The following is a 54,457-nucleotide window of genomic DNA, read 5'->3' as shown; positions in this document are numbered from 1 at the left end:
AGATGGTGCGCGCGCCTTCGCAACGACAGTCCTCAAGGACGTGCGAACGACGATCCGCAAATACGCCAGGCCGGATGAACGCTTCTATTCCATCCGGCCGTTCCACAAGCAGGGCGTCGACGCCGGCTTCGTCAAGGGACTGTTTCCTAAGGAGTTTGGCGGCACAGACGTCTCGACGCTCGATTTTGCCCTTGCGGCGGAAGAATTGTGTGTCGTCGACGTCAATGTTCCCAGCGCCATGCTCGGGACCGGCCTTTGCGTCAAGCCGGTCGTCATGTTCGGCACCGACGAGCAGAAGCGGCGCTTCCTGCCCGATTTCATCAGGGACGGATCGCTGCTTGGCGCGTTGGCCTTCACCGAGGTGACCGGCGGCGCTAATTTCGACGCGCCCGATCCGCGTTTTGGCGTGAAGACCTTCGCCATCCGCGAAGGCGATGAATGGGTCATCAATGGTGAGAAGCACTACACCACGAACGGCACCGGCTGGGACGGCAAGAATTGCCATCTCTACGCCGTGGTCTGCCGGACCGATCCGACGAAGGGCGCTCAGGAATCGCTCGCGGTCATCATGGTTCCGGGCAATGCGCCGGGCGTGCAGGTGACCGGGCTTCTCGACACGTCCGGCCACCGCGCCTCGATCTCGCCGCGCATGAAGTTCGAGAATGTCCGCGTTCCCGCCGGTAATATCATCGGCAAACCGGGGGACGGGATCGAGATCGTTTCGACCAACTTCGCCTGGACGGCCGCGCTGATCGGTGCGGCCTGCGTCGGGGTCATGCGGGCCGCCTTCGACCACACCGTCGAATTTGCGAGAAAGGACGCCCGTTCCGGGCCGCATCCGATCATCGAATATTCGACGGTCGGATACATGCTCGCCGACATGAAGATGAAGATCGAGGCCTGTCGCTACCTGACCTGGAAGGCGTGCCAGCAGTACGATTTGTCCAAGGGCAAGGAACACGAACTTGCCGTGATGACGAAAGTATTCTGTTCGGAAACCTGCGTCGACGTCGTCTATGACGCCATGCGCGTGGTCGGGGTCGACAGCTACACCGACATGCACCCGCTGGCGGAGCTGATGAACGACGCCATGTGCTTCCCGCTCTATGATGGCGGGAACATGGGTGCCCGCCGCAGGAATCTACACAGCATCATCAAGAGCCCATCTTACAGTTCTCTAACGGCGCCCTATGGCTTGTTTTGAGCCCAGATCAAAGCATCGTGGCTGGTCCGCTTACTGGCGGCATGAGGGGGCTGTTGTTCGGGAAGCGGCGGCGCAACGGCCATGGTGGCTGCACTAGCGAAAAGTCCAGCTTCGACACCGCACGCCGGATACTGGCCGTCAACGGCATCCGGATCTCGATTTACTTCGCACTATGCCTGCGGACCGAGGCCGGCTGATGATCCCTTACGCGCGTTTTCTCATCCGCACAACGTTTCCATCACTTCGCGGCACTAGGGACACGACTGCCGTCCTTGCGAGGTCTTCCAGGGCGGTCGCAATGTATTTCGCGTAGTGCCGCTCGATCATTTTGACTGAGGTGTTGTGCAGTTTGGCGACCTGTTGGATAGGCAAGCCCTTTCGTAGACCGCGCACGATGCTCGAGTGCCGCAACGCATAGGGAATCACCTTTGGCATATCGGCGCGCCCGCGAATGGCCTTCCAGGGACGCGCAAGTTCGGCTCTTTTCCACGGACCGCGTTCAGACTTTTCTGATCTTCGCGCCATTCCTGTTCTGCCCGGCGTGGGAATCAACTTCTCGCGGCCACGCCGGTCATGACGGAAGTCGCGTCGAGAAGGCGGGCTTCGGTCACGTCGGGCCTGGCCTACGATTCGGACAATAGGGAGAGATCACTAAGGGCCTTCGCATCCTCTTCCGAGAGCGTCTCGGGTGGAAATCGCTGCTCGAATTCTTGGAAGCTGCGGACGCATCGACGGATCGCTGCCCCGAGCGGATATCGTTTCAGCATCTTCCACTCTGAGGACAGGAGTGATCGCAAAGCCTCCATCCGGGCTTCCGTGGTCGCGTAAGAATCGGTCTTGGGCAAGGCAGCCTCGGCGATGCTTTGTTCGAATGCCGCACCGAAAGTCCGGTCTGCGGGCGTTTTCAATCCACGGCGAAGGGTCGGAGAAATCACGCGTCTCACCTCTCGAAACAACGCATCGACCTGAACATCCCGAGCGAGCGTCTCTGGGATCAGCTTGGGAATGCAGGTTTCGATGAGAGCAAATGTTCGCTGCGACTTTGTTAGGTGCACATTCATTTTACCCTCTTCGCCTGGAGTCCAGAACCGTCCCTCGTAAAGGGCCGTTTGGCTCTCCTCCCAGTCGAAGTAGGCTGGTGCCGAGTACATATCGCTCCGTCCAACAACACGGCGATCGCAGCCGCTGCTGGTGACTACAATTGAGCGGCGATTGCCTTCTTTCCATTGGACATAAATTGGAACGCCACCCCGAATGTAGACGACGTCGCCGCAGATGAGATAGTTCGAGTCGAGCGCGGATCGCACCCGGAAGAGAACTTCATCGCGGTTGCAAGAAACAACTCGCCTCGATTCCGATTCTCTCTCGACGGTTTCCAAGCCCCAAGGAAACATCTTAAGCAGGTCGCGAGATCTTTCGATTGACTTCAACCACTCGTCGACCCGGACGACTGATGAATCCCGGGGTATCCGATAAGAGTTGGCGCTCAGCTCATCGAGGCTCCCCACCATTGGCCACCAGATCGTGTTGCGATAGTGAAGCAGCTCGACAGTCGCCGCTTCGCCACCACTGGCTTTTCGCCCTGCAACGACTGGCAAATCGTGGGTCGACCCCGAATAGCGAACCCGGAATGCAATTTCAGCCTCGTCGCGACTAATGCTGGTTACGGCCGCGTGTTCCTTCAGCAGGGGGTGCTCGACGTGGGCTCGACGGGCTCCTTTAGGAATGAAAATCCGACGATAGGCCGTTTCAAAGGAAATAATTGTGAGGTCCATATCTGCACCTTCCGTAATGCGGCATTCGGTATCTGCTCTCGCCTTGTTACCCAACTCTGTCGGGATACTTAGGCTGCGCGAATACCAAACGCCCATTCGATCGTGGTCGCCGCAAGGATGGCGCTTTGCGCAGCAACGATCAAATGTGCCTCGCCCTGCGCCGACCGAAGAATCCCGGTTCTATCGGGGTTGGGTCTGTCCTCGTTAAGAAATTGTCCCCGTAATTATCGTTCTGCCGGCTCTAGTGCCGGTCCTTTCGAGGCCGATACCTCCTGTTCAGGACGATTGGGGTGGAGCGCGACGGAGCAGGTGGAACGCCGGCTCCTCATACCAGAGGCTTGCCCGCGAGCGTTGGAGCGTGTGTCGCTCTGATAGAATTCTCAATCGGCATGCAGCTCGCCTCCGCCGATCTGCGTGTTGGCGAGGCAGCGGGAACATTTGCGCGAGGCCGGCTGGCTCTGCAGCGCCGGACTGGCGACTATGTCGTCATCGATGTCAGCGTACGGCGGGGGTGGCTCAGCCTGCGAGCGGTGAAACGTGAGATTGGGTTAATGGGGCAGTTCTGCCCTGGTACGTTAAGACAATACAGGTCGGACCTTAGCTGATGGAATTCAAGGTAGGTCCAGCGCTCCGACTCCAGCTCGTTCAGCTCGGGAGGGAGATCCGACAACGTGCTATCGCTTTCTATTCCCGCGAGAAACCGGATGATGGTCTTGGTCAGTTCATTGCTGAATCGGCTCAAGGCGTACTTTGCGTTTGCAGCCTGGTCAGGGTTGTGGGGCCCTACGAATTCGTAGAGCAACTTATAGGCGTTCCTTGCAGCCCAATCGTTCGATAGCAGCCGGCGCACATCTTCCGTAGCATGCGACGGCCACGGCGGCTTGATTTCGACAGGTGTGGTGTCAGGTAAGGTTTCGAGCTGAGTCGTGATCTGCAACACGATCCTGCTGAGGCCGGCATCAGGGTCTTCGCATTCGGATCGTTGTTGCGGGAGTGCACCAGGCAAAGATCGTCGGGCCACGTCAATCAAGCCGGCCTTGTTCTGTGCGACCCTTGGATCGAGGTGCAATCGCGCGTGCGATCCTCGGGTCGCGACAAATAGAAGGGCACTCCATAGGCGTCGCGGATCGGTTGCCTCGACGACCACTTTTGCTTCGGCGGGCAGGCCGCGAGCCTCTCTGATGGAGAGCACAGCAGCCGGGCGAACGCCGAGTACGCACTTCAAATCAATCTGCTTGCGCTCGCTAGATCGAATAACATCGACGAGCCCGTTGAGTGGATCGATTGCGAGGATCTGTGCAAATTCGGTCTTCTCCGCCAGCGGAGACGTATTCGCGAGTGTAGTCGTGAGGATCCATTCGCGCACCGAGAGTTCCAGTCCTTTCCGTACGCCCGGAAGAGGCACCGGCTTGCCGATAGAACCCGAGCGGATCCGCTCCTGTCGAATGGTTTGGCAGAGACCGTCAACTCGGCGAGGATCGTCGCAGACAATGAAGGATAATATATCGTTAGTATGATGGCTCTGTATCCCGAATTCCAACAGGTCTCCATTCTCCATTTCGTCGATGGCATGCCGTACCAGCCCGGCCCGCAGCAACCGCTCAACTCTCGTCGAACCGTGATCTTCGCCGTTGGGTGAGTACTCTCTCGCAGCGCAATCGGCCGCGTGCGCGGCAAGATGTCGGCAAACCACGCCGGTCTTGCTGCTTTGATCGTGACCAAGAACGAGACCAGAGCCGACCTGGCTCGTCGCCAGGATCAGACGCGCCAGGCGCTGGTCGTCAATCATTTCCGAATGTGGAACGATGACGATCCGCCCACGGCGAAGGCGTACGTCGCGCTTGCGCCCAACAAGGCGGAGCTTCCGGGGTCCTGCAATCGCCATATCTATTGTGCCCACGATCGGGGCGTGAGGCGCCAGCTGCGCCTTTGCTGCGTCGCAATGGGAAAGCTTGGCCCCTAAGATTAGGGGGCGATCGCGCATTCCGGACGTCGCGCATATTGCAGATATCTGAGGGAGTACACACGCCTCGTTTGCTCCGGTGAAGACTTTGATGTCGTTCTGCGCGGGGTGCTCGATGAGGCGGCTTGCGCGCGCTAGGAGCGATTTTATGTGGCGGGTCGTCGCGTAAGTGGGCTTCGATGCACCGGGTGGATCGGCAAGAGTGATGACGTTCTGATCCAGTAAGATGCGTTCAACGTTTGCAGTTTGATCGACGTCGATGTCGTAGAATTTTGCACAGAGGCGTTCAAGCTCTGCGATCCGCAGGGTGGAACGTCCCCGCAAGAGCGTCTCGACCAAGTGGGTCGGGCTACCCTCGATCATGCTGACATTATCTGCGTACGCCTCTTGACGGCTGGACGCGATCTGCTCCCCAGTCTTGCGGCTATCAATCTTGCCGCTGCGAAAGACAACCGGCGAGAAATGCGTTCCGGGTTTGGGCGCTATTGGATCCACTACGAGATCAATTGCGAGTTCGTGAAAATACGCCTGGTGGATCTCCCAGCTTAAATTCGGCCAATGAATACCCTCGACAACGTCTGCGTCTTCAAACTTAGTATGGCGGTGTCGTACGACAAAGTCGCGAACTCTTTGCCCAAGAACGCCGTCGCGATCAGCTGGGCGAAGCGCGAACAAAGCATGCGCGTGGCGGTTAATTCCTGCGTCGTGGATCGCTGTGTGGATCGGGATCGTCACCGATCCACGAGCAGCGAGAACGATCCTCCGCATTATCTCGGCGGCTTCATCCACCGAAACCTCATTGGAGGGGGGAAGGGCTAAAACGAGCGCTAGACCGACCTGCGGTGGCCGCTTTCGCTCAGGAAGCGGGGTGCGGACCTTGCGTAGCTCGGCATTGTCGAGAGCAATCGCGAGCGCGCTGCGATCGAGGAATATAGATGAGCAATTCTCCGGAAGGATGATCTCCTCGTGGGCGAGATCGCCGCGAAGATGCGTGTAGTCGAAGGCCTGTTCGAAGCGAGGGTCATGCACGATAGCGCGTGCCACATAGGCGACAGTGCTAGCCGCGCCACCGTGCTCAGACAAGTGGACAGGAGCCAGATACGCGAACGAAATTGCCATCTAAAATGCCCGAACGATCATTTTGTATATTGAGCTCGGACATCGCGGAAAGCCGCAAGTCACCCGTCCGGAGTTTCCCCGAAAACTTTTCCTTTTGCGCTTGCCGAGGCGTGTGATGGCCTACCTTCATCAATGAAGGAGGTCCCATGAACCGTCGTAACCACATCAAAGCACTCGAAGCTTCCGAAGCCACGCTCGCGCGCCTGATCGCAGACCGCGCCCGGATTGACCTACAGATCGCGGCGATCCAGCAGCGCCGTGAGGCCGATGTCCTGCAGTTCGTGTTGGACACCGCCAAGCGTCTCAATCTGACACAGCTGCCGGCTACGAGCCTTCTGAAAGCTCTGGAGGAGGTCGCGCAGAGTGCTCGTATGGATCGGCCGGTGTTCGATCCGGGTGGCACCGGCGCCGACGCGTCCGACGATCCTCACCGAGAGCTCACAGCGGTCTTCGTGCGGCTGACGCGCAACGCATCGCTCGAAAATCGTGAGATCCTTGGGCGCCATGGCTTGCGCTGGAACGGGCGCGCTGCTGGATGGAGCGGTCGCGTCACCGCGGACGCCTTGCGGCACCTGCGCGAGATCTTCCCCGGTCGCGTCGAGGGACCCGATCTGGAACGCTCCGACGCCCATCCGGAGGATGAAGCCGGTCCGACGGTCGAAGCCGATCGGCCGCCGGCCACGTCGCCGGATGTCCAGCCGGCCATCATGGAGGCCGGCATCATCGAGCCGGCCGAGGACCGCCCCGTGGACACGAAGGTTGTGGAGACGGGGGGCCCGGCCATGCAGCCGGTTGTCCCCGCGGTAACGAGGCTGCCGGCGTCGCCGTACCGCTTGCCGTTGTCGCGCCCCCGGCCGCCGACCTAGCCTGGCCGTGGCGCCGCCTAAGGAGCGCCATCTGCCCCCCTGCTCATGCTTGCGAGGTGCCGCACAGAGCTGCTACACACCCCACGTGTCGCTCGGATTTCTAGAGTGATTTCAGGCGTCTGAGGCTGTCGACGATCTGGCTGAGTACCCTCCCGCCCCAGCCAGCGCTCAAGCTGCTGTCTTGCGCAAGGCGGACGTTCAGCTTCGATCATATGGCAGCGAAGAGCCGAAAACTGCCTCAATAAGCGCTTCACTGCGACCGCATTTTGCGTGGCCCTCGTTTCTTTGGCCGACTGGAAGGATGCAGACCCCGCACCTCCTGTTGTTGAAAAAGTTCCGCGCAGATGCCACGCAGCCATTGGCTTGCCGGGTCGTGGTGGAAGCGGGCGTGCCAATATTGCTTCACAGTAAAGCCGGCGATCACAAGCGGGCAGTCGAGCACGCGCAGTCCGTAGTAGTGAGCCAGCGTTTCGCCAATGTGCCTTGGCAGGGTGGCGATCAGGTCGGTCGTCCCCACGATTGCGGGCAGTCCCAAAAAGCCGGGCAGCTCAAGCGCCACGTCAAGGACTATCCGCTGCTCCTGTAGCGCGGTCGCGATCAACTGATGTCCAGTGCCGGAGCGAATGAGGACGTGGGCCTCGCGCCTGAAATCTTTTGCGGTGATGCGGTCGCGGATCCGGGCATGTTCGGCGTTCGCCAAGCAGACCCAATCCTGCGGAAAAAGTGCCTGTTGGAAATGTCCGGCGTCGAGACCCGAGATGTAGCCGAGGGCCAGATCGGCTTCACCGGATTGCAGCATCCGTGGGGTGTCCGCGCCGATCTGTGTCGCCTCGATACGAACGCCCGGGGCGATGCGGCGGATGTGAGCGAGGATGGACGGAAGCAGCGTGACGTGGCTTCCATCCGTCATGCAGATCGCAAAGCGGCGCTTTGCGGTTGTGGGATCGAAGTCGGTGCGCAGCTCAGCCAGACGACGCAGCGTTTCCAGCGCCTGCCTCGCCGTGCCGATGAGAGCCTCGGCGCGCGGCGTTGGCAGCATTCCCTCCGCCGACCGGATGAAGAGCGGATCGTCCAGTTCCTTACGCAGTCGCGCCAGCCAGATCGAGATGGTCGGCTGACTTTGACCGAGCTTTTCTGCGGCCTTGGTGACGCTGCCTGTGGCGAATAACGCGTCGAAGAGCCTCAGCAGGCGCGGGTCCAGCAGGTTGGTCTCGACATTATCCGGCTGCTTCATTGCGATTCACAATAATTGATATAAGGATCATAGCATATCTTAATATGGATCGGCCTGCTACCACGCTTCCAGCGCCAGGAAAGGCGCGCGGGGAAGCGTTGGATGAGGATCTGCTTTATTGGAGCGGGAGCCTTGGGCTCGACCATCGGCGGCACGCTGGCGCGCGGCGGTGCCGAGGTGTGGTTGATCGATCCGTTCCAGGCTCATGTCGACGCCATCAATGCCACGGGCCTTCGGATGCTCGAAGGCGACGCCGAAACCATCGTGAAGGTCGCCGCTTGCACCTCCGCGGCCCAAGTCGGCGTAGAGGCCGACCTCGTCATCGTCCTTGTCAAATCCTACTACACGCGGGATGCGATCCGCGCTGCAGCGCCGATCATCGGGCCGCAGACGGTTGTGATGTCACTTCAGAACGGCCTTGGTCACGAAGACATCCTTTCGGAGGAAGTTGGTCGTGACCGGGTCATGGCGGGCAAGACCTACGTTGGTGGCGTGCTGCTTGGCCCCGGTCATGTTCGCTCCGGGGTCATCGGCAAGGAAACCATCGTCGGTGAACTTGACGGACGCTTGACGGAACGCGCGCAGCGAATCTCCGAGGCTTTCAATCGTGCCGGCATTCTCACGCTGCTCAGCGACAACATCCTGGGCACGATGTGGGACAAGCTTTTTATCAACGTCGCCGGCGGCGGCGTTACGGCCATTACCGGCCTGACCTATGGCGGCCTCTATTCGCTCCCCATCCTGAAGGATTGTGCGCTGGCAGCGATTTCAGAGGGCATCGCGGTCGCGCAGGCGGCCGGCGTGAAGATCTCGATTACCGACCCGCTCCGCGCCTGGACAATGGCATCCGCCGGTCTGCCGCCCGAGTTCAAGACGTCGATGTTGCAGAGCTTGCAGTCCGGCAATCCGACCGAGGTTGACTACATTCACGGCTCCGTCGTGCGTTGGGGCGCCAAGCTCAACGTGCCGACCCCGGTCAATTCTACCCTCGCCGCGTTGGTCAAAGGGCTCGAATACGCCCGCAGCGACTATCCTGGAAAGAGCTGAGACGATGTCGCTGCCTCGCGCTTATATCGAGCACGTCGCGATCCGTGTGCCGGACATTGATCGTCACGTTGACTTCTTTCGCGAGGTGCTTGGTCTCGCCATTCGCGACGAGCAACCCGCCGATGGTGCGCGCCCGCGCCAGGTGTGGGTGCTCGGAAGCGTGCAACTCATCGAGGATCCGAATTTTGTCGGACCGGAGGGGCGTCTCGCCCATCTCGGCATCATGGTCGACGACTACGAAGGCGTGCTCGCCCGTGCCGCCGCCTGGGGCGTCAGGGCGTTGCCCGCGGGGCCGAACTGGCTCGAATTGCCGGGCGGGCTCAACGTCGAAATCTTGCAAGCCAGCGCAGGCGCTGTGGAAGCCGCCCTGGCGATCAATCCACGGGCCTGAGGAAAACGCGACATGATCGATGAGCGCTACTGGGACGATGCCAAGGTCGGTGACGAATGCGTCACCTCCTCAGTGACGGTCACCGAGGCGATGGTGAATGCCTATGCCGAGTTGACGGGCGACTTTACCCCGGTCCACGTCGACGAGGAATACGCCAAGACCACACCATTCGGCACGCGCGTCGCGCACGGGCTGTTTGGTCTGTCGCTGGCCGACGGTTTGAAGACCCGTGCCGACTACCGCTTCCTTCCAGGAATGTCGCTGGGCTGGACGTGGGATTTCAAGCTGCCGATCAAGCTCGGCGACACCGTACACGTGAAGTTCCGTGTCGGCTCGATGCGCGCCACGAAGCGTGATGGGTGGGGCATCGTGGTGCTGCCCTCGGAGCTGATCAATCAGCGCGGCGAAGTGGTGCAGCTAGGCGAGCATCGGTTGATGATTCCGATGCGCCCGAAGAACAACGCCGCAGGAGAGCAGGCATGACCGCGCAAGATCTGCCGCTCCAAGATCTGCCGCTCAAAGGCATTCGCGTCATCGACTACAGCCATTTCCTGGCAGGCCCGTTCATGGGCCGTTGCCTCGCCGCGATGGGCGCGGAAGTCATCAAGGTGGAGCGTCCGAAGCACGGCGATGCGGGACGCGCCCACGGATATTTCAAGGACGGGCAATCCGGCTACTTCCTGCAGCAGAACATGGGAAAGCAGGGGCTCTGCATCGACCTGCGCGACAAGCGTGGTCTCGACATGATGATGAAGCTCGTCGACACGGCCGATGTCTTCATCGAGAACTACCGCCCCGGCGCACTCGAGCGCCTCGGGCTCGGTTACAAGGCGCTGTCGGCACGGAATCCTAGACTTATCTACTGCTCGGTCTCAGCCTATGGCCACACCGGTCCCTATGCCGACCGTCCGGGCTTCGGCCTGATCGCAGAGGCGATGTCGGGCGCCCTGGCGCAACTGGGCACTCCCGGTGAAGCTCCGCCGTTGCTGCGGATGCCGCTGGCAGACATGTATACCGGCATCCACGGCGTAGCAGCCATCAACGGGGCGCTGGTCGGTCGCGTATCGTCCGGCCGTGGCCAACACATCGATCTGGCGCTGTACGACTGCATGGTCTCGATGCACGACTATGCGGTTCAGCGTTACTTCCTCTCCAACGGCGCCGACATGCCGAAGCAGACCGGGAGCGGACAACCGGACTCGACCGTCTACGGCGTCTTCCCTGCCAAGGACGGTAATCTCGTCATCGCCGCGCAAGTCGATGATGCGTGGCGGCGATTGGCGACGCTGATCGGAGGGAACGCGTTGGCATCCGACCAGCGCTTCGCCCAACCTGCCGCACGCAACGCCCATTATGCCGAAGCCATGGAGATTGTGCGTAACTGGACGCTGTCGCAGCCGTCTCGGGATGCGTGTCTGGCAGCACTCGAGCAAGCAGGTGTGCCGTCCGCTCCCGTGCAGACCATCGGAGAAGTCGTGAAAGACCCGCAGATCCACGCGCGCGGAATGCTGGTCGAGCAGGAGCATCCCGTGCTCGGCAAGGTGACACTGCCTAACCTGCCTTTCCGCTTCTCCGACTGCGACACCTCGATACGCATGCCGGCGCCACTACTCGGTCAGGACAATCGGCGCATTGCCGCGTCACTGGGATTGTCGGCCGAAGCCGTCGACGCGATGGTGCGCGACGGCGTGCTGTACAACGAAGTCGCAGTGCAGGAGTGAGCGATGAGCGATCGTTATGCGGTGATTGGCAATCCGATCGGCTTCAGCAAGTCACCCCTTATCCATGGCACTTTCGCCAGAATGACGGGACAGGACCTTATCTATGAGGCAATCGAGGGACCCCTCGATGGTTTCAACGAGCGGGTTGATCAATTCCGGACCGAGGGCGCCAAGGGGCTGAACATCACCGCCCCGTTCAAGCTCGATGCCTTCGAGTACGCAAGCGAGCTTTCGGAGAGCGCCGAGCGAGCTGGCGCCGCAAACTGCCTGAAGTTCGTCGGCGATCGGATCATTGCCGAGAATTTCGACGGGTCGGCCTCGTCCGTGACATCACCGTCAATCTCGGCGTCAAAATGGCCGGCCGCCGCGTCCTGATGCTCGGCGCTGGAGGAGCGGCGCGCGGCGCGATGCTGCCGTTCCTGCGCCAGGAGCCCTCGGAGCTGGTTCTCGTCAACCGAACGCTGTCGAAAGCCGTGGCTTTGGCCGACGAGTTTGCCGGCTGTGGTCCCCTGATCGTCAGCGGCTACGCCGAGCTGGCCGATCTCGCGGAGGGCTACGACGTCGTCGTCAACGCGACGTCTGCCAGTCTGCGCGGTGAAATGCCGCCGCTTCCAGGCAATGTCTTCCGGGGGGCGGAGCTGGCCTACGAACTCGCCTACGGCAAGGGGCTCACGCCCTTTCTGCACACGGCCCGCGCCGAAGGCGTCGCCAAGCTCGCCGACGGCGTCGGCATGCTGGTGGAGCAGGCGGCCGAAGCTTTTGCCTGGTGGCGCGGCGTTCGACCGAGCACGGCTCAGGTCATCGCCGAGCTGACCGTCCCATTGCGCTGACCGGCGGTGCCGAGCATGCAACCCAAACCCAGCTTCCTCGTCGGCCTGATCGGCAGCGGCATTGCTGCGTCCCGCACCCCGCCCATGCACGAAGCGGCCGCTGACGCTGCGGGCATCCGCTATCTCTACAAGAAGATCGACCTGTCCGACTTGAAGCTCGGCGTGGAGGCATTGCCGGAATTGCTCATTGCCGCGAGGCGGATGGGCTTTGACGGGCTGAATGTGACCCATCCCTGCAAGCAGGCGATTATTCCACTCCTGGACGAGCTCTCGCCCGACGCGGAGGCGCTTGGCGCCGTGAACACCGTGGTGGTCAGGAATGGCCGGATGACCGGCCACAACACCGACTGGTTCGGCTTCGCCGAGAACTTTCGCCGCAACATGCAAGGCGCATCACTCGGTCGGGTCGTCCAGTTCGGCGCGGGCGGCGCAGGCGCGGCAGTTGCTTTCGCGCTCATGAAGCTCGGCGTGCAGGAACTGACGATCATAGATCTCGATTTGGCCAAGGCACAGGGTGTGGTCGACGCGTTGTCCCCTCGGTTTGCAAAAGCGCACTTCAGGGTCGGCCGGGATGTCGCAGCGGCCGTGGCTGCCGCGGACGGCATCGTCAACGCAACGCCGATCGGCATGGAGAAGTATCCGGGCACGCCGCTGCCGACGACCTTGCTGCGTCCCGATCTATGGGTCGCCGAGATCGTCTATTTCCCGCTGGAAACCGCACTGCTGCGCGAGGCCCGCGCGCTCGGCTGCCGCACCGTCGACGGTGGCGGCATGGCGATCTTCCAGGGCACCGAAGCTTTCCGCCTGTTCACGGGCATCTCACCTGATCCGGACGTCTTCTTCGCGACTTTTGCATCCCTGGGAGGGTGACACCCGGCCGATGGGCGAGCGGCACGCACAACGCCCGAGAGGAAACGCAAGATGGGCTATACGCTCGATTTCTCGGTGGTCTGGCAGGCGCTCCCAGCCTTGTTGTGGGGGTGCCTGGGGACGCTGGGGCTGGCGCTTGCCGGCATGACACTGGCGATGATCATCGGCGTCGCCGGCGTCGCGGCACGCGATTCGAAGGCGGCCTGGTTACGTGCCATCGTGATCGGCTTCGTCGAGATCGTGCGCAATACGCCTTTCCTGGTGCAGATCTTCTTTCTGTTCTTTGCACTGCCGCTCATCGGATTGAAGCTCAATCCGACCGCCACCGCCATTATCGCACTCGGCGTGAATGGAGGCGCCTACGCCATCGAGATCATCCGTGGCGGCGTGCAGTCCATTCACCAAGGACAGGTTGAGGCCGGCTACGCGCTCGGTTTGCACAAAGGACAGGTGTTCCGCTTCATTGTACTCAAGCCCGCGCTTCGCGCGATCTACCCGTCGCTCACGGGGCAGTTCATCATGCTGACGCTGACCTCGTCGATCTGTTCAGCCGTCTCCGCCTATGAACTGACATCGGTTGCGCAGCGCATCGAAAGCGACACATTCCGCAGCTTCGAAGTCTATTTCTCCGTCACCTTCCTCTATCTCGCGATCTCCTGGCTGCTGATGCTGGGCTTTGCAGTCATCTCCCGCCGTTTCTTCTCTTATCCGACACGCTGAGGAGAGTTCATGACACCGCATTTTGGCCTTCCGGAGTTCGGCTTCCTGCTACGTGGTCTGCAATGGACCGTGCTGCTGACGCTGGTCGCATTCGCAGGCGGCTGCACGGCGGGGCTTGCCGTCGCATTGATGCGGACCTGTGGTCACAAGGGCGTGGAATGGATCACCAGCGTCTACATCGGGATATTCCAGGGCACTCCGCTGCTGCTGCAGCTTTTCGTCGTGTATTACGGATTGGCGCTAACCGGGCTGAAGCTCGATGCCTTCGTCGCGGTAGCGATTGGTTTCACCGTCAACGCTTCCGCCTTCCTCGGCGAGATCTGGCGCGGCGCAATCCAGGCCGTTCCGCGCGGCCAGTCCGAGGCGGCAATGGCGCTCGGCCTGCATTATTCCTCCCGCATGCGCGACATCGTGCTGCCGCAGGCGATCCGCATCTCGCTGCCGGCGACCATCGGCTATCTCGTGCAACTCATCAAGGGCACCTCGCTCGCCGCCATTGTCGGATTCATCGAACTCGCCCGCGCCGGCCAAATCGTATCGAACCAGACCTACCAGCCGTTGCTGGTCTTCGGCGTGGTTGGCGCGATGTATTTCATCCTCTGCTGGCCACTCTCATGGTGGGGCAGCCGGATGGAGGCCAGGCTCGCCCTGGCCAATCAAAGGTAGGAACGGCGCACCTACCCAATCAAATACAGCCATCACCAGGAGGAGAACACTAAATGCTATTTTCGATCACTCGCCGCCAGCTCGGCATCGCGGTACTCGCACTGGCGGCTGTCGCCACGGCGGGCAAATTGCAGGCCGCTACGTTGGAAGACGTGAAGAAGAAGGGCGTCGTCGTCATCGGCATTCAGGGCGATAATGCGCCTTGGGGCTTTGTCGACAGCTCGGGAAAGCAGGAAGGCATCGATGCCGACATGGGGCGTGCCTTCGCTGAATTCCTCGGCGTGAAGGCCGAGTTCTCTCCTCTGGCCGTGGCCAATCGTATCCCGGCATTGACCACGGGCCGTGTGGACATCCTGTTCGCGACCATGGCTATGCTGCCGGAGCGTGCGAAGGCGGTGCAGTATTCCAAGCCGTACGTCGCCAATGAGATCACGCTCGTCGCGGCCCAGGCAACGCCGATCAGCAGCAATGCCGATATGGGCAAATATGTCATCGGTGTCCCGCGCTCCTCGACGCAAGATACGCAGGTCACCAACAACGCCCCGTCCGGGACCGAGATCCGCAGATTCGACGATGACGCGGCCACGATACAGGCACTGCTCTCTGGCCAGGTCCAGGCCGTGGGTGCGAACTTGTTTTACCCGCAGCGTCTGAACGCCGCGAAACCGGAGCTCGGGTTCGAACCGAAGCTTCATTTCTCCGCTCTGTACAACGGCGCATGTACGCGCCTGGGAGACAAGGAGTGGAACGAGACGGTCAACAAGTTCATCGACCAGATCAAGTCGAACGGCAAGCTGGCCGCCTTCTACGCCAAATGGATGAAGGTGCCGGTCCCGGTTTTCCCCGACTCGGTTCCCGGCGTCCCTTTCACCGTTCAGTAGTCCCTGCGAGCGGCCGACGCGCGATCCGCGTTGGCCGCCGCCGACAGCGGAGGCCAGCATGCAGGAGCAGATCCTGATCGAAATGAAGCGTGTGCAGAAGTGGTACGGCGGGTACCAAGCTCTCCGCGATGTCGATCTCACCGTGCGCAAGGGCGAGAAGATCGTGCTCTGCGGTCCGTCCGGTTCGGGCAAGTCGACGCTGATCCGCTGTATCAACCGCCTGGAGGCGATCCAGCAGGGCAGTATCGTGGTGAACGGTCATCGGCTGGACGACAGCATCAAGGCGATCGATGTCGTACGTCAGGACGTCGGCATGGTTTTTCAGAGCTTCAACCTTTTTCCGCATATGACGGTGTTGCAGAACTGCATGCTCGCCCCCATTCGCGCGCGCCGCATCGGCAAGGCCGAGGCAGAGGCGACCGCGCGAAAATACCTGGAGCGGGTACGCATCGGTGACCAGGCCGAGAAGTATCCGGCTCAGCTTTCGGGCGGCCAGCAGCAACGTGTCGCGATCGCGCGTGCGCTCTGTATGCAGCCCAAGGTGATGCTGTTTGACGAGCCGACCTCGGCTCTCGATCCTGAAATGGTCAAGGAGGTGCTCGATACGATGATTGGCCTCGCCAACGACGGTATGACCATGATTTGCGTCACCCACGAGATGGGCTTTGCCCGCCAGGTTGCCGATCGTGTCATCTTCATGGCCAAAGGGCACATCATCGAGGAAGGCGCGCCCGACGCCTTCTTCCGCAATCCACAGCACGCCCGCACCAGGCAGTTCCTCGGCGAGATCCTTGCCCATCACTGAACGGAGTTCTTCCATGAGTCGTCTTGTCTACGTCCTCAACGGGCCAAATCTCAATTTGCTTGGCAAGCGCCAGCCTCACATCTACGGTCACGAGACGCTTGCGGACGTGGAGCGGGATTGCCGGGCGCTGGCCGCGGAGCTCGGCCTGGAGATGCGCTTTTACCAATCGAACAGGGAATACGAGCTGATCGACTGGATCCACGAGGCGCGCGAGACGGCTGCCGGTATCGTGATGAATCCCGCGGCCTTCACCCATACCTCGGTCGCCATCCTGGATGCCTTGAACACGTTCGAGGGCACAGTGATCGAGGTGCATATTTCCAACGTGCATAAGCGCGAGGAATTCCGCCACCACTCGTTTGTGTCCAAACGAGCTGATGGGGTCATTGCAGGCTTCGGCACTCAGGGCTATCTGCTCGGCTTGCGTCGCGTGGCCAAGCTGCTCGATGAGAAGAAGGGCTAGTATCGCATGAGTGCACCCGTCCGCCTGTCAGTGATGGGAGCGGGTCTCATCGGCGAGCGACACATCGAACACATTCTCGCGCGGCCGGAGGCGGTGCTGTCGTCGATCGTCGATTCGATGCCGGCGGCGAGTTGGCGGTGTCGCTGAAGGTGGACTGGCTTCCATCCTTTCAGGACATGCTCTTCAAGAACCGCCAGAAGGAGTGGTTGTCGACACCCCCAATCAGTTCAGATCCTTTGGCTGGTCCTCGATTACGGCGTTGCGGCGGCCCAGGGCCGCCGCAGCCGCATCGGGACGCCGCCGCCGGGCGGCGGGTCGTCGTCATCATCATCGAGCTTGCGCAGCGCGGTGAGGATGTCCGCGAGCCGGATCGGCCGATCCATGCCGGGAATCTCGCGCAGCGCCGGATGGGATTCGACGGCGTACATGTCCGAGGCCCACGACGACAATATGATCCGCTTCTCCGCTGTCGAGAGCTTGCGGTCGTCGAGGACGGAGCTTGGCGATGCATAATGCGCAGCGGGATGGAACAGCGCGCCGAGACCGCCGGTGGTCGCATTGGCATTGGTCATCACTCGTCTCCCTCTACACTCCTTTCGAAGGGATGGTCCGATCGGCGGATGGCGATCCGGTCGCCATCCGCCAGGGTGGTCGCTGTCGAACGCGTTCGACCGGCCTAAGCCGCTTTCTTCTGCTCGATCTGCGGTGACGCAGCACCCGCGATCTGGATCCGGCGCGGCTTCATGGCTTCCGGAATCTCGCGCAGCAGATCGATGACCAGGAGACCGTCCTGGAAAGCGGCCTGCTTGACCTGGACGTAGTCGGCGAGATTGAACACGCGGCGGAACGGACGCGCGGCGATACCCTGATAGAGATATTCGCGCGTGGCGCTGTCCGGCTTCCGGCCCTCGATGGTGAGCGCGTTCTGTTCGGCGGTCACGCTGATGTCGTTGACGCCAAAGCCCGCCACGGCCAGCGTGATCCGGTATTGGTCTTCGCCGGAGCGCTCGATGTTGTAGGGGGGATAATTGTCCTCGCCCGCCTGGCGCAGCGTGCTGTCGACGAGGTCGGCCAGATGGTCGAAGCCGATGGTGGAGCGCCACAGCGGCGCGAAGTCAAAGGTGGTCCTCATACCAAGTCCTCCAAAGAGCAAGATGGATACGAAGGAGCGCCGTTAAGGAATCGGGAACGGATCCGAAGACCCCGGCCCGGCGCCCGCGCCGGACCCGATCGGGCATCCGGCACACCGCTCTCGCGGCGAAAAACGACTTAGAGCGCCGCAAGGCCCTTGCAAGAGGGACGCGCAAAATTTTTTTCGGGCACCCCCAACGGTGTCAAGCAAGCGGCGAAAGAGGATCTTGACAGCAAAACAAGCCTGAATATTTTTTGCGCCGGAAGATGTTTCTTCCCGCACCGCAAATTCGAAAAGGACCGTGAAAGACCGTCAGGAGTGACGACGATGCTCGATCAGGATTTCGCCCGCATCCGCGCGCACCGCAACAACCTCTCTCGTTATCGACGCTTGCTCAAGACCGAGCTGTCGGACATTGAGCGCCAGTTTATCGAACGACGCCTCGCCGAGGAGCAGACCGCGCTCGAGGCTCTCGCCGCCGATGCCTTCCCGGCCGCATTCACCGTTCCGAACACGCCATCGGCGATCGTCACGACCGGAGCGGAACGATGAGTGACGTCCGCAACCTCCTCATCAGCGGCAGCGAGAAGGTGATCGGGCACTATCGCGTGTTGCTGGCCGGTGCCAGAAGCGAGAGCGAACGCGAGCTCTATCGCGCCCGGATCGAGCGCGAGCAGCGCCTGCTTGACGCCCTGCGGGGCGGCCTGCCGGATCGATCCGCGGCATGAACCGGCGGGCACGAGTCATTCCGGAAATTTGCTGGCGAGCGTGCGGCCTTCCTGCACCAGCATGGCCACGAACGCCGTGATCTTCGGCGGCCGGAACCGGGCCGCGGGATACACGGCATGGATGCCGCCAGTCGGCAGGCTCCAGGACGGCAGGACATGGACCAGCCGGCGGGACTTCAAATGCTCCGCGACCAAATAGTCGGGCAGCACGCAGAGTCCGCCGCCGGCAAGCGCGGCGCCCAGCACCGCAGGCGTCGTGTTGATCGAGATCGACTGCCGCATGCGGATCGTGCGGCTGTCGATATCGCGTCTGGTGAAGCGCCAGACCAGTGGCTCGTCGAGCGCACCGTTGGCAATGAACGGCAGAGCCGCAAGCTCGTCGGGCGTCTTGCTCCGGAACGCCGCGGCCACGTCCGGCGCGGCCACCAGCAATTGCCGAAACGATCCGATCCGCCTGGCCTGCTGACTTGAATCGTTCAGCCAGCCGACCCGGATCGACAGGTCGATCTGGTTGGCGAGGAGGTCCGTTCGCGTGTCCGACAGGATCAGCTCGACGCCGCAAGCGGGATATTTGCGCGCAAACTTCGCTGCCAGCGGTGCGATCATCGTTGCGCCATAGTCGTTCGGCGCGGCGATCCGCAGCATGCCCATCGGCTCGGCATTGGTCTGGGCGAGCTCGTCCACGGCATCTTCCGCCGTGCGCAGGATCATGACGCAGCGGGCATGCAGCAACCGGCCGGCTTCGGTCGGCTCGACCCTCCTGGTGGTCCGCAGCAGCAAAGCCGTTTTCAATTCTGCTTCGAGCCGTGCCACCTGCTGGCTGACGACGGTCTTGGTGATGCCGAGGCGCTCGGCAGCGCGTGTGAACGAGCCGGCATCGACCACGGCTGCGAAATAGGCGAGGCGGTTGAGATTGATCGCTTCCATGGGGTCGCCATTGTCAGCTAATAACAAACAATATGTACCATTATCTGATATTTATCAAATAATGATCGGCCGCTAGGTTCTCCGCATCGAACATTGGCGGCCCGATAATCATGCAAATCACCTATCTCTTCGACCCTCTCTGCGGCTGGTGCTACGGCGCATCGCCAGTGCTGGAGCAGCTTGCCGCGCACGGCGATGTGACGCTGGTGCTGGCACCGACCGGCCTGTTTGCGGGCCCCGCGGCGCGGACCATGGACCAGCATTTTGCCGCCTATGCCTGGCAGAACGACCAGCGCATCGCACGGTTGACCGGCCAGCCGTTCAGTGAGGCCTATCGCACCGGCATTCTCGGCAATACCGGCAGCCTGTTCGACTCGGCGCCGGCGACCCTTGGCGTCGTCGCCGTAGGCCTGGTTGATCCGGCTCGTGAGTTCGAGGCGCTCAAGCTCTTGCAGCGCGCCCGCTATGTTGATGGCCGCGACAATTCCAACCTTCAAATCGTCGCCGATTTGCTCGACGGCGCGCAACTGACCGATGCGGCGCGCCGCGTGCGGGCGCCTGACGATGCATTGATCGCGGCTTACCAGGCGCGGACCGCGGCCGCGCGCGCCGACATGACGCGATTTGGGGCCGGTGGCGTGCCGGCCCTGGTGGTCGGCGAGGGCGCCGGGCGGAGGCTGCTGGACGGCAGCATGCTGTTCGGGCGGTTCGATCTGCTGGCCGCACAACTCCGTGCCGCCTGATCATCCAAACCGATTTTCCCTGCAGAGTTCAATGGAGAGAGCCATGTTGTCGAGGAGACAGATCATGAAGACCAGCCTTGCCGCGGGTGCCGCCGCATTATTCGCACCCGCCGAAGTCGGTCATGCCGCGGAGGGCAAGCTGAGCTGGAAACATTTTCCCGCAGGCCCCAATGGATTTTTCCGTGCGCCCGTCCTGCTTTCCGGTCCGACCGAGGCGGTGCTGATCGACGGCGGCTTCTCCTATCCGGACGGACGCGCGCTCGTCGAGGCGATCAAGGCGAGCGGCAAGAAGCTCACCACCATCTATGTCAGCCAATCGGATCCGGACTATTATTTCAGCCTGAAGCCGGTGCGCGAGGCGTTCCCGAATGCCAAGGTGCTGGCGGCGTCCGCGACGCTCGCGGCCATCAAGGCGAATGTGGAGAAGAAGCTCGCCGTCTGGGGACCGCAGCTCAAGGAGAACGGTCCGCAGACGCTCGCCGATGTCGTTCTGCCGGACGCGTTCGATGGGGCTTCCCTTGCGGTTGACGGCGAGGCGATCGAAATCGTCAACGCCGAAGGTCTCGCCAACCGCCGCTATCTCTTCGTTCCGTCCTTGAATGCCGTGTTCGGCGGCGTGATGATCTTCTCCGGCGTGCATGTCTGGACCGCCGATACGCCGACCAAGGAGCAGCGCGCAGCCTGGGTCGCCAACCTCGACAAGATCGCGGCCCGCAAGCCGTCTCTCGTCGTGCCGGGCCACATGGCAGCGGGCGTCGCCGCCGATCTTTCCGCTGTCGATCACACCAGGAAATATCTGCTCGCGTTCGACGAAGAGCTGGCCAAGGCCGCTGACAGCGCTGCGCTGAAGGCTGCCATGGAAGCGCGCTTCCCGAATCTCGGCATGGGCGTCGCGCTCGATATCGGCTCCAAGGTCGCCAAGGGCGAGATGAAGTGGGGCTGAGGGGGAGAAGCTACGCCAACGCCGCCGACAATTTGCGCATCACCCGGTCGAGTACCGCCACTTCTTCGGCGGTCAGCGCCCCAAGCAGCTTCGTCTCCCGCGCCAGCGCGTAGGGCACGATCTTGCGATAAAGCGCGCGACCGGCTGGGGTCAGCGAGACGATCAGCTCGCGCCGATCGTCGGGATGGTGCTTGCGGCCGGCGATGCCGCGCGACTCCAGGCCCTGCACGGCGCGGCTGACCTGCATCTTGTCGAGCGTCGTCAGCGGGCCGATCTCCTTGGTCGCAATCTCCGGGCGCACGCCAAGAATGGCGAGCACGCGCCATTCCTGCCGTGTCAGCGCAAAACGTTCGGAATAGACCTCGGCAACCGCCAGCGACACCTGCTCGGCAAGGCGTGCCAGCCGGTACGGAAAATATCGCTGCAGGTCCAGCTCGACGCCATCCTGCGCCGTGGCGGCTTTGGCCGCTTCGCCGCGCGCCATGCTCGAACGTCCCATCACGCGATTCCCGTCGCCGACCCACTCGAAAAATTCTTCGGAGTGGATTGATCCAGATCAAATTCAGGAAATAGTAACATCTGATACTAATTTCGCAACCGCAAATCCAGGGAGCGAAACGCCATGAAAATCGAGAAGATCCATCACGTCGCCTATCGCTGCGTCGATGCCAAGGCGACCGTCGAGTTCTACAAGACCGTCATGAACATGGATCTTCTCGGTGCCATTGCCGAGGATCGGGTGCCTTCGACCAAGGCGCCCGATCCCTACATGCACATCTTCCTCGATGCCGGGAACGGCAACATCCTCGCCTTCTTCGAGCTGCCGAACTCGCCGCCGATGGGCCGCGATCCCAACACGCCGGAGTGGACCCAGCACATCGCCTTTCAGGTTAAGGACCTCGCCGAGCTCGAAGAGGCCAAGGCGCGCGCGGAGGCCGTCGGCCTCGACGTCGTCGGCATTACCGACCACACCATCTTCAAGTCGATCTATTTCCGAGACCCGAGCGGCCATCGCCTGGAGATCGCGGTCTGGACCGCGACGCCAGAGCAGATCGACCGCATGAAGTCGGTCGCGCACGAGATGGTCGAGGAATGGTCGCGCACCAAGCGCCCGCCGCGCCACACCGCCTGGATGCACGAGAAGGAATTCGCGGACGCGCATTGATCCCGGCACGCGCATCAGGAAGCGAACATGACGAGCTACATCTATCCGAAGTTCGGCTATCGGCGTTCCCAAGAGCAGGCCGAGGGGATCGTGAAGCGGCATCCGATCGTGGTGATCGGCGCAGGTCCCATCGGCCTGACCGCGGCGCTCGATTGCGCGGCGCGCGGCCAGCCGGTCGTGGTGCTCGACGACAACGACACCGTCTCGATCGGCTCGCGCGCGGTCTGCTACGCCAAGCGACCGCTCGAAATCTGGGACCGCCTCGACTGCGCGGTGCCCATGGTCGAGCGCGGCGTGAGCTGGAACGTCGGGAGGGTCTTCTTCCAGGACCAGCTGTCCTACCAGTTCGATCTGTTGCCCGAGGCCGACCACCAATGGCCGGCCATGATCAATCTGCAGCAATATCATCTGGAAGAGATGCTGGTTGCCAAATGCCGGGCCAATCCGCTGATCGAGCTGCGCTGGAAGCACCGGCTCCTCAGCCTCAAGCAGGCCGCCGACCACGCCACGCTGGCGGTCGAAACGCCCGACGGCATCTTCCCCATGGAGGCGCAATGGGTGATCGCCTGCGACGGGGCCAACTCCGACGTGCGCAAGATGGTGGGGGCCGAGTTCACGGGACAGTACTTCCAGGACCGCTTCCTGATCGCCGACGTCGCCATGAAGGCGGATTTCCCGACCGAGCGCTGGTTCTGGTTCGATCCGCCGTTCCACCGCGGCCAGTCCGTGCTGCTGCACCGGCAGGCGGACAAGATCTGGCGCATCGACTTCCAGCTCGGCTGGGAAGCTGATCCCGATGAGGAAAAAAGGCCCGAGCGGGTGATACCGCGCATTCGTGCCATGCTCGGCGAGGACACCGAATTCGTGCTCGAATGGGTCTCGATCTATCAGTTCGCCTGCCGGCGCATCGACAATTTCCGCCAGGGCCGGGTGTTGTTCGCCGGCGATGCCGCGCACCAGGTCTCGCCGTTCGGCGCGCGCGGTGCCAATACCGGCGTCCAGGACATCGACAATCTCGCCTGGAAGCTCGCGATGGTGCTGCGCGGCGAGGCGTCGGAAGCACTGCTCGACAGCTATCACGAGGAGCGTGCTTATGCCGCCGACGACAACATCCTGAACTCGACGCGCGCCACCGACTTCATCACGCCGAAGACGAAAGCGAGCCGCTATTTCCGTGACGCGGTGCTGGAGCTCGCCCGCCATCACGCCTTTGCGCGGCCTCTGGTCAACAGCGGCCGTCTCTCGACGCCCACGCCTTATGTGATGTCGGCGCTCAATACCCCCGATGACGACGCGATGATGGGCGGCGTGCGGCCCGGCACCAATGCGGCCGATGCGCCGATCACGGTGGATGGCAAGCCCGTCTGGTTCCTCCATTGTCTCGGCGATGGCTTCACGGTCGTGGCCTTCGGCAAGGAGACCGACAAGACCGAGATCGCGGTGGGTCCCCTCAAAGCGAAACTCATTGTCGTCGGCCGCGACATCGCCGATCCCTCCGGCCTGCTTGCCGAGCGCTACGGCGCTTCGGCCGGGACCACCTACCTGTTCCGGCCCGATCAATACGTCGCGGCACGCTGGACCGGATTCGACGAGGCTGAGATCGCGGATGCGATGTTGCGGGCCTCCGGGCACGGCACCGCCGGACGGAAGGAGCTGGCAGCATGACGCTCAATTTGTCACCCAACATCGCCGATCCCGACGACTTCTACGCCGAGCTGATCGACGGCCAGCGAGATCTCGACGAGGAACAGGCGCTGCGGATGAACGCACGGCTGATCCTGTTGCTCGCCAATCACATCGGCGACCGCAAGGTGCTCACGGAGGCGATCGGCTGCGCCCGCACCGGCGGCGGCGTCGAAAAGCCATAGGGGCCAAGCTGGAGCAAAAGCCGCTTTTTGATTTGGCTCAACGTAAACTCGGTGAAGTTCGACACCTTGTAGGCCCACCCCAAGGATTGGAGGAAGCGCCATGCCAGGTCGAACCATTGCTGCAGCGTTGCTGCTCGCCACTTTGGGCCAGCCGGCTTTGGCTCAATCGCCAGCGGACCATCAGAGCCACCATCCCGGACAGGAGCAGGCGCCGGCCTCGCCGCAGTCGAGTTCTCCTGCAAACCCATCCGCCGAGCGGCAGAGCCCGATGCGCGGTGGAGATATGATGGGAATGATGGGGCGCGGAATGATGGGACAGGGAATGAAGGGGCATGGTGCGACAGGCGGTGACGCCATGGGGCCGCCGGTCGCCTTTCGCATCATCTTCGCGCTGATGGATGCCGATGGCGACGGAACCGTCTCGTTGCCCGAGTTTCAGGTCGCGCACGAACGAATTTTCAAGGCCATGGATCGCGACAAGGACGGGAAGCTCACTCCGGACGAGATGATGGCGTTCATGCACGGGAACAAGAGCGCCGTCCCGCAGCAATAGCGAGTGGAAGCCGAAGGGCGGGCGCGCCAAGCCATGTCGTTTGATCGGGTCCTGCGATGGGCTCTGGTTGCGATCGCAATCGCAGGATTGATCGCAGGTATTCTCGCGCGAGCCGCAGGCCGGCCTGATGTAGCCAACTTCGCCTGGGCGCTCGGCACGGCGCCCGTGATTGCGGGATTGGCGGTCTCGATCGTCAAGGATCTCTTGAGCGGCCGCGTCGGCGTGGACGCGATCGCGCTGCTGTCGATGAGTGCGGCGTTGGCGCTTGGACAGCCGCTCGCAGGCGCTGTGGTCGCGCTGATGTATTCCGGCGGCAACGTGCTGGAGGAGATCGCGGTCGCACGGGCGGAGCATGATCTGCGATCCCTGGTTGATCGGGCACCGCGCCAGGTCCATCGCAAATCCGGCGAGCGGATCGAGGATGCTCCTGTTGAGGACGTCGCGGTCGGCGAGGAGCTTCTGGTTAAGGCCGGCGAAATCGTGCCGGTCGACGGTGTGGTTGCGTCGGCCTCTGCCACCATCGACGAGTCCGCTGTGACTGGCGAGCCGATTCCGGCGGAGAAGACACGCGGAGGTGCCGTTCTCTCCGGTTCTCTGAATGCGGGTGAGACCTTCCAATTGACCGTGACGGCGGTGGCCAGCGAGAGTACTTACGCGGGCATCGTGCGCATGGTGACTGCGGCGCAGACTGCGAGAGCTCCGTTTGTGCGGTTGGCCGACCGCTATGCGCTGATCTTCCTGCCGGTCACACTCGTCATCGCCTTTGTGGCATGGCACATCTCCGGCGACCTGACCCGCAGCCTTGCCGTGCTGGTGGCGGCGACGCCTTGCCCCCTGATTCTGGCCGCACCCGTCGCCTTCATCGCCGGGGTGGCGCAAGCGGCCCGCCGCGGCATCCTGGCCAAGGGCGGAAGGGCGCTGGAGGCGCTGGCCCGCGCGCACACCGTGCTATTCGACAAGACCGGTACCCTGACGGTGGGCGGGGCGCGGCTGCTGTCCGTAGAGGTCGCGCCGGGCGAGGATCCGGACGAGGTCCTCAGGCTCGGAGCGTCGCTCGAGCAAGCGTCGCATCATGTGCTCGCGAAGGCCGTCGTCGCTGCGGCGCTCGCCCAGGGGCTCGAGCTGAGACCGCCGGAACATGTCAAAGAGATCATGGGATCCGGCCTCAGCGGCCAGATCGACGGACGCCACGTTGTGGCGGGCTCGCGGGAAATGCTTCTCTCGCATGCCGATCTGTCGCCATGGGAGTTGCGAGCGATACGACGTGCCTCGTGGCGCTCGGCGCTGATCGTCTTTGTCGCGGTGGACGGCCGTCTGATCGGCGCGCTGCTGCTGGCCGACGAATTGCGGGCCGACACGCCACGCGCGATCCGGCTGCTGCGCGATGCCGGCATCGCGCGGATGGTGATGGTCACGGGTGATCGCGCCGCGGCGGCGCAGGCCATCGGAGCTGCGCTCGATCTCGATGCCGTGCTGGCCGACCGCGTTCCCGCAGATAAGGTCGAAGCGGTGCGTAGCGAACAGCGGCTGCATCCGACCATCATGGTCGGCGACGGTATCAATGACGCCCCGGCGCTGGCCGTGGCTGACACCGGGATCGCGCTCGGCGCGCGTGGTGCAAGCGCCTCCTCCGAGGCGGCAGATGTGGTGATCCTCACGGACCGGTTGGATCGGGTCGGCGAAGCGATCATCATCGCGCAGCGGGCGCGACGCATCGCCCTGCAGAGCATCTTCGTCGGTATGGGATTGTCATTGGTAGCCATGGTCGCTGCCACCGTTGGCTGGCTCGATCCCGTGCCCGCTGCCATCGTCCAGGAGGTGATCGATGTTGCCGTCATTCTGAACGCGCTGCGAGCGCTCAATCCGCCTCTCGTCAGGAGTGGTCCGCGCCTCACCGCAGAGCAGGGGCTGACGTTGCATCACGATCATCAGGCCCTGCTCAGGGATCTCGACCGCTTGCGCCAGATCGTCGATGCGCTCGACGACGCGGTGCCCGAAGCGGTCGCTGCCTTGATTGGCGAGGCCCATCGACTGGTCCAGAGCAGCGTCGTGATGCACGAACGCGAGGATGAAGACAGCGTCTATCCGAAGCTCACGGAGGTTCTGCGCGACCGCCACGGACTCTCCGCCATGAGCCGTGCGCATCGCGAGATACTGCATCTCGCGCGGCTGCTCGCCCGGATCGCGGAGGATCTGCCGTCAGAGAAGATCGACCGCTACCTCATTCGCGACGCCCAGCGCGTGATCGAGGCGATCGAGACGCTGGTGCGCATGCACACGGCCCAGGAGGAGGACATCTACGAGGCCGTGGCGGCATAGGACGCAGCGGCAATCGACCTCAATGCTGCAGCGGTTGCCAGCCGGCGTGGTCAAAATACTTGCCGTATTGAGCGAGCGCCCGCACGATCTTCATGGCCCCCTGATCGCGGCTGGTCCCGGTCTTCATCGTCGCCGCGCCATCGATGATCTGCTCGAGGACGAGGTGAAGCTGCTGATCGGCCTGCTCGGGCAGCTTGCAGTTTCCGACCACGTCATCGACTTGCGCCTGGACTCGCGTCGCCAAAGCCTCGTATTGCGCAGGCGTAAACACGTTGCTGTGAATGGGTGCCAGCGATTGCCTCATCGCGAGACTGATGTCGTCCATGCCGCGGCGCAAGACATCATCAGTCGGCCACTTCTTGCCGTGGTCGAGCTCCGGCCGGGCGGTCGTGGTTGGTCCTTCATGGCTGTGGGGTCCGGCGGCGAGAGCAGGCTGCCCCAGCACGAAACAGAGCGCGAGGACTGACATCAGGAGTGACTTGGTTGAGATGATCACGGGACTTCCTCCGAAGAGCTTTCTTTGCCTTCAAGTGGGAGATTGCGACATCCAGGAGTTTGCGCTGGAGCAAAGTCGTGGACGGAATGAGCTGCGGCCCCGCGACGCAGGATGCGTCGAGCCAGCCATCAGTCAGTCGTCAGGCGCCTGCTTAGATGAGCCCGTGCAGCTCATCACGAGCAGGCTTGAGTCAGCTCAATGCAACGCAGCTCCATCGGTGGCCAGAGTGCGCCAAAATGCCCGTTTGAGCTTTTGCATGCCGTCCTTCCCTCACGACGTTACGGCGCACCTTGAGGCTCTCATCTTGCTGCGGCTGGTCCTGGCGATCGGTTGAATGAGCATGGCGATGATCCTTGCGCTGCGGTCCGGCGGGGTTTCGGGGAAGCGCTCAGACGAGACCTCAGCGCGCACGGTTTCCCTGTCGAGAAGCGTTTCATCAGGAACTGTTCGCGATGCGATGATGAAAGTCGCGCGTGCATCCCGCTTCCCAACTTGCCCTGGCAGCCAGTCCCTGTAATCTGCGGAAAACAACAGGGAAGGAATCGATGGGAGGTGTTCTGGAGGGCGTGCGCGTGCTCGATTTCGGGCGCTATATCGCAGGGCCCTATTGCGCGACATTGCTGGCCGAATTCGGCGCCGAGGTCATTCGCGTGGAGAAGCGCGAGGGCAGCGAGGATAGATACGTCGCGCCGGTCGGCGAAGGCGGCGAGGGCGCGTTGTTCCTCCAGGTCAACCGCAACAAGAAGTGCATCACGCTCGATCCGATGAAGCCGGAAGGACAGGAGGTGATGCGCCGCCTGGTTGCGACCGCGGACGTCGTCGTCGCCAACCTGCCGCCGCAGACCCTGCGCGCGATGAAGCTCGACTACGAGTCCCTGAAGGCGATCAAGCCCGACATCATCCTGACGACCGCAACCGCGTTCGGCGGGCCGGGCCCCTGGTCCGACCGCGTCGGCTTCGACGGCGTCGGGCAGGTGATGTCGGGATCGGTCTACATGACCGGCACTGGCGGTCCGCCTTACCGGGCCGCGGTGAACTGGGTCGATTTCGGCACCGCGCTGCACTGCGCGTTCGGCACGCTCGCCGCGCTGATCGAGCGCGGCAAATCCGGGCGCGGGCAGATCGTCGAGGGCGCGCTGCTCGCAACCGCGCTGTCCTTCACCAACGCGACGCTGATCGAGCAGGCCGTCATCAACGTCAATCGCGTGCCGACGGGCAATCTCGGCCAGACCGCAGCGCCCGCCGACATCTACCGCACCCGGGACGGCTGGGTGCTGTGCCAGGTCACCGGGCATCCGCTGTTCAAGCGCTGGGCGCGACTGATGGGCGAGGAGGAGCTGTGGCTGAACGATGCCCGCTTTGCCGACGACATCAGCCGCGGCAATAACGGCGCCGTCATCAGCGAGCGGATGGCGCGCTGGTGCGCCGAGCGCACCACGCAGGAAGCGGTCGATGCGCTGGGCCAGGCCATGATCCCGACCGGGCCGGTCCTCTCACCGCAACAGGCGCTGGATCATCCGCACATCCGCGCCGCCGGCTTCATGCAGGACGTCGATTATCCCGGCCTACCGAAGCCCGCCCCGGTGACGCGTGCCGCCGTCCGGTTGTCGGAAACGCCGGGCGAGATCGCGAGCCGCCCGCCGACGCTCGGCGAGCATACGAATCGCGTCCTCGCCGAGCTCGGCTATGACGCGGCCGCGATCGCGGCGCTTCGGCTAAGCGGTGTGATCTAGAGCAGTTGCTTCAACGCCCTGGCGTCCGCGGGTGCCGCGCTCTTCTGGTCGTTGTCGAAATAGACATAGACGTCGCAGCCCTGCCGCTTCCACGACTTGATGCGCTTCGCCCATTGCGCCAGTGCCGCCCTGGTATAGTGCCCGTGATAGCGCCCGCCCGGCCCGTGCCCGCGCACATAGACGAAATCCGCCGTGCGCTTCCATGGCGCGGGCGCATCGTGATGGTCGGACAGGCAAAGCGACATGTTCTCGTCGGCCAGCATTTTGAGGATGCGCGGCTGATACCAGCTCGGATGCCGGAATTCGAAACTGTAACGCCGTTTCCGCGACAACAGCTTGAAGAACGAGGCGAGGCGGTCTGCGTCCGCCTGGAATTGCGGCGGCAGCTGGAACAGGATCGGACCGGCCTTGCCGCCGAGCCGTGAGATGCGGTCCTCCAGCAGCTCGAGGCTGTTGACCGAGCGCTCCGACAGGCGCTTCCAGTGCGTGATGAATTTCGACGCCTTCCAGGCGAAGACGAAATCGCGGCCGGTCTGCTCGCGCCAGCCTTTCACCGCGTCAGGCGTCGGCGTGCGGTAGAACACGCCGTTCAGCTCCGTCGTGTCGAATTGTCCGGCGTAATAGCTAAGCTGCTGCTTCAGCGTCACGCCTTCAGGGAAGAACGGGCCGCGCCAGGAATCATAATGCCAGCCCGAAGTTCCGATCAGAACGCGCGCCATGGTTTCCGTGCCCTCCGTTGCCTTTGCCGGAGAGGAACGTCCAGGCAGACGATACGTTGCTGGTGAACCCGCCAACGCAAGGACCGGAACCGATGTACGCGCTGTTCGAAGGCAACAAGCAGATCGGCGATCCCTTTCCGACCGAGAAGGAGGTGTGGGAAGCCGCCTTGATCGAAGGCCTCGTGACCGACGTTCCGGTCGCAGACGAGGAGGGCGGCCGGCTTCTCCCTGCCGGATATCATGTGGCGCCCGTCGAGGAGACGTTCGCGCCGCGGTCGGATTGGAAGCTGCCGCGCGAGATCTCGTGAACTAGTTCGACGCCAGCGCCGCCTTGGCGACTTCCGCCATCCAGCTCGACGCCACCGGCAGGATCGCGTCGTTGAAATCGTAGCGCGGGCCGTGCAGCTCGGCGCCGTCGCGCAACTCGCCGTTGCCGATCCAGACGAAGGCGCCCGGCCGCTGCTGGAGATAGTGAGCAAAATCCTCGCCGGCCATGCTGGGCGCGAGATCGCGCCGTACCTCGGCCTGCACCTTCTCGGCGGCGATGCGCGCAAGCGCGGCCTCATCAGGCGTGTTGACCACGACGCCGACGCCCATCACGATCTCGGGTGTCACCTTGACGCCAAAGCTGGTCGCGATCCCGGCGCAGGTCCGTTCGATGCCGTCGAGGATGACGTGCTTGACCGCCTCGCGATGGTACCGCAGCGTGCCGCGGATGGTGACGCGTCCGGCGATCTGGTTCGGCGCGGTGCCGCCCTCGATAGTGCAGAGCGACAGCACGGCGGTGTCGAGCGGATCGACGCCGCGCGAGGCGATCGATTGCAGCGCCACGATCAGATGACCGGCCGCCATCACCGGATCGCGCGTCAGATGCGGCATGCCGGCGTGGCCGGCGTGGCCCTCGATGGTGATGGTGATGCGTCCGCCGGAGGCCATGACGACGCCGTCGTGCACGGCGATGGTGCCGGCGGCAAGGCCCGGCCAATTATGAAAGCCGAACACGCGTTCCATCGGAAAGCGGTCGAACAGCCCGGCCGCGACCATCGCGCGCGAGCCGCCGAAACCTTCCTCCGCCGGCTGGAAGATGAAATCGACCGTGCCGCTCCAGCTGGTATCAGTGGCGAGCAGCGCGGCGGCGCCGAGCAGCGCGGTGGTGTGCCCGTCGTGGCCGCAGGCATGCATCACGCCTGATGTCCTGGAGGCGTAGGCAAGCCCGGTATCTTCGGTGATCGGCAGTGCATCCATGTCGGCGCGCAAGCCGACGCGGCTGCGCGCATGCCCGCGGGTCAAGGTCGCGACGATGCCGTAGCCACCGATTCCCGCCTCGAAGGGAATCCCGAGCTCGATGAGCTTGTCCTGCACGAAGGCTGCGGTCTCCTTCTCCTGGAGCGACAGCTCCGGGTGCGCATGAAGGTGCCGGCGCCACGCGGTCAGTTTCTGGTGCAGCTCGGGGGTCAAGGAGGGGATCTTTCGCAAGGTGTTGGTTGCCGCCACCATAGCGGATTATCCGTGGCCTGCATCAAGCGCGTTGGAATGCCTCGCGTGCAGCAACGCGCTTCGTCGGCGTGAGATCAGGTTCGACGGTGCCGCGGGGAAAGGTGCGCCCCTTTCCCGCTTGCGGGGGAGGGTCGGGGTGGGGGTGCCTCCGCGGTGGGATTCCCGACGAGGAAAAAGCCCTCACCCGCGCCCTTCGGCGCGACCTCTCCCGCAAGCGGGAGAGATTAGGACACCGAGTCTAAGGCGCCAGCTTCGCCAGCCCCGACCAGTCGAAGCTGATGCCGTGCCCGGGCCGGTCCGGCGCCAGCGCCTTGCCCTCCTGCAGCACCAGCGGGTGCTCGATGTACTTGTCGAGCCCGAAGCCGTGCGCCTCCAGATAGGATCGGTTCGGGCAGGCTGCGAGCAGGTGCACGGTAATGTCGTGCGCGCCGTGGCTGGTGACGGGCAGGTTGAACGCTTCCGCCAGCCGCGCGATCTTCATGAAGGCGGAAACGCCGCCGCAATTGGTGACGTCAGGCTCGGGATAGGACACCGCGCCACTGGCGATGTAGCTCTTGAACTCCCACAGCGAGCGCAAATTCTCGCCCGCCGCGATCGGCACGCCGCCGTCCTGCATGATGCGGGCGTGGCCGGCGACGTCGTCGGGGATGATCGGCTCCTCGAGCCAGGTCAAGTCATAAGGCACGAACGCGCGCGCGGCGCGGATCGCCTCTTCGACCGTCCATTTCATGTTGGCGTCCACCATCAGCGGGAAACCGTCGCCGAGATGCTGCCGCATCGCGGAGACCTTCGCGACGTCGGATTTGAGATCGGGCCGGCCGACCTTCATCTTGATGGCGCGAAAGCCCTTGGCGAGATTGCCGTCGGTCTGCCTGAGCAGCGCCTCCACGGAGAGATCGAGGTCGATGCCGCCGGCATAGCACGGCACGCGCGCGTCGAACCCACCGAGCAATTGGTACAGCGGCAGCTTGGCGCGCCGCGCCTTCAAATCCCACAGCGCGATGTCGAGCGCGGAGAGCGCCAGCACCACCGGCCCGCCACGGCCGCCATAATGCAGCGCCCACCAGACGTGATGCCAGATCGCCTCGGTGTCGTCGGCCTCGCGTCCCTCGACGAGCGGAGGGATCTCGCGCTTGAGGATGTCGGCGACAGCGCCGCCATTGCGCCCGACCGTGTAAGTGTAGCCGACGCCCTCGGCGCCGTCGGCATCGCGGATGCGGCAGGTGATCAGCTCGAACGCCGCGATCTCGCCATGGGTGGAGTCGGACAGCGTGACGGGGAGGGGGATCCGGTAGAGCCCGGTCTCGATATTTGCGATGTGCGGCATGTGGCCTCCCTTCTTGTTTTTGTTTCGTAGGGTGGGTTAGCCGAGCAGATGCGCAAAACGCATGTGCTCGGCGTAACCCACCACTTCTGTCGGCGCGGAAAGTAAAGAGGTGGGTTACGCCAGCGGACTGCGCTTTGCGCAGCCGCTAGCTAACCCACCCTACATCCTTGCCTCACCGCATCGTCGCAAGCTGCACGGCCAGCGCACACGCACGGTCGTATTCGTCGAGATTGATCCATTCGTCGATGGTGTGCGCCTCGTTCTGGCCGGCGCCAAAGGTCACCGTCGGAATGCCGTGACGGACCATCCAGTTGGCATCGAGGCCGCCATTGGCGGTGCGGACGTTCGGCGTGCCGCCGACCGCGGATACGGCCTCGACCGCGCGCTTGATGACGGGCTGGCTGTCCTTCATGCGGAACGGATAATAGTCGGTCTCGGCCTTGAACTTGACCTTGCCGGACTTGCCTTGCGCGTTCGTCACCTTCTTGGCCGCCTTCTCGAACGCGGCCTTGTAGGCCTTGGTGATCTCCTTGAAGAACTTTCCGTCATGGCTGCGGCTTTCGCCGCGGACATGCACGTAGTCGGTGACGACATTGGTGGCATCGCCCGCGGGGCGGCCCTCGCCGCCGGTGACGGGGCCGACATTGCTGGTGCCTTGCCGCTTGCCCTTCACCACCTTGCCGAACCAGCCGCCGGCCTTCACATCTGCAAGAGCGAGCGCCATGATCATGGTCGAGGAAATGCCGCGCTCCGGCGCGACGCCGGCATGCGAGGCGCGCCCCATGATCTCGACGGTCCAGCGGTCGGCGCCGACCGCGCCGATCACGACGTTGGAGGCCGAGCCGCCGTCATAGTTGAAGGCCATCATCGGCGAGCCGAGCTCGTCCAGCTTGACGTGGCGCGCGCCATAGAGCCCGCTCTCCTCGCGCACGCAGAACAACAGCGTGATCGGCGGATGGTCGAGCTTGTGCTTCTCGAGCTCGGCCGCCAGCGTCACCAGCACGCCACAGCCGCAGCGATTGTCGCCGCCGAGCGCAGTCTTGGCGGAGTTGACGATCTTGCGGCCCGATTTCTTCGGCTTGGCCCCAGCACACAGCGGCACGGTGTCCATATGGGTCATGAACATGATGCGCGGCTGGTTGTGCAGCGCGCCACGGCCGGGCAGGTCGACGATCAGGTTGCCGGTCTCGGTCGGCACGGGAATGCGGGTATTGGCATCGTCGAGCCGGATCGCCTTCGCCGCTACGCCGCTCTCCTTCAATGCGGCGGTGATCTCACGCCCGATCGCCGCCTCCTGTCCGGTCACGCCCTCGACGGCGAGGAAGCGCATGAGGCGGTCGGTGGCGGCTTTGGTGTCGACAGGCATGAGTTCATTCCCTTGATGCGCGATGCTTGTCAGCATCCCTTGCAGCGCGCCGTTGTGCAAGGCGGGCTCGACGCATGAGGGACGGCGCTGCGTTGCCATGCGCGCATGGTCCCGCAGCGTCGCGCGAACACAATGTGTCCGGATGTTGCTGTCCGGTGACAGCGTCGGCTGCGATTCGCTTCTAACTTAAGGGTGTTTCTTGGCGCCGCGGCACGCCGATACTTGCCGAAAATGTTGGGGACGACGATGCGGATCGCGGCCATTGCCGGAAGTGCCTTATTGTTCGGTGTCGTGGCGGCAAATGCCGCGGATATGGCGGTCAAGGCGAGACCCGTGCCGGTCGCTGCGCAGATCTTCAGCTGGACCGGCTTCTATGTCGGCGCCAATGTCGGCGGCGCCTGGACTCCCGGCAGCGGTGACAGCGATTTCGGACCGCTGTTTCCCGCTTTCGGCGTGCCGCCCCCGGTCGCACCCGTGCTGACGATTGTTCCCGAACAGAGGGGCATCATTCCCGGTGACGGCCGCCACAGCGGCGTCATCGGCGGCGGCCAGATCGGATACAATTGGCAGGTCCAGCAGTTCGTGCTCGGCGTGGAAGCCGACGCGGTCGGCACCGGCTTGAACGGCAGTAGCGGCAGCGCTTCGCGCACCTTCGGCGCCCCGACATTTGCGCCGCCGGTGACGCAGACCGTGACGGTCGATTTCGGTCATATCGACTGGATGGCCACCTTCCGCGGCCGCGCCGGCGTCACGGTGGGCCGTGCACTGTTCTACGTCACCGGCGGCGCCGCCGTCGCCGAGATCGGCGGTTCCAGGACCACCGTTGTCAACGGCCCTGGCATCGGCATTCCGGCGGGAACGTTCACGGCAACGAACGGCTCGACCACGCGCTGGGGCTGGACCGTCGGCGGAGGCATCGAGTGGGCGTTCACCCCGAACTGGAGCCTGGCCGGCGAATATCGCTACACCGACTTCGGTCGCCGCAGCGTCGCCTTCACCGTTCCCGATGGGTTCGGCGGCGTTTTCGCGACGGGGACGTCAAGCTCGCGGCTGACCGTCGAGCAAGCGACCCTCAGGGTCAATTATCGCTTCGGCGGGCCGGTGGTCGCCAAGTACTGAGCTTGGTCGCGGGGATACTCTGAGAGCGTACAAGGATGGGGTTGAGCGAAGCGCTCAGCCGGTCCCGCGAAGCGGCAGCGTATAGGCCAGGAAGACCAGCACGCCGATTGCCAGCATTGCTGCCATGAACAGCAGCACCGCCGGCAATCCCGCGAGCGCCGCCACCGCGCCGGTCACCGACTGCACCAGCGCCGCGCCGAGGAAGAAGGCGAGGTTCACGGCCGCCAGCGCCTTGCCCGTAGTCTGCGCGTCGACCAGCTGCCGCGACATGCCGAACAGCAGCGGCTGGGCGGAGGTCGCAAGGCCGATCAGCACAAACAGAACGAGGTCGTATTGCGTCGGCATCACGGGCGCGCCGAACAGAACGGACACGGGGTAATGCGGCGCCCCGAGCGCCATCAGCGCCAGCAGCACCGCCCCGGCCATATGCGAGCCTGCCACCAGCGCGCGGCGGCGGCCAAGCCTGCGGTCGATCATGCCGATGCACAGGGGCCCCGCGATCATCGCCAGCGTGAACGCGCCGAGCTGATTGCCGGCCTCGACCCGCGACAAGCCCTTGACGTCCATCAGCCACGGTCCGCCCCACAGGCCGCGCAGCACCAGCGAGGTTGCCAGCGACACCAGCGCGAGCGCGATCAGCCCGCGCAACGGACGCGAGAAGCCGAGCCTGAGCACCTCGATCATCTGCGACAACGGCGAGGAATCGTCCTTGTGCTCGGCCGGCTGCTGCGGCACCAGCGCGAACACGGCGAGCGCGACTGCAACGCCGCCAGCCGCGGATATCCAGAACCCGGCGCGCCAGCCGTAAGCATCGACCACGAAAGCGAGCGGGCTCGACGACAGCAGCATGCCGATATTGCCGATCGAGAGGATCGCGCCCGACCACAGCCCGAAGCGGCCCGTCGACAATTGCTTGGCCGCCAGCGTCATCGGGCACATCAGCATGCCGGACGTGGCAACGCCCAGCATGAACTGCCCGACCGCAAAGCTCGCAGCCCCCGTGGCAAAGCCCGACGCCACCGCGCCGAGTACGGTTCCCGCGAGCAGGCTGAGCGACACCGGCCGCACGCCAAACCGGTCCATCGCTGCGCCGACCGGGATCTGCGCTGCGGCAAAGGCGAAAGGATAGATTGAGGTGAGGCTGGCGAGAGCTTGCGGCTCGATGTGGAAATCCGCGGCCATGAGGTCGAGGCTGACGGCGGGAATAGTGCGCAACAAGGTCGAGAGCATATGGCCGCAGGCGAGCGCGAGAAGTGCAAAGATCAGCGTGCGGGTGGCGGTGCCCGCGTCGTCGGTGGTGGCCATGAGCGTCCCGTCCCGGAAGGTTTGGATGGGCGTACATGATGACGAGGCGGGCGCCAATGGCGGCAGCGCGACCCCCTCATTCCGGATTGTGGCGTCTCGGGATCAGCGCGCGGAAGGACGAGATAAAGGCAGCCGACGGTTCGCATCGTCAGTGATGGGCAAGATGGAGCCGAACTGATTTCGCCAGTTGCCGACCCAAGCGATGTCAGTTGCCATGCCGGGCCTCCTACGCTCGCGCACTCGGCATCGCGCGCAGCCGGCGCAACCTGCTCAGCTCCTTCGTTGCGTCCTTCATCAGGCCGTCAGCGGCCTCGCGTTCCTGGCCGACGACGACGCCCGATGCGAAAGCCTGGGCGCGGCGGTGCGCAGGTGGCGCCGTCAGTGCCGCCTCCGTTGCCAGCTCGCGGTGCGCCATGAAGTCGTTCAGCGATCCGAGCGCGGATTGAATCTGCTTCAGGCGGTCGGACAGGGCTGCAAGCTCCTTGCGGTCGCGATCAGCGTAGAGGCTTTCGAAGAAATCGACGGCGTAGCGGATCTTCTTGATCTTGATCCGCAGCTTGTGGCGCTGCATCGGATCCAGATCGTGCAGGCGCTTGCCCTCCTTTCGCGCCTTCCTGATGCGCCGGTCGAGCAACGCCGCGGCGTAAGCGGCGATCGAACGGTCATCATCGCCGTGAGGCCGTCCGCTTCCGATCCACTCGATCACGTCGATCAGCAGGCGGCGGTAAGGCGCCGACATGACCGCATCGCGTGCCCGCTCGAATGCCGCCACCCGTTGCCGGGAGAACCTCTTGCGGATCGCGCGGGCGCCGCGTCGCGGCACGTCCCGTTCGGTGATTGGCCGGATGCTCTCGTTCAGGAACACGTCGATTTCACGCGCCGGCGCCAGCTCGCTCGTGAGCCATTTCAGCTCGGACTTGATCCGCGCGGTGCTCGCTCGCGGAAGGATATCAGCGAACAGCGAGATGGCCGCACGCAGACGCCGCAAGCCGACCCGCATCTGATGAACCCCTTCGGCGTCCATCTCACGCACCGGATCGGCATTCGCGGTGACCTGGCGCAACGTCGAATGCGCGATGACGCGGAACGCCTCGCGCGGTGAGAGTCCGTCCTCCAGCGCGATCGGCTCGGCGTGCTGTGCGCCGCCGCCACTGCCGGCGACGAGCAGGTAGCCGCGCTCGGATTTCGAACGCAGATCGAGCTCCGCCCCGGTTTTGCGTTCGAGATCGCGGGCAAGGCGGAACAGGTCCGCGACATGCCCGGACTTCAGTTCCAGCTCCAACTCGGCGACGGGCCGCGACCGGTGACCGGCGCTGATGCGGCCACGGTCGACCGCCAGTTCGATCTGGCTCTTCCGGACGCGTCGCGCCTGCGCCAGGCGATGAATGTCGGTCTGGAAGACCGGCTTCAGCTTGCGAGGAAGCTTCCGCGTCGCAAGATCCCGGAGCGGCGTGTGTCCCGTCTTCTTCAGGTCGGGACGTGCACCGGAAACCTCGTGCTCCCATTCGCCCCGCTTCACGCCATCCGTGCCGCCGGCTTTCACGGTCTGCACGTAGCGCCCCTCGATCTTGCGGACGCGCAGCGTCAGGCCATGGCGCCTGAGCTTGTGCTTGGTCGTATCGTAGTAGGTCGACACGAGCGACTGCTCGGACTGGTCGCCGCGCCGCCCACTCAAACCGCCCGTCCGCAACACTGACGACAATTTTCGCGGCGCAACGCGGAATTTAAGTTCCGTTTCGGAGGCCATGGCGAATTCTTTCGTTTGCTGAATTCAAAGTGGTGCCGGCTCGGGAAGTTCCGGGCCCGCCAGCTTTTCAACCCGCACGCTGCTGCGGGAGCCGCAAAGGCACGGAAACTTCACGCGATTGAAGGCAACGCCATGAACTGAAGCGGCGCCCTGGGCCGAACCAACGCAATCGCGATCCTCGTCACCGTTCGCGCGTACGGACCAGGCCGGCCGCCAGAGATTGTTCCCGGGAAAACGTGGTATCCTGCGGAACAGGGAGAACCCCGATCTGCGGTTGGCGGCGGCCATGTCTTCGTCCGAGAGTCCGAGTAAAACGACCAGTGAGGCGGCCCGCCGCGAGCGGAGAAGAAGCAATTCCTTACTGTTGGTCCTCGCCGTTGGATTTCTCATTTTTGCCGCCGCAGCGGGCGCGCTCTATTATGCGTTGCGGCCGGACGTCCTCCGGATCGCCGTTGGACCACCCGGCAGCGATGACGACAAAGTCATTCAGGCGATGGCCGATGCCTTCGCGAGCGAAAGCCGTACTGTCAGGCTGCTTCCCGTCAAAACCGACGGGGCGGTGGAGTCTCTCGCCCTGCTTGGGGCAGGCAAGGCCGACCTTGCCGTCGGCCGCGGCGATCTGGACATGCCCGCCGAGGCACAGACCGTCGCCGTCGTGCGCAAGAACTTCGTCGTGCTGTGGACTCCGTCTGGAGCTGCCGGCAAGAGCTCGAAAAGAAAGCCCTCGCCGAGAATCAAGGAGGTCGCCGATCTCGCGGGGCGCCGCGTCGGCGTGATCGGCCGGACCCCGGCAAATGCCGCATTGCTACGCGTCATCCTGAGCGCCTCCGGAGTGGAGGCGGACAAGGTCGTCGTGACACAATTCGGCACGGACCTGACCGAGGAGCTGGCACGCGATCTCACCATCGATGCCTTCATGGCGGTCGGGCCGCTCGACAGCAAAATCACGTCCGATGCCGTGGCTGCAACGGCGCGCCTGCGCGGCGAGCCGAGATTTCTCGCCATCGAGACATCGGAAGCGATCGCCCTGAAGCATCCGCGGTATGAATCGGAGGAAATTCCGCCCAGCGTCTTCAAGCCGGATCCGGCCTGGCCGGGTGACAAGGTCGAAACCGTCAGCGTCAGCCACCTCATCGTCGCGAGAAAGTCCCTGCCTGAAACGACAGTCGCCGCCTTTTTCCGCCAGCTCTTTGCCGTTCGCCAGGCGATTGCAAGACAGGTCCCGGGTGCTGCGCATATTATCAAGCCTGATGTCGACAAGGACACGGAGCTTCCGGTGCATCGGGGAGCGGCGGCTGTCATCGACGGCAACGAACGTACCTTCCTCGACCGATACGGCGATTACTTCTGGTTCGGGCTGCTGCTTCTTTCCGGGATCGGCTCGGCCGCCGCCTGGTTGCGTCGCTATTTGAATCGCGACGAAAGAGAGGAAACCAACGACCATCGCAAGAGAATCCTGGCCATGGTGTCCAGCGCGCGAACCGCGGGATCGAGCCAGGAGCTTCTGGTTCTGCAGCGCGAGGCCGACGCCATCATAGCTGAAACGCTCGAATGCTACGACGACGGCGCTATCGAAGAGGAGGAACTCGCAGCATTCGGTCTGGTGCTCGGCCTGTTGAGCAGCGCCATCGCGGAGAGACGAGCCGCGCTGCAGCGTGCCAACTTCGAAACCGTTCGAGGCGCGGCGAGCGCGCCGCGAGGATGAGGCGCCCTCTGAAGCTGCCGCTGTCGATCTCTGCGACGCATCGGCCCGCAAATGCCAACGGATCGAGGGGCGGAGCCGCCTGGATCAACTTCTGCTTGTGTGCATGGGCTTCCGGCGCGGTCGAAGTTCTCCGACACATATCCTGCTGTCGATCGTGACGCTCTCGTCGCCGTTTCGCTTATTCCATCATTCGGTGCCGGCGCTGTTCGGGAAGAATCGGAACAAAACGGACATCATCGCTCTTACTCTAGCAAGGAGACCTGCTCATGCTGTGCTCAAGGCCGCCACGGGTCATTCGCACGACGCTTGATCTTGCGGACGCAAAGCAGGTCAAGTCCGTTCGAAGGCGCCTCAAGATCTCCGATGCCGATCTGATCAGGATCGTCGAAAAGATCGGCAACTCTCTGACGGCCATAGAGAAGGAGGTTCAGCTCGAAAAGCTCGAACTGGTGGAGCAGTGCAGCGCCAAGAGTGGCCTCACGTTCCCCGGATAGATTCAGTCATTCCATAGAAAAGGAGAACTGCAATGAACGGCCTGATTTACCTCATAGGATTAGTCGTCGTGATCGCGGCCATTCTGTCATTCTTTGGCTTGCGTTGACCGCTCTCTTTTCTACTAGCCGACGCGCCACCCTGTCTGGGTGAAGCACTTGGTAACTTCGCGTGCATCAAATGGATGATTTGCACCAGGTGAATACCATCATCGCCACGACCATTTGCGCGTTCTTCAAGGGACATCCCGACGCGCAGATCGGGACCGAAGAGGCCAAGCTGCTGGCGAAGCAGATTGCCCAGGCGCTGGATGAGGCAGGGCTGCAGATTTCCCCAGTCGATCCGACAAGCGCGCCGCGCTAGCTTTTCGGCTGGCAACCGGTGATGTGGCCAGAGACGTCGATTGCAGTATTTCGCGGGGTGAACGCCTCGCGCAATCGTCGACGGCAAGGACGGGCGGCAATGGCGCCAACGGGACCCGCTTCCTCGTGCTTCAGGTCCGTTCGAACGTATCGACGTTCGTTGTCACGGCGCGCCACCAGTTCACTGGTTTGAGCTTCGCCGGGTCGCCCTCTCTGGACGCGCTCAGCGCTTGGTCTGCGATCACGAACCAGGCGGTCTCCATCTTTCCGTGACGCAGCAATCCGGTATAGGAGACGGCGCGGTCGCCCGTCACAGACGAGCCCACTGCGACAAAGGCGATGCAATTGCCTTTATGAAACCCGGTGATGGGCACTGCTTGGCCGTAGAAGCCGCTGTCGTCGAGCGCAGTCTCGAAATTCCCCTCGATGCGGCCGTTCGCATCATCGGTGATGCGTAAGATGGAGCCGAATTGATTCCGCCAATCGCCGACCCAGCTCATGCCGGTTCTCCTACGCTCGTCGATTTGGCTCGGTGCGCAGCCGGGCGGCCTGTGCAGTTCCTTTGCGACACAGTCCGATTGCGGTTGATCTTGCTGCGGCCTGCGTACGGCTCGGGACGCCGGCATTCCAAGGCGCGACGTCCTGCTTCAGCCGGAGATCGCGCCTGCGTGCTGTCCGCCTGCTCGCGAAATTCCGTGCAGCGCCTTCGCCGCACCGTCGCCGGGCCTGCACCCGGCGATATCGCCGAGTGCGATGATGCCGACCAGCCGCTTGTCTCGATTGAGCACCGGCAGCCGCCGCACCTGAATGTCGGCCATGTTACGGGTGACCTCTTCGATGTCCTGGTCCTCGTAGCAGTATTTGACGTCTGTGGTCATGACGTTCCGCACTGGCGCGTCCGGCCCCAGGCCCATCGCGACCCCTCGCGTTGCGATATCGCGGTCCGAGATCATACCGACAAGGTGGTCATATTCAGCCACGGGCAGCAGGCCGACATTGAGCGCCGCCATCGCCTCGGCTGCGTCCTTGATGGTGTCTTGTGGGGTGCAAAGCTGCACGTCGGGAGTCATGACATCGCTGACTCTCATGGAAATCTCCATCGCTGATAGGCCGCCAACAAAATGCGCCGGCGGTCGTTCCTCAGGAACAGGTCGCAAATGGCGACGAGTTCCCGAAGTCATGATGCAGTGCCGCAGGCAATGATTGTCCATTGACGGCAGGCTTTTGGACTAAGCGGTTTGATCCCTCCGATCGTCTGACGCCATCTCCTCCAGCAGCTTTCCCGCCCCATCGAGCAGCTCCCGGATCGCCCTTCGCTCCGCGATCCGCTCCTGTGTGAAGGCGCCATGCTTGTGCGCATTGCGGTTGCCCCAAGGCGCGCCAGATCCTGGGGCGCCGCCGTGCATACGGCAGCGGAGCTTGCCGCGCATGGCCGGCGCGCGGCAGGCGAACCCGCCGCGTGTGTCGGCGCCGCAGCGCGGGCTCGCCGCCATCGCGCGCGTGTTGCGGATGTGACTGGCCCTCATGCGGTGGTGCCTCGCAACGCCTCGGTCCGGTCGCGTTCGCCGGCGTCGCGGGGCGGGGCCAGCCCTGCCTCTGTCGCGGTGCCCGGCTCGGCAGCGATCAGATGTGCCTGTTGCGTGACATTCCCCACGATCGCGCTGCCGCCGTCCTGCACCGACAGATTCTGCACCGTGATCGGACGTTCACCGTTGCCGCGATGGCGGTTGAGGGCCTCCATCTGGGCTGCGAACGTGCGAGCCAGCCGGGTCAATGTGCGTGCGACGCCTTCCTGCTGCGGGATGCCTTCGGCGAAGGCGAGGCGGCAGGCAAAGCGCATGGTCGCGACGTGGACGGACACCATCTGCGCCGTCAGCATGGTTTCGAGGGAATCCCGCGGGGCGATGCTTTTCATCATCGAGATCATGAAGGCGAGATTGTCCTCATCGGGCTTCTGCAGGATCACGCTGGCTTTCATCAATTGCTTGAGGATGCCATGCAGAGCGTCCTGATCGACGGCACCGAGCGCCTCGCCCAGCAAGTGCTCGCCGGTCTCCGCGTCGGGGTGTTGAATTGCGATCCGTTGTCCGGTGAGCTTGACCCGCGGGGCGGGCCTGCTGCCGTACCTGACGACTGGCGTCGTGCTGTTGCGTGTCATGGCTGTTGTCATGTCGATGTCTCCCTTGAGCCCACGGCACGCGCGAGCAGGCCTCTCTGGTGCGAGAAGACCTCTCAGTTGCCGTGCGGCGGTTGCGTATTCAAATGTCGATGCTGGGCTTGTTCGCGATCGAAGCGAGGCCCACATGGCTGTGGAGGCCGATTGCTCACGCGGATCGCGATGATGGCATTATGCCCCTGTTTTGCCCGACGAGTCAAAATCGAGTTCGCAACATCCGAAGTTCTCTGCCTGGCGTAAGTCGTTGTTCGGACAAGGGCCGTCTACTGTGCATGGGGTTGTTTTCGCATTTTTTGTTTGCAAGCGATGCACACGTGCCGTGGGGCGGAATGCCGGCGACCAAACGCGATTGCGAAATCCGGGATGGCCGCTATTCATGATCTTCACATGCGTCGCACCAACAAGCCTGCACAAGCGGCGCTGCTGATGTCTTGGGAGAGAACCAATGCAACGAACCGCCCGCCTGCTCGCCGTCGTCGCCGGATTGTGTGCGTCTGTACTGTCGACGGAGACCATGGCGCAGAAATATCCGGTGCGGCCGGTCAAGGTCATGGTCGGCTTCAGCGCGGGCGGGCCGGTCGACGTCGTCGCGCGCATCGTCGGCGATCGCCTGGGCAACAAGCTCGGGCAGCCCTTCGTGGTCGAGAACCGCGCCGGGGCCAACGGCATGATCGCGGCCGAAGGCGTCGCCCATGCGGAAGGCGACGGCTACACCATGCTCGCCTGCAACTCGTCCACCATCACGCTCAACAAGACGCTATTCAAGGATATCCGCTACGATCCGGAAAAGGACTTCGCGCCGCTGACCACCGTCGTGTCGGCGCCGCTGGTGCTGGTGGTCAATCCGGAGAATCCAAAGACGGCTAATATCAAGACCGTCGCCGATCTCGTCGCCGCGGCGAAGGCGGCACCCGGCGCGCTGGCTTACGGTTCGGGCGGCAACGGCAACCTTGCCCATCTCGCCATGGAGCTGCTGAGCCAGAAGGCCGGCATCAAGCTGATCCACGTGCCCTATCGCGGCGGTTCGGCCGCCGAGGTCGGCATCCTCGCGCAGGAGGTGCTGGCGGTGTTCGATCCGCTCTCTGCCGTGCCGCTGGTCAAGGCCGGAAAGTTGCGCGCGCTCGCGGTGTCGTCGGCCGAGCGGCTGCCGGCGTTGCCCGATGTGCCGACCGTCGCGGAAGCCGGCTTCCCCGGTTTCGACATCTCGTTCTGGGTCGGCTTCTTCATGCCAAAGCCGACGCCGGCACCGATCCTGGAGACGCTGCACCGGGAAATTGTCGCGGCCGCCAAGGATCCGGCGGTCGCGGAGAAGCTCGGCTCGCAGGGTGTGGTCAGCGTGCTGACCCCGGCCGAGTACGCCGCGAAGATCGCGAAGGAGACGAAGGAACTCGCCGAGGTCGTCGCAGCCGCGGACATCAAGGCGGAGTAGGGAGCACACCTGCTTCCATCGCTATTCACCGCCGGCCAGCTGCGCCAGCCGATCGAGCAGCGGGCGTTGTCCTGCGTTGATCTTCTCTTGCGCCTCCTCGATCGTGAACCATTCGGCACGGTCGACTTCCGGGAAGACTTGCCGTTTGCCGCTGCGCGGCGGCCATTCCATCTCGAACGTGTTGCTGCAGATGCTGCGCACGTCGATATCGAGCTCGGCGGCAAACGCGGTGACGACCTTGCCGCCGCGCTGCTTGACCTCGCCAAGCGAGACCAGTGGCACGGACAGCTCCAATCCCAGCTCCTCGGAAAATTCCCGTCGCGCGGTCGCCTCCGCATCTTCTTTGTCCGCATACTCGCCCTTGGGGATCGACCAGGCGCCGAGATCCTTGTTGCGCCAGAACGGCCCGCCGGGATGAACGAGGAGGATCTCGATCGCCCGGCGTTTGCGATAGGCAATGATCCCCGCACTCTTCGATGGCATCGCAGGTTCCGTGCAGAAGCGGTCCGCTTTGTCTCGGGAAAAAGTGGAACCGGCCGTTTTAGCGCAGGTTAGTCACCAACGTTCATTTGATAAAAGGGAGTGAACCATGATCCGCCTGTTGGCAACCACCGCATTGGGGCTGGTGCTGGCAAACGCCGCCTTCGCTCAATCGCCCACCAAGTCCGAGCAGACGCCGCAATCTCAATCCAATTCCACAGCGCCGTCCACCACCGCACCGTCTGGTGCGGCTGATAAGCAGCAGACCACATCGCAGCCTCAGCAATCACCGTCGACGGGAACCTCGGCACAGACGACACAGAGCACCGCGCCGTCCTCCGGGGCCGCCAATTCCGGCACATCCAACAATGCTGCGAACAGCACGGACACCTCGCGGCCGCAGAGCGGCACGGCAAGCTCGAACACGACCGGTAACCAGCCCGCCACCCAGCAGGGCGCCAACCCGCCGCCGGCAAACACTAACCAGGCGCAGGATCGGTCCAATCCGCCACCGGCCAATAGCAATCAGGCGCAGCCCGCTGCATCCGGGACCAACCAGGCTCAGCAGGCGCCGACGGCGCCAGCCAGCAATCAGGCGCAGGGCGAGCGGTCCGGAACCAACTCTCAGGCGGCCGCGCAGACCAACGTCAATCTGAACCGCCAGCAGGAGACGAAGATCAGCACCTCGATCTCGCATCTGAACGTCCGGCCGCTGACCAGCGTCAATTTCTCGCTGAATGTCGGCACGGTCGTTCCGCGCGACGTGCACCTCTCGACTCTTCCGCCTGATGTCGTCGAGATCGTGCCGCAATATCGCGGCTACAGCTTCGCGCTAGTGAAGGATGAGATCGTCGTGGTCGATCCGGCGACCTACAAGATCGTGACGGTGCTGCCGTATTCGGGGAAATCCACGGCAACGACGACGTCGACCACCCGCGAGCGCAGCGCAAGCAAGTTCTCCGACCGCGATCGCGATGCGATCCGCAAGCATGCGAAAGCGCGTCCCGAGAGCAGGAGCGAACGGCAGACCACCGGAAGCACAGCTCGCACCGAGATCCATGTCGGCGATCGCGTCCCTGATAGCGTCGAGGTCGAGGAATTTCCGAGCACGGTTTATCGGGATGCGCCCGACCTGCGGGAGTACCGCTACATCCATCGCGATACCCGGACTTATGTCATCGAGCCTCGCGAACGACGCGTGATCGAGGAGATCGATTAGTTCACAGCCGTCGGAAGCCGCCCATCGGGCGGCTTCTCGATTTGTGCGTCAGATCGCCGAACGTTCGCGCGCCGCGATGCGGATGGCCCGAGCCTTGGTGCCCTTCGCCACGCGCGCTGCAATCATGCTCCTCGCCTTGCCACGGGCCGAGGCGTTCTTGTGGAGCAGGGATACGAACCGCTTGCGCGCCCGGTTTGTCGACAGGCGCGCCGCAAGCTGTTCGGCCTTGCGAATGATGGTCGCGACCGAGGGTGTCAGGTTGACCGGGACCCAGGCGATATCCTTCGCCTTGGAGAGGCTGCCGATGCCCTCGCATGGCGCCTCGCGCGGCAGGTCGATCCTGATCGCGAGCGCCTCGGACCGCTCGGTCCAGTCCTCAGCCTTGGTGCCGGTGATGATGCGGACATAGTCGCGCGTCTCACGCGGCAGCTCGCTCTCCTTGGCGAGCCACTTCTGAACGCGGCCGGGACCGGCATTATACGCAGCCGCGGCGAGGCCGAGATTGCCGAAATCGTCGCGAAGCTTGCGCAGGAATTTTGCCGATGCGGGCAGCGCCTTCATGGGATCGAAGGGATCGTCGAGCCCGACTTCGGCGGCCGTCCCGGGCATGAACTGCGCCACGCCCTGAGCGCCGGCCTGGCTCACCTCGTTGGACTTGAAGCGGCTCTCCTGCCAGAGCAGGCGGGCAAAGAATGGCACGGGAATGCCGCTGGCCTCGGCGGCCTCGCGCAGCGCGTGGCAAAATCGCTCGGTCGGGGAAACCGGCGCCTGTAGGGCTGGCTCGTCCGCCCGGGGCGGCTCGATCACCTGCTCATAGGCGGCACGCGCGTTGGCGAGCTCGATGGCCTGCACACTTGCGAGGAAGAGCTCGACCACCGGAACAAGTGGGGAGGCCCGATTGTTCTGAATAACGGCGCGGTCGAAAGTTGATGTTTGCCGGGACGCCGACGGATCGAGGTCGCACATCAGAATCATGAACGCGGCGCAAGCCGCGATGACAAATCGCATTTGCGGAGACAACCTCGAACTGTGGGATGAACGGCCAGCGGTGCGCCGGTGATAAGAAGTTCTTAACCGTCTGATTGCGGCAAAGCTGCGGTCTCGTTGGTTCCTTCGGTGTTACTACGGTGTTCCCGAACAGAAACTCCACGCGGTTTTGCGGATCATTATTTTTAGAATGGGACGAGCGATCATGAGGCGGTGGCTGCTTGGCGCGGTGATGTCGATGTGGTTCGTCTGCCCGGTGCTCGCGGGCCATCTCGATGCGAAAGCGGTGAACGAGGCTGCGCGGCCGGAAAAGCAGCCGGCCGCGGACAAGGTCGACGCGCCGGTGACGAAGCTGCAGATTCTGCTCGATCGTGCGCAATTCTCTCCTGGCCAGATCGACGGCAAGTTCGGCGAGAACGCGCAGAAGGCGATGAAGGCGTTCGCTGAGCAGAACGGAATGGCCTTCGACAAGGTCGTTGCCCCTGAACTCTGGGACAAGCTGACCGCAGCGAGTGAGGGGCCTGTCGTTGTCGACTATAAGATCACCGACGCGGACGTGAAGGGGCCGTTCCTCAAGAAGCTACCGGCCAAGCTCGATGACATGAAGTCGCTGGAGGCGCTGAGCTACACCAGCCCGCTCGAAGGGCTCGCGGAAAAATTCCACATGAGCGGAGAGCTGTTGAAGGCGCTCAATCCGGGCAAGTCATTCGACAAGGCTGGCGAGGCGATTGCCGTGGCCAACGTGCCGGCGCGGCGGGAGCTGCCGCGCATCGCTCGGATCGAGATCGACAAGACGCGCGCGACGCTGAAGGCTTACGAGGGCTCTGGTCGTCTGGTCGCGTTCTACCCGGCATCAATCGGCAGTCCGGATCGCCCGACGCCGACGGGGACGCTGAAGGTCACCGGCACCAACGAGCAGCCGACCTATCACTACAATCCGGAGTACAAGTTCAAGAGTGTGAAATCCAAAAGACCCTTCGACATCAAGCCGGGTCCCAACAATCCGGTGGGATCGTACTGGATCGGGCTGTCGGCGCAGGGTTATGGCATTCACGGGACGGCGGAGCCCGACAGGGTCAGCAAGTCGGCGTCACACGGCTGCATCAGGCTCACGAATTGGGACGCCCGTGTGCTCGGCGAAAACACCAAGCGCGGTACGCCCGTCGTCTTCCTCGATGCGCCGACGGAATCGTCCTCGAAGCAGAAGGGCAAGACGGCCGGCAAGCGCGCCGCAAATTAGGTCTTGCTAGTCCTTGGGGAAATCCTTGCGCATCGCCATCTCGGCGGCATCGCCCGGCGACAGCACGGTCTGATCGAAGGCCGCTTGCGGCTTCGTCATGATGTCGTAGAGCGAGATGCCCTTGATCGGCTTGCCCATGAGCTCGCGGACGCAGTCGGCGAGCGTGCCGTTGTAGACGAGATAGGCGGACCTCGGTCCTTCTGCCTCTCGCCCTTCAGCGACGGCCACTTCTTCAGTTCGGCCGGCGCGTCATAGGCGATCGGCGATCCCTCTTTGAACATGCGTTTGGCCCCGGTGGCTTGGATTGCAGGGAATCCTAGAGCCGCCGGGTAAACACGCGTTGAAGAATTAGTTCAAATCAGCCGGCAATGAAGGCGAGCAGGGTGCCGTTGGCCTTGGCCGGCGGCACGCAGAGCGCAGGCCCGCTCCGCACAGCTACCGAACCCAGGGCCTTCTCGGTCGCTGCCAGGTCACCGCTGGCGAGCACCAGCGCCGCGCCGCCGCACTCGGAAAGGCCCGCGAGCGGCACGCCCGGATAGCGTTTGGCGAGCTGGTCCAGCGTCAGATAGATGAAGTCGGCCCGATCGCCGCCGGAGGGCACCGTGACCGCGCCGTCGGCCTCGGCGGTCGGTTCGCGGTCGATCAGCCGGCCGAGATGCGCGGCGTCCTTTGCCGGCGCCGGGGTTGCGATCAGCGTCTGCCTGATCCGCTTTGCCGCGTTGGCGTGTTTCATCAACTCGGGAATCCAAACGGTCTCACGCGTCTTGTGCTGGCAGGCGAAGATGCGCACCCCGCCGGGCGCTTCCGCGGTGGGCCACATGAAGGTGCGAAACTTGGCCGCCGAGACCGCGCCGTTGGGCAAGGTTACCGGGCGCTCGAAATCGGTCGGGCCGATCGGCGTCAAGCCTCGTGCGCGGATCTCCTCCGCGCCTTCAGCGGAATTGACCGCGGTGAAGGCGATGCGCTCGATGCCTTCGCCGCGCTTGTCGAGGAAGGCGCGCGCCGGTGCGTTGTGCTCGGTCGCGACGAGCACGCCGAGCAGCTCCATATAATCGGGGTCGAACATGATGGTGTAATTGCCGGTGCCCATATGCGCGCTGTGGGTGCCGCGCGGCGACACGGTGAAGCCAAGCTGCCGATAATTCTCGGCGGCCTTGTCGAGGTCCTGAACCATGACCACAGCGTGGTCGATACCGATGACGTTCTTGAGGGCCACTGTTCTTTCCCCGCGCATGCAAATGACTTTGGGCCGCGTCGGCGGCCGCTGGTCCTGTCTACGCCGGATAGGCGATCAAGTCATTTTCAATTCAGTAGGAGATGCGGAATTTCATTCCGCGAAATGATCTGTCGCCGCGCGGGCAGCATCAGCGGGCCTGCTCAAGATAGGCGGCGAGGATCGCGCGCTCCCCGCCGGTCATTTCGGTGATGTTGCCGGGCGGCATCGCGCTCGACCAGGCCGCGACACGGCCGATCAGGCGGATGTTGCGATGGATGTGCTCGGGCGCATCGAGCAGGATGCCCTTCGGTGCGGTCACGATGCCGGCCCAGACCGGCTCGGCGGCGTGGCACATGCTGCAACGGGACGTCACGATCTCCTCGACAGCGGCAAGGGTCGGCTGTGTCGGCAGTGCGCCGGACTTGACCTCGCGCGGTCCTGCGGCGGAGAGGAAGAGAATCGCAATCACACCGATTGCCGCGACGCCCCACACCCACCATGGCGATTTGCGCCCCGCGTGGCGCTCGTTGAAGAAGTGGCGGATCATCGGCCCCAGCGCCAGGATGATGGCGACGATGATCCAGTTGAAGCGCGTGGCATAGAGCAGGGGATAGTGGTTGCTGATCATCAGCACGACCACGGGCAGCGTCAGGTAGTTGTTGTGGACCGAGCGCTCCTTGCTGGCCTTGCCGAGCTTCGGATCCGGCGCCTGTCCCGCGATCAGGCTGGCCACGATCTTCTTCTGGTTGGGGATGATCAGCGCAAAGACATTGGCCACCATGATGGTGCCGATGATCGCGCCGATCTGGTTGAAGGCGCCGCGGCCGCTCAGCACATGGGTGAAGGCATAGGTCAGCGCGACCAGGAACAGATAGCCGCCGATGGCGAAGGGCAGCTCGCGCTGGGCGAGGCCGGTACGGCAGGCGGCTTCATAGAGCAGCCACGCCAGAGCCAGGCTCGCGAGGCTGAACAGGCCGGCCTGGAACGGCGTGAGATCGAGGATCGATTTGTCGACCAGGAACAGATCGGCCTCGAGATAATACACCACCACCATCAGTGCGAAGCCGGACAGCCAGGTGGTGTAGGCCTCCCATTTGAACCAGGTCAGCTCGTCCGGCATTTGGTTGGGAGCCACCAGATATTTCATGATCCGGTAGAAGCCGCCGCCATGGACCTGCCAGGCTTCGCCCTGGACGCCGTCGGGCAGGTCACTCGTTCGGTTGCCCTTGGGCCTGAGGCTGAGGTCGAGGGCGATGAAATAGAAGGAACTGCCGATCCAGGCGATCGCCGCCACCACGTGAAGCCAGCGCAGCAGCAGGCTCGCCCATTCCGATATGATGGATCCCCACATGATCATCCCGTCGATTGCGACAGCGATGCCGCAGCTTTGATGACCGCAACCCCCGCCCATACAATGTGTCGCACCTATCCGCGGTGTTTTCCAGTACGATGGGCGCAGCTGATGCACATCGTGCGGGCATCAGCTGACGTGGGATGCGGCAGAGCTTCGACCTGCCGCGGTGGTATCGATGGTCGAGATTGCAGGCCGGGAGGACAATTTGAAGAGCAGAATTTTGTCCGTCGCGATATTCGCGGGGCTACTGATTGCTACCGGTGCGCAGGCCGAGCCGGTGTTGCAGGGCAAGGACGCTTATGGCGATTGGCGGGCCGACAAGCCCGGCACGGTCAGGCTGATCCGGCCGCGGGATCTGGTCAGGCCCGGCGCCACGCGGTCGGTTGCGAGCTCGTCGCGCGTGGTGCCGCGCCCGGCCGAGGCTGCGCTTCGGGTGCCGGCGGGCTTCAAGATCGAGCTGTTCGCCGAAGGACTGCGCGCGCCACGCATCATCAGGGTTGCGCCGAATGGCGACGTCTTCGTCGCGGAGACGCGGGCCGGCACCATCCGTGTGTTGCGGGCCGGGGAGGGCAACAAGCTCGCGACCAACGAGGTGTTTGCTAGCGGCCTGAGGCAGCCGTTCGGCATCGCCTTCTTCCCGAACGGGGACAATCCGCAATGGGTCTATGTCGCCAACACCGATAGCGTCGTCCGCTTTCCCTATCAGGCCGGCGATCTCAAGGCGCGCGGCAAGGCCGAGACGATCGTGCCGAGCCTGCCGCATGACGGCGGTCATTCCACCCGCGACATCGTCTTCACGCCCGACAACAAGCGCATGCTGGTCTCCGTCGGTTCGCTCAGCAACGTTGCGGAAGGCATGGGCACGCCCCCGGGCGGGATGGAGGCGTGGGCGAAAACGCAACCGCTCGGCGCAGCCTGGGCCAGCGAGACCGAACGCGCGGCGGTGCTGGCTTTCAATCCCGATGGCAAGGAGCGGAAGATCTACGCCACCGGCATCCGCAATTGCGTCGGCCTTGCGATCCAGCCGCAGACCGGTCTGCCCTGGTGCTCGACCAACGAGCGCGATGGCCTCGGCGACGATCTCGTGCCCGACTACGTGACCAGCGTGAAGGAAGGCGCGTTCTACGGCTGGCCCTGGTTCTATATCGGCGCCAACGAAGACCCACGCCACGCCGGTGCGCGGCCGGATATCAAGGACAAGGTGACGGTCCCCGATGTGCTGGTGCAGCCGCACTCGGCCTCGCTCGGCATGATTTTCTATCAGGGCACGCAGTTTCCGCCCGAGTATCAGAGCGACGCGTTCGCCGCGGAGCACGGCTCCTGGAACCGGTCGAAGCGCACCGGCTACAAGGTGATCCGCATCCGGATGAAGGACGGCAAGCCGACGGGTGAGTACGAGGATTTCGTCACGGGTTTTGTCGTCAGCGACACGGAAGTGTGGGGGCGGCCGGTGGGAGTCGCGGTGGCGAAGGATGGATCGCTGCTGATCTCGGAGGATGGCAACGGCACGATCTGGCGGGTGACGTATTCGCGCTGAGCGAGCTCTCTTAGCCTCTCCCCGCGTGCGGGGAGAGGCCGACGCGCTCGGCAGCGCAATTGCGCGCCAGAGCGCGGCGGGTGAGGGGGAGTCTCCGCGAGTCCTTCTATTGAGTTTGCGGAGGTGGCCCCTCACCCCGGCGCTCTCAGCGCGAGCGAAGCTGGTCGCGGCCACGTAAGAACGGGGAGAGGGAGAAGACCTACCCCCGTCTCACGCTGGCTCCACCATCCACCGGCAGCGTCACGCCCGTAATGAAGTTTGCCTCATCCGACGCCAAAAACAGTGCAGCGTTCGCGACGTCCCATCCGGTGCCCATTTTCTTGCGCAGCGGCACCTTGCTGTCGCGTTCGGCCTCGACCTCGGCGCGGGTCTTGTGCCATTCGCGGGCGCGGGTGTCGACGGCCATCGGCGTGTTCATCAGGCCGGGCAGGATGACGTTGGCGCGGATGCCGTATTCGGCGTTCTGGTAGGCGAGCTGTTCGGTGAAGGCGATCATCGCCGACTTCGTCGCCTTGTAGGCGACATAAGGATAGTTCGTGATCGCGGCCATCGAGGAGATGTTGATGATGGCGCCGCTGCCTTGCGCGCGCATGATCGGGATCACTTCTTTTGCCGCCAGGATGCAGCTTTTCAGATTGATGGCGACGACGCGGTCGAACGCTTCCTCGGTCAGTTGCAGCAGCTCGGCATCGCCGCCGGACAGGCTGACGCCGACATTGTTGTGCAGCACGTCGATCCGGCCCCAGCGCGACTGCGCGTCCTTGACCATCGCCTTGATGTCGGCCGACTTCGTGACGTCGGCCTTGAAGGCCGCGGCGGTGCCATGTTTCGCGGTGATCATCGCCACCGTTTCCTGCGCCGATTCCAGATGATGATCGACGCACAAGACCTTTGCGCCCTCGCGCGCGAAGGTCAGCGCGGTGGCGCGGCCATTGCCCATGCCTTCGCCGGGGCTTTGCCCGGCTCCGACGACGATGGCGACCTTGTCCTTCAAGCGCATCTCGGTTCACTCCCTGATCCCGTATTTCTCATTATTTTCGTGCAGATTAGCAATCGGCCCGACCGGGGAGAAGGGCGCGGCTTCTGCGTTCATGTCATTGACATCGCATGGAATTGCATGTTGCGCCGGCCCAACGCGCATGGCTGGCCCTTGCGGTTCAGGAACCGTTCTGAGGCCGCCGCGTTTGTTGCGGAGCCTTTCCCGCGCTAGGCTCTGTCCCGGGGCTTCCCAACCGCCAGTGGCTTGCCGATGAATCTGCTCGACCCACAAGGGCCCGTGGCTGCGGCCAACAGCACCATTCTGGTCGATTCCGTCTTCATCATGCTCGTGATCGTGGTGCCGACCATTTTCGCGATTCTCGGCTTTGCGTTCTGGTTTCGCGCCTCGAATCCAAAAGCGCGCTACCAGCCCGACTTCGTCTATTCCGGCCGCGTCGAGATGGTGGTGTGGGCGATCCCTGCGCTCACCGTCATCCTGCTCGGCGGCGTCGCCTGGATCGGCTCGCATCAACTCGATCCCGCAGCACCGGTGCCGGGGACCGGAAGCCCGGTGCGGATCCAAGCGGTTTCGCTCGACTGGAAATGGCTGTTCATCTATCCGGACCAGCGCATCGCCACCGTCAACACGCTGACCGTGCCGGCCGGCGCCGAGCTGAACTTTCAGCTGACTTCGTCGAGCGTGATGAACACGTTCTTCATCCCGCAGCTCGGCAGCATGATCTACACCATGAACGGCATGGTGACGAAGCTGAACCTGCGCGCCGACAACGAAGGCAAGCTGCAGGGGTTGTCCGCGCATTTCTCCGGCGACGGCTTTCCCGACATGATGTTCGACGTCAACGTGGTCTCGCCGCTCGCCTTTCCGGAATGGGTGGCGACCACGGCGAAGACCGATGCCGTGCTGAATGACGACAGCTACAAGAAGCTGATGCAGCAGGGCGTCGAGAAGGGCAGGCCGATCTATCGCCTGGAAGATCCCCGCCTGTTCGATCTGATCGCGACTCAGCACATTCCGCCGG

At 63.5% G+C, this 54,457-nt stretch carries 59 protein-coding genes and 1 pseudogene (2 of these 60 cut by a window edge); 35 read left to right on the top strand and 25 right to left on the bottom strand.

Annotated features, from left to right (window positions below; translation table 11 throughout):
* Positions 1-1,204 carry the 3' portion of an acyl-CoA dehydrogenase family protein gene (locus GGD66_RS19105; RefSeq protein WP_183258652.1) on the top strand. It extends 44 nt beyond the left edge of the window, so only the last 1,204 of its 1,248 coding nucleotides appear in the window; the start codon falls outside the window, past its left edge; the stop codon is at positions 1,202-1,204.
* 204 nt (positions 1,205-1,408) lie between these two features.
* On the opposite strand, the pseudogene GGD66_RS41555 reads toward GGD66_RS19105, so the two are convergent.
* From GGD66_RS41555 to GGD66_RS19095, 3 genes and pseudogenes are all read right to left on the bottom strand, one after another.
* Positions 1,409-1,714 (bottom strand): annotated as a pseudogene (locus GGD66_RS41555) (integrase); the annotation flags it as partial.
* A gap of 113 nt (positions 1,715-1,827) precedes the next feature.
* Positions 1,828-2,979: a hypothetical protein gene (locus GGD66_RS19100; protein ID WP_183258651.1), complete on the bottom strand. Its 1,152-nt coding sequence runs from the start codon at positions 2,977-2,979 to the stop codon at positions 1,828-1,830.
* A 478-nt stretch (positions 2,980-3,457) separates the two neighbouring features.
* Positions 3,458-6,061, bottom strand: a complete 2,604-nt coding sequence (locus tag GGD66_RS19095) for a MobA/MobL family protein (protein WP_183258650.1) — start codon at positions 6,059-6,061, stop codon at positions 3,458-3,460.
* A gap of 146 nt (positions 6,062-6,207) precedes the next feature.
* Between GGD66_RS19095 and GGD66_RS19090 the strand changes: the two genes are divergently transcribed.
* The gene (locus tag GGD66_RS19090; RefSeq protein WP_183258649.1) at positions 6,208-6,927 is read left to right on the top strand and encodes a hypothetical protein; all 720 of its coding nucleotides are present in this window, start codon (positions 6,208-6,210) and stop codon (positions 6,925-6,927) included.
* Between the two features lie 250 nt (positions 6,928-7,177).
* On the opposite strand, the gene GGD66_RS19085 is transcribed toward GGD66_RS19090, so the two are convergent.
* Complete coding sequence (locus GGD66_RS19085; RefSeq protein ID WP_183258648.1) at positions 7,178-8,161, bottom strand: LysR family transcriptional regulator; 984 nt, start codon at positions 8,159-8,161, stop codon at positions 7,178-7,180.
* A gap of 102 nt (positions 8,162-8,263) precedes the next feature.
* Between GGD66_RS19085 and GGD66_RS19080 the strand changes: the two genes are divergently transcribed.
* The 13 genes from GGD66_RS19080 to GGD66_RS41540 are packed head-to-tail and all read left to right on the top strand — an operon-like array spanning position 8,264 to position 16,702.
* Positions 8,264-9,208: a ketopantoate reductase family protein gene (locus GGD66_RS19080; protein ID WP_183258647.1), complete on the top strand. Its 945-nt coding sequence runs from the start codon at positions 8,264-8,266 to the stop codon at positions 9,206-9,208.
* Between the two features lie 4 nt (positions 9,209-9,212).
* A complete protein-coding gene (locus GGD66_RS19075) occupies positions 9,213-9,599 on the top strand; it encodes a VOC family protein (protein ID WP_183258646.1) in 387 nt (128 codons plus the stop codon).
* A 12-nt stretch (positions 9,600-9,611) separates the two neighbouring features.
* Positions 9,612-10,082: a MaoC/PaaZ C-terminal domain-containing protein gene (locus GGD66_RS19070; RefSeq protein ID WP_183258645.1), complete on the top strand. Its 471-nt coding sequence runs from the start codon at positions 9,612-9,614 to the stop codon at positions 10,080-10,082.
* Complete coding sequence (locus GGD66_RS19065; protein ID WP_183258644.1) at positions 10,079-11,320, top strand: CaiB/BaiF CoA-transferase family protein; 1,242 nt, start codon at positions 10,079-10,081, stop codon at positions 11,318-11,320. The genes GGD66_RS19070 and GGD66_RS19065 overlap by 4 nt, the downstream gene beginning before the upstream one ends.
* A gap of 3 nt (positions 11,321-11,323) precedes the next feature.
* Positions 11,324-11,695 (top strand): hypothetical protein, encoded by a 372-nt coding sequence (locus tag GGD66_RS41550; RefSeq protein WP_246788913.1) that lies wholly within the window; start codon positions 11,324-11,326, stop codon positions 11,693-11,695.
* Positions 11,674-12,150: a hypothetical protein gene (locus GGD66_RS41545; protein WP_246788912.1), complete on the top strand. Its 477-nt coding sequence runs from the start codon at positions 11,674-11,676 to the stop codon at positions 12,148-12,150. The genes GGD66_RS41550 and GGD66_RS41545 overlap by 22 nt, the downstream gene beginning before the upstream one ends.
* A 15-nt stretch (positions 12,151-12,165) precedes the next feature.
* Positions 12,166-13,020, top strand: coding sequence for a shikimate dehydrogenase (locus tag GGD66_RS19055; RefSeq protein WP_183258643.1), 855 nt, complete (start codon positions 12,166-12,168; stop codon positions 13,018-13,020).
* A gap of 51 nt (positions 13,021-13,071) precedes the next feature.
* Complete coding sequence (locus GGD66_RS19050; RefSeq protein WP_018322645.1) at positions 13,072-13,740, top strand: amino acid ABC transporter permease; 669 nt, start codon at positions 13,072-13,074, stop codon at positions 13,738-13,740.
* A gap of 9 nt (positions 13,741-13,749) precedes the next feature.
* Positions 13,750-14,406: an amino acid ABC transporter permease gene (locus GGD66_RS19045; protein WP_092259891.1), complete on the top strand. Its 657-nt coding sequence runs from the start codon at positions 13,750-13,752 to the stop codon at positions 14,404-14,406.
* A gap of 53 nt (positions 14,407-14,459) precedes the next feature.
* Complete coding sequence (locus GGD66_RS19040) at positions 14,460-15,287, top strand: transporter substrate-binding domain-containing protein (protein WP_092259889.1); 828 nt, start codon at positions 14,460-14,462, stop codon at positions 15,285-15,287.
* A 58-nt stretch (positions 15,288-15,345) separates the two neighbouring features.
* The gene (locus GGD66_RS19035) at positions 15,346-16,092 is read left to right on the top strand and encodes an amino acid ABC transporter ATP-binding protein (protein WP_183258642.1); all 747 of its coding nucleotides are present in this window, start codon (positions 15,346-15,348) and stop codon (positions 16,090-16,092) included.
* Between the two features lie 13 nt (positions 16,093-16,105).
* The gene (aroQ, locus tag GGD66_RS19030; RefSeq protein WP_018322649.1) at positions 16,106-16,555 is read left to right on the top strand and encodes a type II 3-dehydroquinate dehydratase; all 450 of its coding nucleotides are present in this window, start codon (positions 16,106-16,108) and stop codon (positions 16,553-16,555) included.
* Positions 16,556-16,561: 6 nt separating this feature from the next.
* The gene (locus tag GGD66_RS41540; protein WP_246788911.1) at positions 16,562-16,702 is read left to right on the top strand and encodes a hypothetical protein; all 141 of its coding nucleotides are present in this window, start codon (positions 16,562-16,564) and stop codon (positions 16,700-16,702) included.
* 104 nt (positions 16,703-16,806) lie between these two features.
* Here the strand turns inward: GGD66_RS41540 and GGD66_RS19020 are convergent, their stop codons facing one another.
* Together GGD66_RS19020 and GGD66_RS19015 are read right to left on the bottom strand one after the other, a co-directional pair.
* Positions 16,807-17,127, bottom strand: coding sequence for a hypothetical protein (locus GGD66_RS19020; protein WP_183258641.1), 321 nt, complete (start codon positions 17,125-17,127; stop codon positions 16,807-16,809).
* Between the two features lie 104 nt (positions 17,128-17,231).
* On the bottom strand, positions 17,232-17,687 hold the full coding sequence (locus GGD66_RS19015; RefSeq protein WP_018322651.1) for an Hsp20 family protein: 456 nt from the start codon (positions 17,685-17,687) through the stop codon (positions 17,232-17,234).
* A gap of 327 nt (positions 17,688-18,014) precedes the next feature.
* On the opposite strand from GGD66_RS19015, the gene GGD66_RS19010 reads away from it, so the two are divergent.
* Together GGD66_RS19010 and GGD66_RS19005 are read left to right on the top strand one after the other, a co-directional pair.
* Entirely contained in the window at positions 18,015-18,239 is a 225-nt protein-coding gene (locus GGD66_RS19010) for a hypothetical protein (RefSeq protein WP_183258640.1), read from the top strand.
* Positions 18,236-18,415, top strand: coding sequence for a hypothetical protein (locus tag GGD66_RS19005; protein WP_028143162.1), 180 nt, complete (start codon positions 18,236-18,238; stop codon positions 18,413-18,415). Before GGD66_RS19010 ends, GGD66_RS19005 begins: the two co-directional genes overlap by 4 nt.
* Before the next feature lie 15 nt (positions 18,416-18,430).
* On the opposite strand, the gene GGD66_RS19000 is transcribed toward GGD66_RS19005, so the two are convergent.
* Positions 18,431-19,342 (bottom strand): LysR family transcriptional regulator, encoded by a 912-nt coding sequence (locus GGD66_RS19000; protein WP_092259880.1) that lies wholly within the window; start codon positions 19,340-19,342, stop codon positions 18,431-18,433.
* A 110-nt stretch (positions 19,343-19,452) separates the two neighbouring features.
* Here GGD66_RS19000 and GGD66_RS18995 point away from each other — a divergent pair, with 110 nt between their 5' ends.
* The gene (locus tag GGD66_RS18995; protein ID WP_092259878.1) at positions 19,453-20,085 is read left to right on the top strand and encodes a DsbA family protein; all 633 of its coding nucleotides are present in this window, start codon (positions 19,453-19,455) and stop codon (positions 20,083-20,085) included.
* A gap of 43 nt (positions 20,086-20,128) precedes the next feature.
* Positions 20,129-21,028 (top strand): MBL fold metallo-hydrolase, encoded by a 900-nt coding sequence (locus tag GGD66_RS18990; RefSeq protein WP_183258639.1) that lies wholly within the window; start codon positions 20,129-20,131, stop codon positions 21,026-21,028.
* A gap of 10 nt (positions 21,029-21,038) precedes the next feature.
* Here the strand turns inward: GGD66_RS18990 and GGD66_RS18985 are convergent, their stop codons facing one another.
* On the bottom strand, positions 21,039-21,512 hold the full coding sequence (locus GGD66_RS18985; protein WP_183258638.1) for a MarR family winged helix-turn-helix transcriptional regulator: 474 nt from the start codon (positions 21,510-21,512) through the stop codon (positions 21,039-21,041).
* Between the two features lie 138 nt (positions 21,513-21,650).
* On the opposite strand from GGD66_RS18985, the gene GGD66_RS18980 reads away from it, so the two are divergent.
* The 5 genes from GGD66_RS18980 (at position 21,651) to GGD66_RS18960 (ending at position 26,933) form a co-directional block, all read left to right on the top strand.
* Positions 21,651-22,193: a VOC family protein gene (locus GGD66_RS18980; RefSeq protein WP_183258637.1), complete on the top strand. Its 543-nt coding sequence runs from the start codon at positions 21,651-21,653 to the stop codon at positions 22,191-22,193.
* Between the two features lie 27 nt (positions 22,194-22,220).
* Positions 22,221-23,858, top strand: a complete 1,638-nt coding sequence (locus tag GGD66_RS18975) for an FAD-dependent oxidoreductase (RefSeq protein ID WP_183258636.1) — start codon at positions 22,221-22,223, stop codon at positions 23,856-23,858.
* Positions 23,855-24,061 (top strand): DUF2783 domain-containing protein, encoded by a 207-nt coding sequence (locus GGD66_RS18970; protein WP_018322660.1) that lies wholly within the window; start codon positions 23,855-23,857, stop codon positions 24,059-24,061. The genes GGD66_RS18975 and GGD66_RS18970 overlap by 4 nt, the downstream gene beginning before the upstream one ends.
* 292 nt (positions 24,062-24,353) lie before the next feature.
* Positions 24,354-24,614, top strand: coding sequence for an EF-hand domain-containing protein (locus GGD66_RS42435; protein ID WP_409362374.1), 261 nt, complete (start codon positions 24,354-24,356; stop codon positions 24,612-24,614).
* A 33-nt stretch (positions 24,615-24,647) separates the two neighbouring features.
* Complete coding sequence (locus tag GGD66_RS18960; protein ID WP_183258634.1) at positions 24,648-26,933, top strand: heavy metal translocating P-type ATPase; 2,286 nt, start codon at positions 24,648-24,650, stop codon at positions 26,931-26,933.
* Positions 26,934-26,952: 19 nt separating this feature from the next.
* On the opposite strand, the gene GGD66_RS18955 is transcribed toward GGD66_RS18960, so the two are convergent.
* Entirely contained in the window at positions 26,953-27,429 is a 477-nt protein-coding gene (locus GGD66_RS18955; protein ID WP_312014144.1) for a hypothetical protein, read from the bottom strand.
* Between the two features lie 545 nt (positions 27,430-27,974).
* Here GGD66_RS18955 and GGD66_RS18950 point away from each other — a divergent pair.
* A complete protein-coding gene (locus tag GGD66_RS18950; protein ID WP_183258633.1) occupies positions 27,975-29,162 on the top strand; it encodes a CaiB/BaiF CoA-transferase family protein in 1,188 nt (395 codons plus the stop codon).
* Here the strand turns inward: GGD66_RS18950 and GGD66_RS18945 are convergent.
* Positions 29,159-29,881, bottom strand: coding sequence for a DUF72 domain-containing protein (locus tag GGD66_RS18945; RefSeq protein WP_183258632.1), 723 nt, complete (start codon positions 29,879-29,881; stop codon positions 29,159-29,161). The two genes, GGD66_RS18950 and GGD66_RS18945, sit on opposite strands and share 4 nt — an antisense overlap.
* 92 nt (positions 29,882-29,973) lie before the next feature.
* Here GGD66_RS18945 and GGD66_RS18940 point away from each other — a divergent pair, with 92 nt between their 5' ends.
* The gene (locus GGD66_RS18940; protein ID WP_018322666.1) at positions 29,974-30,189 is read left to right on the top strand and encodes a hypothetical protein; all 216 of its coding nucleotides are present in this window, start codon (positions 29,974-29,976) and stop codon (positions 30,187-30,189) included.
* A 1-nt stretch (position 30,190) separates the two neighbouring features.
* Here GGD66_RS18940 and GGD66_RS18935 read toward each other — a convergent pair whose 3' ends face one another.
* From GGD66_RS18935 to GGD66_RS18925, 3 genes are all read right to left on the bottom strand, one after another.
* Positions 30,191-31,339 (bottom strand): amidohydrolase, encoded by a 1,149-nt coding sequence (locus GGD66_RS18935; RefSeq protein WP_183258683.1) that lies wholly within the window; start codon positions 31,337-31,339, stop codon positions 30,191-30,193.
* A 277-nt stretch (positions 31,340-31,616) separates the two neighbouring features.
* Positions 31,617-32,705, bottom strand: coding sequence for a mandelate racemase/muconate lactonizing enzyme family protein (locus GGD66_RS18930; protein ID WP_183258631.1), 1,089 nt, complete (start codon positions 32,703-32,705; stop codon positions 31,617-31,619).
* Between the two features lie 172 nt (positions 32,706-32,877).
* Positions 32,878-34,071 (bottom strand): M20/M25/M40 family metallo-hydrolase, encoded by a 1,194-nt coding sequence (locus tag GGD66_RS18925; protein ID WP_183258630.1) that lies wholly within the window; start codon positions 34,069-34,071, stop codon positions 32,878-32,880.
* Between the two features lie 246 nt (positions 34,072-34,317).
* Here GGD66_RS18925 and GGD66_RS18920 point away from each other — a divergent pair, with 246 nt between their 5' ends.
* Positions 34,318-35,190, top strand: a complete 873-nt coding sequence (locus GGD66_RS18920) for an outer membrane protein (protein WP_246788910.1) — start codon at positions 34,318-34,320, stop codon at positions 35,188-35,190.
* A gap of 54 nt (positions 35,191-35,244) precedes the next feature.
* Here GGD66_RS18920 and GGD66_RS18915 read toward each other — a convergent pair whose 3' ends face one another.
* Both GGD66_RS18915 and GGD66_RS18910 read right to left on the bottom strand, forming a co-directional pair.
* The gene (locus tag GGD66_RS18915) at positions 35,245-36,495 is read right to left on the bottom strand and encodes an MFS transporter (RefSeq protein WP_183258628.1); all 1,251 of its coding nucleotides are present in this window, start codon (positions 36,493-36,495) and stop codon (positions 35,245-35,247) included.
* Positions 36,496-36,721: 226 nt separating this feature from the next.
* Entirely contained in the window at positions 36,722-38,242 is a 1,521-nt protein-coding gene (locus GGD66_RS18910; protein ID WP_183258627.1) for a CYTH and CHAD domain-containing protein, read from the bottom strand.
* A gap of 286 nt (positions 38,243-38,528) precedes the next feature.
* Here GGD66_RS18910 and GGD66_RS18905 point away from each other — a divergent pair, with 286 nt between their 5' ends.
* The 3 genes from GGD66_RS18905 to GGD66_RS18895 all read left to right on the top strand — a co-directional run bounded on the left by GGD66_RS18905 (position 38,529) and on the right by GGD66_RS18895 (position 40,802).
* Positions 38,529-39,947, top strand: a complete 1,419-nt coding sequence (locus tag GGD66_RS18905; RefSeq protein WP_183258626.1) for a TAXI family TRAP transporter solute-binding subunit — start codon at positions 38,529-38,531, stop codon at positions 39,945-39,947.
* A gap of 266 nt (positions 39,948-40,213) precedes the next feature.
* Entirely contained in the window at positions 40,214-40,441 is a 228-nt protein-coding gene (locus tag GGD66_RS18900; protein ID WP_092259843.1) for a DUF3606 domain-containing protein, read from the top strand.
* Positions 40,442-40,637: 196 nt separating this feature from the next.
* Positions 40,638-40,802, top strand: coding sequence for a hypothetical protein (locus GGD66_RS18895; RefSeq protein WP_245283389.1), 165 nt, complete (start codon positions 40,638-40,640; stop codon positions 40,800-40,802).
* 130 nt (positions 40,803-40,932) lie between these two features.
* Here GGD66_RS18895 and GGD66_RS18890 read toward each other — a convergent pair whose 3' ends face one another.
* From GGD66_RS18890 to GGD66_RS18875, 4 genes are all read right to left on the bottom strand, one after another.
* Complete coding sequence (locus GGD66_RS18890; protein WP_183258625.1) at positions 40,933-41,301, bottom strand: avidin/streptavidin family protein; 369 nt, start codon at positions 41,299-41,301, stop codon at positions 40,933-40,935.
* A 147-nt stretch (positions 41,302-41,448) separates the two neighbouring features.
* Positions 41,449-41,889, bottom strand: a complete 441-nt coding sequence (locus GGD66_RS18885) for a CBS domain-containing protein (protein ID WP_026202791.1) — start codon at positions 41,887-41,889, stop codon at positions 41,449-41,451.
* A gap of 141 nt (positions 41,890-42,030) precedes the next feature.
* Positions 42,031-42,327 (bottom strand): HGGxSTG domain-containing protein, encoded by a 297-nt coding sequence (locus GGD66_RS18880; RefSeq protein ID WP_183258624.1) that lies wholly within the window; start codon positions 42,325-42,327, stop codon positions 42,031-42,033.
* Complete coding sequence (locus GGD66_RS18875) at positions 42,324-42,971, bottom strand: hypothetical protein (protein ID WP_183258623.1); 648 nt, start codon at positions 42,969-42,971, stop codon at positions 42,324-42,326. The genes GGD66_RS18880 and GGD66_RS18875 overlap by 4 nt, the downstream gene beginning before the upstream one ends.
* A 451-nt stretch (positions 42,972-43,422) precedes the next feature.
* On the opposite strand from GGD66_RS18875, the gene GGD66_RS18870 reads away from it, so the two are divergent.
* Positions 43,423-44,406, top strand: a complete 984-nt coding sequence (locus GGD66_RS18870; protein ID WP_183258622.1) for a tripartite tricarboxylate transporter substrate binding protein — start codon at positions 43,423-43,425, stop codon at positions 44,404-44,406.
* A gap of 21 nt (positions 44,407-44,427) precedes the next feature.
* Here GGD66_RS18870 and GGD66_RS18865 read toward each other — a convergent pair whose 3' ends face one another.
* Positions 44,428-44,889, bottom strand: coding sequence for an NUDIX domain-containing protein (locus GGD66_RS18865; RefSeq protein ID WP_183258621.1), 462 nt, complete (start codon positions 44,887-44,889; stop codon positions 44,428-44,430).
* Positions 44,890-44,995: 106 nt separating this feature from the next.
* Between GGD66_RS18865 and GGD66_RS18860 the strand changes: the two genes are divergently transcribed.
* Positions 44,996-46,105, top strand: a complete 1,110-nt coding sequence (locus tag GGD66_RS18860; RefSeq protein ID WP_183258620.1) for a DUF1236 domain-containing protein — start codon at positions 44,996-44,998, stop codon at positions 46,103-46,105.
* A gap of 48 nt (positions 46,106-46,153) precedes the next feature.
* On the opposite strand, the gene GGD66_RS18855 is transcribed toward GGD66_RS18860, so the two are convergent.
* Positions 46,154-47,113, bottom strand: a complete 960-nt coding sequence (locus tag GGD66_RS18855; protein WP_183258619.1) for a lytic transglycosylase domain-containing protein — start codon at positions 47,111-47,113, stop codon at positions 46,154-46,156.
* 184 nt (positions 47,114-47,297) lie between these two features.
* On the opposite strand from GGD66_RS18855, the gene GGD66_RS18850 reads away from it, so the two are divergent.
* Positions 47,298-48,332, top strand: a complete 1,035-nt coding sequence (locus tag GGD66_RS18850) for a L,D-transpeptidase family protein (RefSeq protein ID WP_092259828.1) — start codon at positions 47,298-47,300, stop codon at positions 48,330-48,332.
* Positions 48,333-48,338: 6 nt separating this feature from the next.
* Here the strand turns inward: GGD66_RS18850 and GGD66_RS18845 are convergent, their stop codons facing one another.
* The 3 genes from GGD66_RS18845 to GGD66_RS18835 all read right to left on the bottom strand — a co-directional run bounded on the left by GGD66_RS18845 (position 48,339) and on the right by GGD66_RS18835 (position 50,899).
* A complete protein-coding gene (locus GGD66_RS18845) occupies positions 48,339-48,560 on the bottom strand; it encodes a hypothetical protein (protein WP_246788909.1) in 222 nt (73 codons plus the stop codon).
* A 130-nt stretch (positions 48,561-48,690) separates the two neighbouring features.
* Positions 48,691-49,548: a VOC family protein gene (locus GGD66_RS18840; protein WP_183258618.1), complete on the bottom strand. Its 858-nt coding sequence runs from the start codon at positions 49,546-49,548 to the stop codon at positions 48,691-48,693.
* A gap of 148 nt (positions 49,549-49,696) precedes the next feature.
* Entirely contained in the window at positions 49,697-50,899 is a 1,203-nt protein-coding gene (locus GGD66_RS18835; RefSeq protein WP_183258617.1) for a urate hydroxylase PuuD, read from the bottom strand.
* 178 nt (positions 50,900-51,077) lie between these two features.
* Between GGD66_RS18835 and GGD66_RS18830 the strand changes: the two genes are divergently transcribed.
* The gene (locus GGD66_RS18830; protein WP_244550720.1) at positions 51,078-52,439 is read left to right on the top strand and encodes a sorbosone dehydrogenase family protein; all 1,362 of its coding nucleotides are present in this window, start codon (positions 51,078-51,080) and stop codon (positions 52,437-52,439) included.
* Positions 52,440-52,638: 199 nt separating this feature from the next.
* Here the strand turns inward: GGD66_RS18830 and GGD66_RS18825 are convergent, their stop codons facing one another.
* Positions 52,639-53,439, bottom strand: coding sequence for an SDR family NAD(P)-dependent oxidoreductase (locus tag GGD66_RS18825; protein WP_018322689.1), 801 nt, complete (start codon positions 53,437-53,439; stop codon positions 52,639-52,641).
* Positions 53,440-53,688: 249 nt separating this feature from the next.
* Between GGD66_RS18825 and GGD66_RS18820 the strand changes: the two genes are divergently transcribed.
* A protein-coding gene (locus tag GGD66_RS18820; protein ID WP_183258616.1) for a cytochrome ubiquinol oxidase subunit II crosses the window boundary here: on the top strand, positions 53,689-54,457 show its 5' portion. Its footprint extends 65 nt past the window's final position; 769 of the gene's 834 nt are visible here — the first part of the coding sequence; it begins with the start codon at positions 53,689-53,691; its stop codon lies beyond the right edge, outside the window.

The organism is Bradyrhizobium sp. CIR48, assembly GCF_014198315.1.
Classification (GTDB): Bacteria; Pseudomonadota; Alphaproteobacteria; order Rhizobiales; family Xanthobacteraceae; genus Bradyrhizobium.
The sequence above is the reverse complement of the archived record's forward strand: the minus strand, read 5'-3'. Positions and strand labels throughout refer to the sequence as shown.

Coding starts and splice junctions, on each gene's coding strand:
- GGD66_RS19015 (WP_018322651.1), bottom strand. CDS start 17,687: ATGAGGACCACCTTTGACTTCGCGCCGCTGTGGCGCTCCACCATCGGC.
- GGD66_RS19065 (WP_183258644.1), top strand. CDS start 10,079: ATGACCGCGCAAGATCTGCCGCTCCAAGATCTGCCGCTCAAAGGCATT.
- GGD66_RS18865 (WP_183258621.1), bottom strand. CDS start 44,889: ATGCCATCGAAGAGTGCGGGGATCATTGCCTATCGCAAACGCCGGGCG.
- GGD66_RS19085 (WP_183258648.1), bottom strand. CDS start 8,161: ATGAAGCAGCCGGATAATGTCGAGACCAACCTGCTGGACCCGCGCCTG.
- GGD66_RS18925 (WP_183258630.1), bottom strand. CDS start 34,071: ATGCCTGTCGACACCAAAGCCGCCACCGACCGCCTCATGCGCTTCCTC.
- GGD66_RS18870 (WP_183258622.1), top strand. CDS start 43,423: ATGCAACGAACCGCCCGCCTGCTCGCCGTCGTCGCCGGATTGTGTGCG.
- GGD66_RS19100 (WP_183258651.1), bottom strand. CDS start 2,979: ATGGACCTCACAATTATTTCCTTTGAAACGGCCTATCGTCGGATTTTC.
- GGD66_RS18980 (WP_183258637.1), top strand. CDS start 21,651: ATGAAAATCGAGAAGATCCATCACGTCGCCTATCGCTGCGTCGATGCC.
- GGD66_RS19070 (WP_183258645.1), top strand. CDS start 9,612: ATGATCGATGAGCGCTACTGGGACGATGCCAAGGTCGGTGACGAATGC.
- GGD66_RS19095 (WP_183258650.1), bottom strand. CDS start 6,061: ATGGCAATTTCGTTCGCGTATCTGGCTCCTGTCCACTTGTCTGAGCAC.
- GGD66_RS18985 (WP_183258638.1), bottom strand. CDS start 21,512: ATGGCGCGCGGCGAAGCGGCCAAAGCCGCCACGGCGCAGGATGGCGTC.
- GGD66_RS42435 (WP_409362374.1), top strand. CDS start 24,354: ATGATGGGGCGCGGAATGATGGGACAGGGAATGAAGGGGCATGGTGCG.
- GGD66_RS18880 (WP_183258624.1), bottom strand. CDS start 42,327: ATGAGGGCCAGTCACATCCGCAACACGCGCGCGATGGCGGCGAGCCCG.
- GGD66_RS18890 (WP_183258625.1), bottom strand. CDS start 41,301: ATGAGCTGGGTCGGCGATTGGCGGAATCAATTCGGCTCCATCTTACGC.
- GGD66_RS18855 (WP_183258619.1), bottom strand. CDS start 47,113: ATGCGATTTGTCATCGCGGCTTGCGCCGCGTTCATGATTCTGATGTGC.
- GGD66_RS19005 (WP_028143162.1), top strand. CDS start 18,236: ATGAGTGACGTCCGCAACCTCCTCATCAGCGGCAGCGAGAAGGTGATC.
- GGD66_RS18995 (WP_092259878.1), top strand. CDS start 19,453: ATGCAAATCACCTATCTCTTCGACCCTCTCTGCGGCTGGTGCTACGGC.
- GGD66_RS18940 (WP_018322666.1), top strand. CDS start 29,974: ATGTACGCGCTGTTCGAAGGCAACAAGCAGATCGGCGATCCCTTTCCG.
- GGD66_RS19075 (WP_183258646.1), top strand. CDS start 9,213: ATGTCGCTGCCTCGCGCTTATATCGAGCACGTCGCGATCCGTGTGCCG.
- GGD66_RS18850 (WP_092259828.1), top strand. CDS start 47,298: ATGAGGCGGTGGCTGCTTGGCGCGGTGATGTCGATGTGGTTCGTCTGC.
- GGD66_RS41545 (WP_246788912.1), top strand. CDS start 11,674: ATGGCCGGCCGCCGCGTCCTGATGCTCGGCGCTGGAGGAGCGGCGCGC.
- GGD66_RS18875 (WP_183258623.1), bottom strand. CDS start 42,971: ATGACAACAGCCATGACACGCAACAGCACGACGCCAGTCGTCAGGTAC.
- GGD66_RS18920 (WP_246788910.1), top strand. CDS start 34,318: ATGCGGATCGCGGCCATTGCCGGAAGTGCCTTATTGTTCGGTGTCGTG.
- GGD66_RS19035 (WP_183258642.1), top strand. CDS start 15,346: ATGCAGGAGCAGATCCTGATCGAAATGAAGCGTGTGCAGAAGTGGTAC.
- GGD66_RS19050 (WP_018322645.1), top strand. CDS start 13,072: ATGGGCTATACGCTCGATTTCTCGGTGGTCTGGCAGGCGCTCCCAGCC.
- GGD66_RS18975 (WP_183258636.1), top strand. CDS start 22,221: ATGACGAGCTACATCTATCCGAAGTTCGGCTATCGGCGTTCCCAAGAG.
- GGD66_RS18910 (WP_183258627.1), bottom strand. CDS start 38,242: ATGGCCTCCGAAACGGAACTTAAATTCCGCGTTGCGCCGCGAAAATTG.
- GGD66_RS18825 (WP_018322689.1), bottom strand. CDS start 53,439: ATGCGCTTGAAGGACAAGGTCGCCATCGTCGTCGGAGCCGGGCAAAGC.
- GGD66_RS19020 (WP_183258641.1), bottom strand. CDS start 17,127: ATGACCAATGCCAATGCGACCACCGGCGGTCTCGGCGCGCTGTTCCAT.
- GGD66_RS18990 (WP_183258639.1), top strand. CDS start 20,129: ATGTTGTCGAGGAGACAGATCATGAAGACCAGCCTTGCCGCGGGTGCC.
- GGD66_RS41550 (WP_246788913.1), top strand. CDS start 11,324: ATGAGCGATCGTTATGCGGTGATTGGCAATCCGATCGGCTTCAGCAAG.
- GGD66_RS18900 (WP_092259843.1), top strand. CDS start 40,214: ATGCTGTGCTCAAGGCCGCCACGGGTCATTCGCACGACGCTTGATCTT.
- GGD66_RS18915 (WP_183258628.1), bottom strand. CDS start 36,495: ATGGCCACCACCGACGACGCGGGCACCGCCACCCGCACGCTGATCTTT.
- GGD66_RS41540 (WP_246788911.1), top strand. CDS start 16,562: ATGAGTGCACCCGTCCGCCTGTCAGTGATGGGAGCGGGTCTCATCGGC.
- GGD66_RS18885 (WP_026202791.1), bottom strand. CDS start 41,889: ATGAGAGTCAGCGATGTCATGACTCCCGACGTGCAGCTTTGCACCCCA.
- GGD66_RS19040 (WP_092259889.1), top strand. CDS start 14,460: ATGCTATTTTCGATCACTCGCCGCCAGCTCGGCATCGCGGTACTCGCA.
- GGD66_RS19045 (WP_092259891.1), top strand. CDS start 13,750: ATGACACCGCATTTTGGCCTTCCGGAGTTCGGCTTCCTGCTACGTGGT.
- GGD66_RS18950 (WP_183258633.1), top strand. CDS start 27,975: ATGGGAGGTGTTCTGGAGGGCGTGCGCGTGCTCGATTTCGGGCGCTAT.
- GGD66_RS18830 (WP_244550720.1), top strand. CDS start 51,078: ATGGTCGAGATTGCAGGCCGGGAGGACAATTTGAAGAGCAGAATTTTG.
- GGD66_RS18860 (WP_183258620.1), top strand. CDS start 44,996: ATGATCCGCCTGTTGGCAACCACCGCATTGGGGCTGGTGCTGGCAAAC.
- GGD66_RS18905 (WP_183258626.1), top strand. CDS start 38,529: ATGTCTTCGTCCGAGAGTCCGAGTAAAACGACCAGTGAGGCGGCCCGC.
- GGD66_RS19000 (WP_092259880.1), bottom strand. CDS start 19,342: ATGGAAGCGATCAATCTCAACCGCCTCGCCTATTTCGCAGCCGTGGTC.
- GGD66_RS18960 (WP_183258634.1), top strand. CDS start 24,648: ATGTCGTTTGATCGGGTCCTGCGATGGGCTCTGGTTGCGATCGCAATC.
- GGD66_RS18945 (WP_183258632.1), bottom strand. CDS start 29,881: ATGGCGCGCGTTCTGATCGGAACTTCGGGCTGGCATTATGATTCCTGG.
- GGD66_RS19090 (WP_183258649.1), top strand. CDS start 6,208: ATGAACCGTCGTAACCACATCAAAGCACTCGAAGCTTCCGAAGCCACG.
- GGD66_RS19080 (WP_183258647.1), top strand. CDS start 8,264: ATGAGGATCTGCTTTATTGGAGCGGGAGCCTTGGGCTCGACCATCGGC.
- GGD66_RS18835 (WP_183258617.1), bottom strand. CDS start 50,899: ATGTGGGGATCCATCATATCGGAATGGGCGAGCCTGCTGCTGCGCTGG.
- GGD66_RS18970 (WP_018322660.1), top strand. CDS start 23,855: ATGACGCTCAATTTGTCACCCAACATCGCCGATCCCGACGACTTCTAC.
- GGD66_RS19010 (WP_183258640.1), top strand. CDS start 18,015: ATGCTCGATCAGGATTTCGCCCGCATCCGCGCGCACCGCAACAACCTC.
- GGD66_RS19055 (WP_183258643.1), top strand. CDS start 12,166: ATGCAACCCAAACCCAGCTTCCTCGTCGGCCTGATCGGCAGCGGCATT.
- GGD66_RS18930 (WP_183258631.1), bottom strand. CDS start 32,705: ATGCCGCACATCGCAAATATCGAGACCGGGCTCTACCGGATCCCCCTC.
- aroQ (WP_018322649.1), top strand. CDS start 16,106: ATGAGTCGTCTTGTCTACGTCCTCAACGGGCCAAATCTCAATTTGCTT.